General features: G+C 71.6%; 52 protein-coding genes and 1 tRNA gene. 21 read left to right on the plus strand and 32 right to left on the minus strand.

The genetic code is table 11. The annotated features are described in order from the left end of the window. Window positions 1–164: 164 nt before the first annotated feature. The 3 genes from mshC to J2X59_RS07830 all read right to left on the minus strand — a co-directional run bounded on the left by mshC (window position 165) and on the right by J2X59_RS07830 (window position 3,614). Entirely contained in the window at window positions 165–1,409 is a 1,245-nt protein-coding gene (gene mshC / locus J2X59_RS07820; RefSeq protein WP_326496291.1) for a cysteine--1-D-myo-inosityl 2-amino-2-deoxy-alpha-D-glucopyranoside ligase, read from the minus strand. Next, complete coding sequence (locus J2X59_RS07825; protein ID WP_326496292.1) at window positions 1,406–2,236, minus strand: undecaprenyl-diphosphate phosphatase; 831 nt, start codon at window positions 2,234–2,236, stop codon at window positions 1,406–1,408. The genes mshC and J2X59_RS07825 overlap by 4 nt, the downstream gene beginning before the upstream one ends. Window positions 2,237–2,297: 61 nt before the next feature. Next, window positions 2,298–3,614 (minus strand): M20/M25/M40 family metallo-hydrolase, encoded by a 1,317-nt coding sequence (locus tag J2X59_RS07830; RefSeq protein WP_326496293.1) that lies wholly within the window; start codon window positions 3,612–3,614, stop codon window positions 2,298–2,300. A 187-nt stretch (window positions 3,615–3,801) separates the two neighbouring features. Between J2X59_RS07830 and J2X59_RS07835 the strand changes: the two genes are divergently transcribed. Further along, window positions 3,802–3,887 (plus strand) — tRNA-Leu (locus J2X59_RS07835). A 176-nt stretch (window positions 3,888–4,063) separates the two neighbouring features. On the opposite strand, the gene J2X59_RS07840 is transcribed toward J2X59_RS07835, so the two are convergent. From J2X59_RS07840 to J2X59_RS07870, 7 genes are all read right to left on the minus strand, one after another. After that, complete coding sequence (locus J2X59_RS07840) at window positions 4,064–4,645, minus strand: hypothetical protein (protein WP_326496294.1); 582 nt, start codon at window positions 4,643–4,645, stop codon at window positions 4,064–4,066. Window positions 4,646–4,656: 11 nt separating this feature from the next. Continuing rightward, a complete protein-coding gene (locus J2X59_RS07845) occupies window positions 4,657–5,796 on the minus strand; it encodes a zinc-dependent alcohol dehydrogenase (RefSeq protein ID WP_326496295.1) in 1,140 nt (379 codons plus the stop codon). 182 nt (window positions 5,797–5,978) lie between these two features. Continuing rightward, a complete protein-coding gene (locus J2X59_RS07850; protein ID WP_066654372.1) occupies window positions 5,979–7,307 on the minus strand; it encodes an NAD(P)/FAD-dependent oxidoreductase in 1,329 nt (442 codons plus the stop codon). Window positions 7,308–7,394: 87 nt separating this feature from the next. After that, window positions 7,395–7,604, minus strand: coding sequence for a hypothetical protein (locus tag J2X59_RS07855; RefSeq protein ID WP_066654373.1), 210 nt, complete (start codon window positions 7,602–7,604; stop codon window positions 7,395–7,397). Continuing rightward, window positions 7,601–9,400, minus strand: coding sequence for a DEAD/DEAH box helicase (locus tag J2X59_RS07860; RefSeq protein WP_209683346.1), 1,800 nt, complete (start codon window positions 9,398–9,400; stop codon window positions 7,601–7,603). The genes J2X59_RS07855 and J2X59_RS07860 overlap by 4 nt, the downstream gene beginning before the upstream one ends. A gap of 164 nt (window positions 9,401–9,564) precedes the next feature. Next, window positions 9,565–10,815 (minus strand): DNA polymerase IV, encoded by a 1,251-nt coding sequence (gene dinB, locus J2X59_RS07865; protein WP_326496296.1) that lies wholly within the window; start codon window positions 10,813–10,815, stop codon window positions 9,565–9,567. 45 nt (window positions 10,816–10,860) lie between these two features. Then, entirely contained in the window at window positions 10,861–12,018 is a 1,158-nt protein-coding gene (locus J2X59_RS07870) for an acyl-CoA dehydrogenase family protein (RefSeq protein ID WP_326496297.1), read from the minus strand. A 23-nt stretch (window positions 12,019–12,041) separates the two neighbouring features. On the opposite strand from J2X59_RS07870, the gene J2X59_RS07875 reads away from it, so the two are divergent. Continuing rightward, window positions 12,042–12,833, plus strand: a complete 792-nt coding sequence (locus J2X59_RS07875) for an SGNH/GDSL hydrolase family protein (RefSeq protein ID WP_066654378.1) — start codon at window positions 12,042–12,044, stop codon at window positions 12,831–12,833. A 73-nt stretch (window positions 12,834–12,906) separates the two neighbouring features. Here the strand turns inward: J2X59_RS07875 and J2X59_RS07880 are convergent, their stop codons facing one another. Both J2X59_RS07880 and J2X59_RS07885 read right to left on the minus strand, forming a co-directional pair. Continuing rightward, a complete protein-coding gene (locus J2X59_RS07880; RefSeq protein WP_326496298.1) occupies window positions 12,907–14,304 on the minus strand; it encodes a serine hydrolase domain-containing protein in 1,398 nt (465 codons plus the stop codon). A 10-nt stretch (window positions 14,305–14,314) separates the two neighbouring features. Next, window positions 14,315–15,646 (minus strand): D-alanyl-D-alanine carboxypeptidase family protein, encoded by a 1,332-nt coding sequence (locus J2X59_RS07885; protein WP_326496299.1) that lies wholly within the window; start codon window positions 15,644–15,646, stop codon window positions 14,315–14,317. A gap of 140 nt (window positions 15,647–15,786) precedes the next feature. Here J2X59_RS07885 and J2X59_RS07890 point away from each other — a divergent pair, with 140 nt between their 5' ends. Beyond that, entirely contained in the window at window positions 15,787–16,998 is a 1,212-nt protein-coding gene (locus J2X59_RS07890; protein WP_326496300.1) for an acetamidase/formamidase family protein, read from the plus strand. Next, complete coding sequence (locus J2X59_RS07895) at window positions 16,995–18,569, plus strand: AtzH-like domain-containing protein (protein WP_326496301.1); 1,575 nt, start codon at window positions 16,995–16,997, stop codon at window positions 18,567–18,569. The genes J2X59_RS07890 and J2X59_RS07895 overlap by 4 nt, the downstream gene beginning before the upstream one ends. A gap of 36 nt (window positions 18,570–18,605) precedes the next feature. Here the strand turns inward: J2X59_RS07895 and J2X59_RS07900 are convergent, their stop codons facing one another. Continuing rightward, window positions 18,606–19,433, minus strand: coding sequence for a TrmH family RNA methyltransferase (locus tag J2X59_RS07900; protein WP_326496302.1), 828 nt, complete (start codon window positions 19,431–19,433; stop codon window positions 18,606–18,608). 74 nt (window positions 19,434–19,507) lie between these two features. Here J2X59_RS07900 and J2X59_RS07905 point away from each other — a divergent pair, with 74 nt between their 5' ends. The 3 genes from J2X59_RS07905 to J2X59_RS07915 all read left to right on the plus strand — a co-directional run bounded on the left by J2X59_RS07905 (window position 19,508) and on the right by J2X59_RS07915 (window position 21,957). Next, on the plus strand, window positions 19,508–20,431 hold the full coding sequence (locus J2X59_RS07905; protein ID WP_326496415.1) for a Sir2 family NAD-dependent protein deacetylase: 924 nt from the start codon (window positions 19,508–19,510) through the stop codon (window positions 20,429–20,431). After that, a complete protein-coding gene (locus J2X59_RS07910) occupies window positions 20,428–21,063 on the plus strand; it encodes a histidine phosphatase family protein (RefSeq protein ID WP_326496303.1) in 636 nt (211 codons plus the stop codon). The genes J2X59_RS07905 and J2X59_RS07910 overlap by 4 nt, the downstream gene beginning before the upstream one ends. Window positions 21,064–21,231: 168 nt before the next feature. Next, window positions 21,232–21,957 (plus strand): hypothetical protein, encoded by a 726-nt coding sequence (locus J2X59_RS07915; RefSeq protein ID WP_066654388.1) that lies wholly within the window; start codon window positions 21,232–21,234, stop codon window positions 21,955–21,957. Here the strand turns inward: J2X59_RS07915 and J2X59_RS07920 are convergent. Both J2X59_RS07920 and J2X59_RS07925 read right to left on the minus strand, forming a co-directional pair. After that, window positions 21,945–23,033, minus strand: coding sequence for a glycosyltransferase family 4 protein (locus J2X59_RS07920; protein WP_326496416.1), 1,089 nt, complete (start codon window positions 23,031–23,033; stop codon window positions 21,945–21,947). The genes J2X59_RS07915 and J2X59_RS07920 overlap by 13 nt on opposite strands. A gap of 5 nt (window positions 23,034–23,038) precedes the next feature. Next, window positions 23,039–24,052 carry an alpha/beta fold hydrolase gene (locus J2X59_RS07925; RefSeq protein ID WP_326496304.1) on the minus strand — a complete coding sequence of 338 codons (1,014 nt, stop codon included), beginning with the start codon at window positions 24,050–24,052 and terminating at the stop codon, window positions 23,039–23,041. Between the two features lie 215 nt (window positions 24,053–24,267). Here J2X59_RS07925 and treS point away from each other — a divergent pair, with 215 nt between their 5' ends. Continuing rightward, window positions 24,268–25,980, plus strand: a complete 1,713-nt coding sequence (treS, locus tag J2X59_RS07930; protein WP_326496305.1) for a maltose alpha-D-glucosyltransferase — start codon at window positions 24,268–24,270, stop codon at window positions 25,978–25,980. Window positions 25,981–26,362: 382 nt separating this feature from the next. Beyond that, on the plus strand, window positions 26,363–27,061 hold the full coding sequence (locus J2X59_RS07935) for a 3'-5' exonuclease (protein WP_066658248.1): 699 nt from the start codon (window positions 26,363–26,365) through the stop codon (window positions 27,059–27,061). Between the two features lie 773 nt (window positions 27,062–27,834). Here the strand turns inward: J2X59_RS07935 and J2X59_RS07940 are convergent. The 3 genes from J2X59_RS07940 to glgA form a co-directional block, all read right to left on the minus strand. Continuing rightward, window positions 27,835–28,083, minus strand: a complete 249-nt coding sequence (locus tag J2X59_RS07940; RefSeq protein WP_022905175.1) for a type B 50S ribosomal protein L31 — start codon at window positions 28,081–28,083, stop codon at window positions 27,835–27,837. Window positions 28,084–28,219: 136 nt separating this feature from the next. Further along, a complete protein-coding gene (locus J2X59_RS07945; RefSeq protein WP_066654391.1) occupies window positions 28,220–29,002 on the minus strand; it encodes an ABC transporter ATP-binding protein in 783 nt (260 codons plus the stop codon). Window positions 29,003–29,011: 9 nt separating this feature from the next. Beyond that, entirely contained in the window at window positions 29,012–30,211 is a 1,200-nt protein-coding gene (gene glgA / locus J2X59_RS07950) for a glycogen synthase (protein ID WP_066654393.1), read from the minus strand. 47 nt (window positions 30,212–30,258) lie between these two features. Here glgA and J2X59_RS07955 point away from each other — a divergent pair, with 47 nt between their 5' ends. Beyond that, entirely contained in the window at window positions 30,259–31,500 is a 1,242-nt protein-coding gene (locus J2X59_RS07955) for a glucose-1-phosphate adenylyltransferase (protein WP_326496306.1), read from the plus strand. 145 nt (window positions 31,501–31,645) lie between these two features. Next, window positions 31,646–32,284, plus strand: coding sequence for a phosphoserine phosphatase SerB (serB, locus tag J2X59_RS07960; RefSeq protein WP_209682507.1), 639 nt, complete (start codon window positions 31,646–31,648; stop codon window positions 32,282–32,284). 124 nt (window positions 32,285–32,408) lie between these two features. On the opposite strand, the gene fabG is transcribed toward serB, so the two are convergent. Next, entirely contained in the window at window positions 32,409–33,122 is a 714-nt protein-coding gene (fabG, locus tag J2X59_RS07965) for a 3-oxoacyl-ACP reductase FabG (protein ID WP_066654398.1), read from the minus strand. Window positions 33,123–33,286: 164 nt separating this feature from the next. On the opposite strand from fabG, the gene J2X59_RS07970 reads away from it, so the two are divergent. Genes J2X59_RS07970 through J2X59_RS07980 form a run of 3 tightly spaced genes read left to right on the plus strand, consistent with a single transcriptional unit; the run spans window position 33,287 to window position 35,042 of the window. Next, window positions 33,287–33,778: a DUF3099 domain-containing protein gene (locus J2X59_RS07970; protein ID WP_271825684.1), complete on the plus strand. Its 492-nt coding sequence runs from the start codon at window positions 33,287–33,289 to the stop codon at window positions 33,776–33,778. Next, entirely contained in the window at window positions 33,778–34,086 is a 309-nt protein-coding gene (locus J2X59_RS07975) for a hypothetical protein (RefSeq protein WP_081985298.1), read from the plus strand. Before J2X59_RS07970 ends, J2X59_RS07975 begins: the two co-directional genes overlap by 1 nt. After that, window positions 34,083–35,042 carry an SURF1 family cytochrome oxidase biogenesis protein gene (locus tag J2X59_RS07980; RefSeq protein WP_326496307.1) on the plus strand — a complete coding sequence of 320 codons (960 nt, stop codon included), beginning with the start codon at window positions 34,083–34,085 and terminating at the stop codon, window positions 35,040–35,042. The genes J2X59_RS07975 and J2X59_RS07980 overlap by 4 nt, the downstream gene beginning before the upstream one ends. 72 nt (window positions 35,043–35,114) lie before the next feature. Here the strand turns inward: J2X59_RS07980 and J2X59_RS07985 are convergent, their stop codons facing one another. Then, entirely contained in the window at window positions 35,115–36,713 is a 1,599-nt protein-coding gene (locus J2X59_RS07985) for an ABC-F family ATP-binding cassette domain-containing protein (protein ID WP_066654400.1), read from the minus strand. A 116-nt stretch (window positions 36,714–36,829) separates the two neighbouring features. Here J2X59_RS07985 and J2X59_RS07990 point away from each other — a divergent pair, with 116 nt between their 5' ends. After that, window positions 36,830–37,429: a biotin transporter BioY gene (locus J2X59_RS07990; RefSeq protein WP_326496308.1), complete on the plus strand. Its 600-nt coding sequence runs from the start codon at window positions 36,830–36,832 to the stop codon at window positions 37,427–37,429. A 252-nt stretch (window positions 37,430–37,681) separates the two neighbouring features. Here J2X59_RS07990 and J2X59_RS07995 read toward each other — a convergent pair whose 3' ends face one another. The 5 genes from J2X59_RS07995 to sufB all read right to left on the minus strand — a co-directional run bounded on the left by J2X59_RS07995 (window position 37,682) and on the right by sufB (window position 41,917). After that, complete coding sequence (locus tag J2X59_RS07995) at window positions 37,682–38,011, minus strand: metal-sulfur cluster assembly factor (RefSeq protein ID WP_022902786.1); 330 nt, start codon at window positions 38,009–38,011, stop codon at window positions 37,682–37,684. Next, window positions 38,011–38,778, minus strand: coding sequence for a Fe-S cluster assembly ATPase SufC (gene sufC, locus J2X59_RS08000; RefSeq protein ID WP_066654406.1), 768 nt, complete (start codon window positions 38,776–38,778; stop codon window positions 38,011–38,013). The genes J2X59_RS07995 and sufC overlap by 1 nt, the downstream gene beginning before the upstream one ends. A gap of 62 nt (window positions 38,779–38,840) precedes the next feature. Continuing rightward, a complete protein-coding gene (locus J2X59_RS08005) occupies window positions 38,841–39,167 on the minus strand; it encodes a non-heme iron oxygenase ferredoxin subunit (protein ID WP_081984870.1) in 327 nt (108 codons plus the stop codon). Beyond that, window positions 39,167–40,498, minus strand: coding sequence for a Fe-S cluster assembly protein SufD (gene sufD, locus J2X59_RS08010; RefSeq protein ID WP_326496309.1), 1,332 nt, complete (start codon window positions 40,496–40,498; stop codon window positions 39,167–39,169). Before sufD ends, J2X59_RS08005 begins: the two co-directional genes overlap by 1 nt. After that, window positions 40,499–41,917, minus strand: coding sequence for a Fe-S cluster assembly protein SufB (sufB, locus tag J2X59_RS08015; RefSeq protein ID WP_066654410.1), 1,419 nt, complete (start codon window positions 41,915–41,917; stop codon window positions 40,499–40,501). It abuts the gene before it with no gap. Between the two features lie 250 nt (window positions 41,918–42,167). Here sufB and J2X59_RS08020 point away from each other — a divergent pair, with 250 nt between their 5' ends. Further along, window positions 42,168–43,154 carry a COX15/CtaA family protein gene (locus J2X59_RS08020; RefSeq protein ID WP_326496310.1) on the plus strand — a complete coding sequence of 329 codons (987 nt, stop codon included), beginning with the start codon at window positions 42,168–42,170 and terminating at the stop codon, window positions 43,152–43,154. A 653-nt stretch (window positions 43,155–43,807) separates the two neighbouring features. Here the strand turns inward: J2X59_RS08020 and J2X59_RS08025 are convergent. Next, window positions 43,808–44,752, minus strand: a complete 945-nt coding sequence (locus J2X59_RS08025) for a heme o synthase (protein ID WP_066654411.1) — start codon at window positions 44,750–44,752, stop codon at window positions 43,808–43,810. Between the two features lie 373 nt (window positions 44,753–45,125). Between J2X59_RS08025 and tkt the strand changes: the two genes are divergently transcribed. From tkt to pgl, 5 genes are all read left to right on the plus strand, one after another. Then, entirely contained in the window at window positions 45,126–47,219 is a 2,094-nt protein-coding gene (gene tkt, locus J2X59_RS08030; protein ID WP_209682499.1) for a transketolase, read from the plus strand. Window positions 47,220–47,375: 156 nt separating this feature from the next. After that, window positions 47,376–48,488 (plus strand): transaldolase, encoded by a 1,113-nt coding sequence (tal, locus tag J2X59_RS08035; RefSeq protein ID WP_066654417.1) that lies wholly within the window; start codon window positions 47,376–47,378, stop codon window positions 48,486–48,488. 191 nt (window positions 48,489–48,679) lie between these two features. Further along, window positions 48,680–50,218, plus strand: a complete 1,539-nt coding sequence (zwf, locus tag J2X59_RS08040; protein WP_066654419.1) for a glucose-6-phosphate dehydrogenase — start codon at window positions 48,680–48,682, stop codon at window positions 50,216–50,218. Continuing rightward, window positions 50,215–51,159, plus strand: coding sequence for a glucose-6-phosphate dehydrogenase assembly protein OpcA (locus tag J2X59_RS08045; protein ID WP_066654421.1), 945 nt, complete (start codon window positions 50,215–50,217; stop codon window positions 51,157–51,159). Before zwf ends, J2X59_RS08045 begins: the two co-directional genes overlap by 4 nt. A gap of 106 nt (window positions 51,160–51,265) precedes the next feature. Further along, entirely contained in the window at window positions 51,266–52,036 is a 771-nt protein-coding gene (gene pgl / locus J2X59_RS08050; RefSeq protein WP_251159782.1) for a 6-phosphogluconolactonase, read from the plus strand. 294 nt (window positions 52,037–52,330) lie between these two features. Here pgl and J2X59_RS08055 read toward each other — a convergent pair whose 3' ends face one another. The 6 genes from J2X59_RS08055 to whiA form a co-directional block, all read right to left on the minus strand. Beyond that, on the minus strand, window positions 52,331–52,690 hold the full coding sequence (locus tag J2X59_RS08055; protein ID WP_066654425.1) for an RNA polymerase-binding protein RbpA: 360 nt from the start codon (window positions 52,688–52,690) through the stop codon (window positions 52,331–52,333). Between the two features lie 3 nt (window positions 52,691–52,693). Then, the gene (secG, locus tag J2X59_RS08060; protein WP_058727797.1) at window positions 52,694–52,945 is read right to left on the minus strand and encodes a preprotein translocase subunit SecG; all 252 of its coding nucleotides are present in this window, start codon (window positions 52,943–52,945) and stop codon (window positions 52,694–52,696) included. A 120-nt stretch (window positions 52,946–53,065) separates the two neighbouring features. Continuing rightward, a complete protein-coding gene (gene tpiA, locus J2X59_RS08065) occupies window positions 53,066–53,845 on the minus strand; it encodes a triose-phosphate isomerase (RefSeq protein ID WP_251159781.1) in 780 nt (259 codons plus the stop codon). Continuing rightward, a complete protein-coding gene (locus tag J2X59_RS08070; protein WP_251159780.1) occupies window positions 53,842–55,059 on the minus strand; it encodes a phosphoglycerate kinase in 1,218 nt (405 codons plus the stop codon). Before J2X59_RS08070 ends, tpiA begins: the two co-directional genes overlap by 4 nt. Continuing rightward, window positions 55,056–56,066, minus strand: coding sequence for a type I glyceraldehyde-3-phosphate dehydrogenase (gap, locus tag J2X59_RS08075; protein WP_326496311.1), 1,011 nt, complete (start codon window positions 56,064–56,066; stop codon window positions 55,056–55,058). The genes J2X59_RS08070 and gap overlap by 4 nt, the downstream gene beginning before the upstream one ends. 256 nt (window positions 56,067–56,322) lie before the next feature. After that, complete coding sequence (gene whiA / locus J2X59_RS08080) at window positions 56,323–57,303, minus strand: DNA-binding protein WhiA (RefSeq protein ID WP_209682494.1); 981 nt, start codon at window positions 57,301–57,303, stop codon at window positions 56,323–56,325. Between the last annotated feature and the right edge of the window lie 55 nt (window positions 57,304–57,358).

The following is a 57,358-nucleotide window of genomic DNA, read 5'->3' on the forward strand; positions in this document are numbered from 1 at the left end:
GCCCCGCCCCCCCCCCCCCCCCCGCCCCGCGCGGGGGCGCCCCCCCCCGCCCCTCCCCCCCCCCGCGCCCCCCTGCGGGGGGGGCGCCCCCCCCCCCGCCCCCCCGCGACGGCCACCGGCGGCACGTCGCGCGACCGGGAGAGCGCCTGCCCGAGCCTCCGGTCTCAGGCCAGGCGGATGCCGAGCAGGGCGTCGACGAGGTCGACCAGCTCCGGTGTCGCGCGCGTCCCCGCGGCGATCGCGGTGTCGACGGCGGCGACCGCACCGGGCGTGTCGAGGTCGTCGGCGACACGCGCGCGGATGCGGGCGATCGCGTCGGCGGCGTCGTCCTCGTGACCCGGAGCGTCGCCGGACGCCCAGGCGTCCCACGTCGCGAGCCGGGTGGTCGCGCTCGTCAGTTCGCCGTCGAACCACTCCCAGTCGTCCGAGTACCGGTGCGACAGCAGCGCGAGCCGGACGGCCCTCGGGTCGGCGCCGTCGTCGAGCAGGCCGCGCACGGTGACGAGGTTGCCGAGCGACTTCGAGATCTTCGACCCCTGGTAGGCGATCATGCCGGTGTGCACGAAGGCGTTGGCGAGCGGCTGGTGCGCGAGCGCGGCGGCGTGCCCGGCGCTCATCTCGTGGTGCGGGAAGACGAGGTCGCTGCCGCCGCCCTGCACGCTGATCGGCAGGCCGAGCTTGTCGCCCGCGATCACGCTGCACTCGATGTGCCAGCCGGGTCGTCCCGGGCCGAGCTCGGTGTCCCAGCTCGGCTCGCCGGCGCGCTCGGCACGCCAGAGCAGCGGGTCGAGCGGGTCGCGCTTGCCGGCGCGGTCCGGGTCCCCGCCCCGCTCGGCCGACAGCACGAGCATCGTCTCGCGGTCCAGGCGGCTCTCGTCGCCGAGCGCCCACGCCTCGGTGGGGCGGTTCACGTCGAAGTAGACGTCGTCGCCCTCGGAGTCGTCGGTCGGCACGTCGTAGGCGTACCCGGTCTCCTGCAGGTACGCGACGGCCTCGGCGATGCGCTCGACCTCGTCGGTCACCGCGACGAAGTGGTCCGGCGGCAGGACGCGGAGTGCCTCCATGTCGCGGCGGAACAGGTCGATCTGCGACGCGGCGAGCTCGCGCCAGTCGACGCCGTCCCGCGCGGCGCGCTCGAGCAGCGGGTCGTCGACGTCGGTGGTGTTCTGCGCGTACTCGACCTCGAGCCCCGCGTCCCGCCAGGCGCGACCGAGCGTGTCGAACGCCAGGTAGGTCGCCGCGTGGCCGAGGTGGGTGGCGTCGTACGGCGTGATGCCGCACACGTAGAGCGTCGCGCCCTCCGCGCCGTGGGTCGGGTCCACGGGCCGCCCGGCCGCGGTGTCGTGCACCACGGGTCGGGGCGCGTCACCGGGGACGGACGGGACGGACGGGACCTGCCAGGCCCTCACGGCTGGATCACTCCGAGCGACAGCAACACGATGAGCACGATACCGAGTGCGATCCGGTAGACCACGAAGGGCATGAAGCTGCGCTTCGAGATGTAGTTCATGAACGCGGCGATGACGACGAACCCGACGACGAACGCGACGACGGTCGCCACCAGCGTGTCGACGAGACCGAAGGGCGCGCCGTGGTCACCGAGGCTCGTCGCGGCCTCGTAGAAGCCGGACAGGAAGACCGCGGGGACGGCGAGCAGGAACGCGAAGCGCGCCGCGGCCGGTCGGGTGTAGCCGAGGGCGAGTCCCATCGACACCGTGGCGCCGGAGCGCGAGACGCCCGGGACGAGCGCCAGCATCTGGGCGACGCCGATGAGCAGGCCGTTCCGGAACGTCATCTGCTCGATCGGACGGACCTTGCGCCCGACGACGTCGAGCACGCCGAGCACGACGCCGAAGACGATGAGCACGATCGCCACGATCCAGAGCGACCGGAACGTGGTCTCGATGGAGTCCTTGAGCAGGAGTCCGGCGACCCCGATCGGGATCGTGCCGAGGATGACCAGCCAGCCGAGGCGGACGTCCGGGTCGCCCTTCGGCACGTCGCGCCGGAACACCGAGCGGAACCACCGCCCGACGATCCGGGTGATGTCCTTCCAGAAGTAGATCAGCACGGCCGTCTCGGTGCCGAGCTGCGTCACCGCGGTGAACGCGGCACCCGGGTCCTTCGCATCGGGCAGGAAGAGCCCGACGATGCGCAGGTGCGCGCTGGAGGACACGGGCAGGAACTCGGTGAGTCCCTGCACGAAGCCGAGGAAGATCGCCTCGAGGATGTGCATCGAGCGGGGCCTTTCGTGCCGGTCGTCGCGGGTCGCCGCCGAGGGGCGACCCGGCAATGTATCAGTACGTGGCGAGCAGGTCGCCGAGGACGCGCCGCCCGAAGGCGAGGGCGTCGAGGGGCACGCGCTCGTCGACGCCGTGGAACATCGCCGGGAAGTCGACGTCCTCCGGCAGCTGCAGCGGGACGAACCCGTACCCGGCGATCCCGAGCCGCGACATCGCCTTGTTGTCGGTGCCGCCGGACAGCAGGTAGGGCAGCACGGGCGCCCCGGGGTCGTGGCGCTCGAGCGTCCCGCGCACGGCGTCGACGAGGGGTCCGCCGAAGTCCTGCTCGAGGCCGACGTCGCGGTGCGTCATCACGACCTCGACGTCGTCGCCGGCGAGTTCCCGGACCCGCTCGAGCACGGTCTCCTCGTCGCCCGGCAGGCAGCGGAGGTCGACGAGGGCCTCGGCAGCGTCCGGGATCACGTTGTGCTTGTACCCGGCGCGGAGGACCGTCGGGTTGGTCGTCGTGTGCAGCGCCGCGTGGATGAAGCGCGAGGCGGACCCGGTCGCGAGGGCGACCTCGTCCGGCCCGGTCGTCACGGGGTCGACGCCGAGGAGCCGCGCGATCTCGCGGACCATCGCCTCGGTGGTGCCGGAGAGCCGGACCGGCCACTCCTCCGCTCCGATGCGCGCGACCGCGGCGGCCACCTTGGTCACCGCGTTGTCCCGCATCACGTGCGAGCCGTGCGCCGCGGTGCCCCGCGCGACGAGCTTGATCCACATCAGGGCCTTCTCGCCGGTCTGCAGCAGGTAGGCCCGCTGCCCGCCGAGGGTGACCGAGTACCCGCCGACCTCGCTGATCGCCTCGGTCGCGCCCGCGAAGACCTCCGGGTGCGTGTCGACGACGTGGTGGGCGCCGAGCACCCCGCCCGCCTCCTCGTCCGCGAAGAACCCGATGACGAGGTCACGCTCGGGTGCGCCCTGACCCTCGACCACGTCGCGCAACGCCGTCAGCATCATCGCGTCCATGTTCTTCATGTCGACCGCGCCGCGGCCCCAGAGCATGCCGTCGCGCACCTCGCCGCCGAACGGGTCCACCGTCCAGTTCGCGGGGTCGGCCGGCACCACGTCGAGGTGCCCGTGCACGACGAGCCCCGGCTTGTCGGCGTTCCGCCCTGCCACACGGGCGACGACGCTCACCCGGCCCGGCTCCGACTCGAAGAGCTGCGGCGCGAAGCCCAGGTCGCGCAGCTCCGCCTCCACGTACTGCGCCGCCTCGGTCTCGCCGACCGACCTGCCCTCGCCCCAGTTCGTGGTGTCGATGCGGATGAGGTCCCGCGCGATGGCGGCGGTGGCCTCGAGGTCCGGCACGGTCGGCAGGGCGTCGCTCATGCCGCCAACGCTACCGGCAGCCCGCGACGCACCTGCGTGCGCCCCCTGCTCGCCCGTCGTTCCGGGGGACTCGCCCGGGATGCGCGCCCGTGTTCATCGTGCGTTCAGAGCCGTGCTAATGTCTTCTCTCGGCAGGAACGCCGGGAAAACAGCCCGGAACGACAGCCGAACAAGTGAATGACACCCTGTCCGGGTGGCGGAATTGGTAGACGCGCTAGCTTGAGGTGCTAGTGCCCGTATTAGGGCGTGGGGGTTCAAGTCCCCCCTCGGACACAAGAAGAGAAGAGCCCCCTGGCCTGTCGGCCAGGGGGCTCTTCTCGTCCGTGCTCGCCCGGCGAGCATCGCGGGCCCGATGACCCGATGCACGCGCATCGTGCGACATCACCGCTGTCGAACGACGAGCGCGGTGTCGCAGGAGGCGCGCGGCGCGAGGGCCTCCGCCCCGCGTCTCAGTGACGCCGCAGGCGACGCACGACCAGCACCAGGCCGCCGAGGGCGGCGAGCCAGCCCCAGTTCGCCACGACCGGGTCGAGCAGCTGGTGGCGCCCGTCCCGTCGCGAGGAGCCCAGACGCGTCGAGACGGGCCGGTTGCCGAGCTCGGCGCGCCACCCGGTCTCGTGCACGACCCGGTCCGGTCGGCCGCGGAGCGCGTCCGTCACCCGGTGGGTGGCCACGTCGATCCGGTCGCCCAGCACGAGGAGCAGCCAGTGCGCCAGCCGTCCCTCGCTGTACCGGGCGTAGGCGAACCGCTTCACGACCCCGGCGAGCCCGGACAGCGGTTGCGCCGTCCCGAACACGGGCGTGACGTGGGCGTGCTCGATCGACCGCTCGCGGCCCTCGCCGCCGGGCTGTGGCTCGGGGACGTCCCAGTGGGCACCCGAGGCGAGTCCGACCTCGCGGGAGAGCTTCGGCACCGACGGACGGTCGGCCGGGTCGAGGTCGCTCCCCCACCCGGGGATGCGCTCACGGAGCTCCGCCGACGAGGGCACACGTCGGGGCGGGTCGGCGATGTAGGGCGTGTGGTCGGTCACGGGTGTCTCCTTCACGGCACGATCACCGTCTTGATGCAGTCGTCGAGCTTCGACGAGAACAGGTGGTAGGCCTCGTCGATGTGCTCGAGCGGGACCCGGTGCGTGATGATGTCGCTCGGACGGAAGTGTCCGGCCTGGATGTGCTCGAGCAGCCGGGGCCACTGGCGCTTGACCGGCGCCTGGTTCGTGTGGATCGTCAGGCCCTTGTTCATGGCGTCGCCGAACTTCACCGCGCTCGGGATCGGTCCGTACGCGCCGACGGCGGAGATCGTCCCGCCCTTGCGCACACCGTCGATCGCCCAGTTGAGCGCCGTCGGTGACCCGCCCTGCAGCTTGAGCTTCGACGCCGTGACCTGCTGGGTGAAGTTGCCGTCCGCCTCGGCACCGACGGCGTCGATCACGCTGTCCGCGCCGAGGAAGTCGGTCTGCTGCTTCATCTCGAGCACGACGTCGTCGACCTCGGCGAAGTTGATGGTCTCGGCGTGCGCGAAGGTGCGCGCCTTCTCGAGCCGGTACTCCAGCTGGTCGATGACGATCACGCGGCCGGCACCCATGAACCACGCCGACCGAGCAGCGAACAGCCCGACCGGGCCGGCGCCCAGCACCACCACGGTGTCGCCCTCGCGGATCGAGGCGAGCTGTGCGCCGAAGTAGCCCGTGCTCAGGGCATCGGTCATCAGGAGGGCGTCCTCGGCGTCCAGCCCCTCCGGGATGACGGACGGGCCGACGTCGGCGAACGGTACGCGGACGCGCTCCGCCTGCCCGCCGTCGTAGCCGCCTGTGGTGTGCGAGTACCCGTAGATGCCGCCGACGGCCGTCGCGTTCGGGTTCACGTTGTGGCAGTTCGAGAACAGCCCCCTCGCGCAGAACCAGCAGGAGCCGCAGTAGACGTTGAAGGGCACCATCACGCGGTCGCCGACGGCGAGTGACGCCACCGACGAACCGACCTCCTCGACCACGCCGATGAACTCGTGGCCGAAGGTGTGCCCGACGCGGGTGTCGTGCATCATGCCGTGGTACAGGTGCAGGTCGGAACCGCAGATCGCGGCCCGTTCGACCCGGACGACGGCGTCGTTCGGGTGCTCGATCCGCGGATCGGGCTTCTCCTCGACACGGACCCGGTACGGTCCGCGGTAGGTCATGGCACGCATGGGCGCTCCTCTCGTTCGTGGAGCCCACGCTCGCCTCGGTGCCGTGCGAGGCGATCCAGGACCGCGCGATCTGAGCAGAACGACCGGGACCGTCGACGGCGGACCGGCGAACGGACGGGAGGCGCGGTGCCGACCGGCACCGCGCCTCCCGTCCGTCCGTCACGAGGTGACGTCGACCTGTATCAGCTCTTGGAGGCCTCGACGAAGTTGCGTCGCGGGTCGGTCTCCTTGATGAGGCTGGTCGCGTCGCGGCCGGACACCGCACCGGTGATCCAGCCGATGACGATGCGGACCTTCCGGTTCAGCGTCGGCATCGCGTACACGTGGTACGAGCGGTGCGCGAGCCAGGCGAGCAGGTTCGTCATCTTGACGCCCTTGATGTTGCCGGCGCCCTTGCCGACACCGTACGAGGCGACGGTGCCGATCGACGGGTGGCGGTACTCCTCGAGCGGCTTGCCCGTGATCGTGGCGACCACGTTGTCCGCGGCGACGACGGCCTGGCGGACGGCGTTCTGCGCGTTCGGCGGGTAGTACGCCGGCTGCTTCTCGGCGGTCAGGTCGGGGACCTGCGCGACGTCGCCGAGGCCCCAGACACCCGGGACGACCTCGTGCGTGTCCTCGGCCTCGACCTGGAGCTTCGCGTTCGCAGCGAGGTGGCCCTTCGGACCACGCGGCAGGTCCGTGGCGTCGAGGAGCGGGTTCGGCTTGACGCCGGCGGTCCAGACGAGCAGCCCGGTGGCGAACTCGTCGCCGTCGGAGAGCTTGATGACCCCGCCCTCGGCGCTCGGCATGGTGGTCTTCAGCCGGACGTCGATGCCGCGGGCACGGAGCGACTCGAGGGTCCACTTCGAGAGCTCCGGGCCCACCTCGGGCGCGACGCGGTCGAGCGCGTCGATGAGCACCCAGCGCGGCTGCTCACCGGCGAGCGACGGGTAGGTCTTGATGGCGGCCTGCGAGACGTCGAAGAGCTCACCGATCGCCTCGACGCCGGTGTAGCCACCGCCGACGAAGATGCTCGTCAGCAGACGGCGACGCTCGTCCTCGTCACGGGTGGCAGCGGCCTTCGCGATGTTGTCGAGGAGCTTCGCGCGGACGTAGGCGGCCTCCTCCACGGTCTTGAAGCCGACGCCGTACTCCTCGAGCCCGGGGGTCGGGAACGTACGGGTCACCGAGCCGAGCGCGACGACGAGCTGGTCGTAGCCGAGCGTGCGGTCGTCGCCGCCGGCCGTGGCGATGGACACGGTCTTGTCCTTCGACGAGATGCCGGTGACCTTGCCCTGGATGACGCGGGTCTTCTTCAGCGCGCGACGGAGCTCGAAGGTGACGTCCTTCGGGGCGATGTGCCCGCCCGCGACCTCCGGCAGGAACGGCAGGTACGTGTAGTACGTGTTCTGGTCCACCAGCGTGATCCGCATCGGCACGGTCGCGGCGTGCTTCTGGAGCTGCTTGACCGTGGTGTAGCCGGCGGAGCCGCCGCCGAGGACGAGGACGTGAGGGATGGAGTCTGCCATGCACCCGGTCTACCGGAAGAACCCCTGTGACGTCACCAAGCCGCGCCGCCCGGTCCGTGCACCGCAACCGGATCGCTCACCGGGCGATCACCGTCCGGGCGGACGGTCCTGCAGGCGCCACCAGGCGGTCTCGGCCAGCTCGGGGCCGGTGTGGACGCCGTGCTGGGTGCGACGGGACTCGGTGAGCGAGAACCGGCGCAGGCGGTACCCGCCGCCGAAGCGGTCGATGATCGCCTCGGGTGAGGACTCCGGCGTGCGCTTCACCAGCCACGTGCGGTCGTCGACGGGCTCGATCACCGTCGGTTGCCGATCCGCGAGCGCAGCACGTCGATCCGCTTCTGGATCTGTTCGATGCTCGCCTGCGCCACGGCCGGCCCACCGCTGATCCGACGGAGCTCGGCGTGGATGGCCCCGTGCGGTTCGTTCGCGTGCCGGGACCAGATCGAGACGAGCCGTGCGAGCTCGGTCCGCTGCTCCTTGATGGTCTGGTACATCGGGCGCGACTCGTCGGGCTTGCTCTTGGGGAGGCCGTCCTTCGCCGCGCGGCCCTTCGACCGCTTCGCCTGGGATGCCTGCCGGGCCCGCAGGAGATCGCGCACCTGGTCGGGTTCGAGGAGCCCCGGGATGCCGATGAAGTCGAGTTCCTCGAGCGAGCCGACCTCGCCCCCGGTGCCGAACTCGCCGCCGTCGTAGAGCACCCGGTCGAACGACGCCTGCGAGTCGAGCGCCTCGAACGGCTGCACCTCGAGCAGGCTCTCGGACGCCCGGTCCTCCTTGTTGGCCTCGGCGACCATGGCGTCCTCGGGGTTGTACATCCCGTCGTCGCTGTCCTTCGGCCGGTCGAGGGCGTGGTCGCGCTCGAGCTCGAGCGACGCCGCGAGGGCCATCAGCCCGGGCACGCTCGGCAGGAACACGCTCGCGGTCTCGCCGCGGCGGCGGGCCCGGACGAAGCGCCCGATCACCTGCGCGAAGAACAGCGGTGTGCTCGCGCTCGTGGCGTACACGCCGACGCAGAGCCGGGGTACGTCGACGCCCTCGGACACCATGCGGACGGCGACCATCCAGCGCGAGGTGTCCTCGGCGTACGCCTGGATCCGGCTCGATCCGGCGGCCTCGTCGGAGAGCACCACGGTCGGTCGCTCGCCGGTGATCTGCTGCAGGATCCGGGCGTAGGCGCGCGCGGTCGTGGTGTCGGTCGCGATCACCAGGCCGCCGGCGTCCGGCACGCCGCGACGGACCTCGGTCAGCCGCTTGTCGGCGGCCGACAGCACGGCGGGCATCCACTCGCCCTCCGGCGAGAGCGCGGTCCGCCACGCCTGTGCGGTGATGTCCTTCGTGACCTGCTCGCCGAGGGACGCCGACATCTCGTCGCCCATGCGCGTCTTCCACCGCATCTGCCCGGCGTAGGCCATGAACAGCACCGGGCGGACGACGCCGTCCTTGAGCGCGCGGCCGTACCCGTAGTTGTAGTCGGAGATCGAGGTCCGGATGCCCTGCTCGTCGGGGGCGTACTGCACGAACGGGATCGGGGCCGTGTCCGACCGGAACGGGGTGCCGGAGAGGGACAGCCGACGGGTCGCCTTCGTGAAGGCCTCGCGGATGCCGTCGCCCCAGGTGAGTGCGTCGCCGCCGTGGTGGACCTCGTCGAGGATCACCAGCGTGCGACCGCCCTCGGTGATCTTCTGGTGGACCTCGGGGTTCATGCCGACCTGCGCGTAGGTGATCGCCACGCCCTGGTAGTGCCGCCCGAACATCCCGTCGCCGTTCTTGAACATCGGGTCGATCCGGATGCCCACGCGGTCGGCAGAGTCCGCCCACTGCCGCTTGAGGTGCTCCGTCGGGGCCACGACGACGATGCGGTCGACGGTGCCGCGGGCGAGGAGCTCCGTGGCGAGGCGGAGCGCGAACGTGGTCTTGCCGGCGCCGGGGGTCGCGGCGGCGAGGAAGTCGCGCGGCTCGGTCTCGAAGTACTTCGTGAGCGCCTCGACCTGCCACGCACGGAGCTTCGACGCGGTTCCCCACGCAGCCCGCTCCGGGAAGGCCGGTGACAGGTGCTCGGCGGCCGCGTTGCCCGCGTTCTCCGCCTGGACCACGGCCTCGTCGTGGGGTCGGGCAGCGCCCGGCGCGGCCGGTTCACCACCGACCGCGGACTGCTCCCGCGTCGCCCGGTCGTCGCCGTCCGGGGTGTCGCCCCACAGCGTCGCGGGCTGCTGCTGGTCGTCGTACTCCGCTGCGCTCACTTCACGCGATCCTACCGTCAGGCCGGGTCCTGCCGGGCGTGCGGCGGACGCTGCTCGGGCGTGCCGCGCACGAGCGAGGCGGGCCGGAGCACGCCGGCACCGAAGCGTGCGGCGACCGCGTCGACCGTCGTCTCGGTCTCCCGCCACGGCGCGTCGTCGTCCCACAGCGCGTTGCTCGCCGCTGCGGGGACGAGGTTCTCGCCGCGCACGCCGATCAGACGGATCCGGTTGCCGGGCCGGTGCAGGACGTCGTAGAGCTCGATCGCCTCGTGGTGGAGCCGCTTCGCCACGTCGGTCGGTTCGGCGAGCGTCCGGGACCGGGTGAGGGTGCTGAAGTCGGTGTACCGCACCTTGAGCGCGACCGTGCGGGCCTGCACGTCGGCGCGGCGCAGGCGCACGGCGACCTTGTCGGCCAGGCGCAGGAGCTCACGGGCGACGTCGTCACGCTCGGTCAGGTCACGTCCGAAGGTGACCTCGTGCCCGATCGACTTCTCGCTGACGCCGGTGTCGACCACGCGCGGGTCGCGGCCCCAGGACAGGTCGTGCAGACGCTGTCCGCCGGCGGGTCCGAGTGCGGCGACGAGTGATGGCAGCGGCGTGTGGGCGAGGTCCCCGACCGTGCGGATGCCACGGCGCTCGAGCTTCTCCTGCGTCGTGCCGCCGACGCCCCAGAGCGCCGCGACCGGTTGGGGGTGCAGGAAGGCCACGGTGTGCGCGGCCGGCACGACGAGGAGCCCGTCCGGCTTGGACCGGCTCGACGCGAGCTTGGCGACGAACTTGGTGGAGGCCGCGCCCACCGAGCAGTGGAGACCCGTCTCGGCGAGGACCGCGGCGCGGATGGCGGTGCCGATCTGCCACGGGGTGCCGTAGAGCCGGAGCGCACCGGCGACGTCGAGGAACGCCTCGTCGATCCCGAGCTTCTCGACCTTCGGGGTGAACTGCCCGAAGACGCGCATCACCGCGGCCGACTTCGCCGCGTACTTCTCGAAGTGCGGCTCGACGATGACGGCGTTCGGGCACCGGCGCTTCGCCACGGCCATCGGCATCGCCGAGTTCACGCCGTAGCGACGGGCCTCGTACGTGGCGGCGGTGACGACGGAGCGGTCCGAGTCGTGTCCGACGATGACGGGGAGCCCGCGCAGGTCGGGACGGTCCAGCAGTTCGACGGAGGCGAAGAAGGCGTCCATGTCGACGTGCAGGACCGTCGCCGTCACGTCGTCGACCGGACGCTCGGAGACGAGCCGGTTGCGTCCGTCCTGCTTGCTCACCCGGCGATGATGCCACGCACCACCGACACCCGGCCGGGCTCCGGCTCAGGCGAGCGGCCCGAGCTCCGCGGCGGCGATCGTCCGCGCCGCCGCGTCCCGCGTCGACGGGTGGTACTGCCCCGCACGGACGTCCCGCGCGAGCCGGGCGAGTTCCGACGACGCCCGGAACGCCGAGCCGCCGGCGAGCCGCAGCGCCTCGTCCACGACGTGCTGCGCCGCGTCCACCGTCCGCGCCTTGGTGCCGACCAGCAGCGGGAACCAGCGGGGGCCGAGGTCGTCCAGCTCGTCGACCGACCGGGTCAGGGCGGACACCTGCAGGGCGACCGCGTCGACCGCGCCGCGCAGGTCGGCGACCGCACGGCGGACGTCGGGGTCCTGCGACCGCGGGACACCGTCGCGCCCGCGTCGACCGGACACCGCTGCGACGGCCAGTCCGAGCGCCCGCTCGGCGATCCCGACGTACACCGACGCCACGAGCAGCTCGAACGCCGCGAACACCCCGAAGACGAGCGGGTCCTGCGTCGGACCGACGGGGAGCACCCGGACGATCCGCGACGCCGGCACGTGCACGCCGTGCAGCAGCGTCGTCCGGCTCTGGGTCGCGCGCATCCCGAGCGTGTCCCAGTCGTCGAGGTGCTCGACGTCGCCGTCGGACCGCAGCACGAAGCCGTGCACGAGCCGTGGCTCCGGACCGCTGGTGTCCTTGCCGAACACGCTGAGGACGTCCCACGCCGGGGCGAGCGAGGTGGACACCTTCGTGCCGGTGAAGCGGTAGCCGCCGTCGCCGTCCGGCTCCGCCGTCGTCGACGAGTCGAACAGCACGGCGTCGTTGCCCGGTTCGCTCACCCCGAAGGCGAGCAGGTGGTCGACCGCCGCGTGGTCGGTGACGGCCTGGAGGAACGACCCGCCCCGCGCCGTGACGGCGCGCGCCGCCTGCACCCACACCTGGTGCATCCCGAGCCCGAGCGCGGTCGCCGGCGCGGCCTGCGCGAGCCGCCGCTGCAGGGTGCTCGTCGCGGCGAGGCCGAGCCCAGCGCCGCCCTGCCCGACCGGGACGCCGATGCGCAGCCAGCCGGCCGCGCGCAGCTCCTCGAGGTCCTCGGCGCAGAACGCGTTCTCGGCGTCGTACCGCGGCGCGCGGGCGGCGATCCGCTCCAGCAGGTCCTGCGACAGCGTCCACCCGGTTTCGTCGGCCAACGTCATGCCACGAGACTACGGTCGGAGGCGTGTCAGCTCGTCATGCGTGGTCCAGGTACGTCGCGATCGGTGACTCGTTCACCGAGGGGATCGGTGACCCGGACCCCACCGTCCCCGGCGGCAACCGTGGGTGGGCCGACCGCGTGGCCGAGGTCCTCGCCGGCCGGGCGGACGGGTTCGCGTACGCCAACCTGGCGATCCGCGGGCGCCTGCTCGGGCAGATCGTCGACGAGCAGGTCGAGCCGGCCCTCGCGCTCCGCCCCGACCTCGTGACGGTGTCCGCCGGCGGCAACGACATCATCCGCCCCGGCTCGGACCCCGACGAGCTCGCCGAACGGTTCGACGGCATGGTCGGGCGGCTGCGGAGCGACGGCGCCACCGTCGTGCTCTTCACCGGCCCCGACGTCGGCATGACGCCGGTGCTCGGCATGGTCCGCGGCAAGACGGCGATCTACAACGAGAACCTGCACGCGATCGCGCTCAAGCACGGTGCCCTCGTCGCCGACATGTGGGCGCTCCGGGTCCTCCGCGACCCCCGGATGTGGGCGCCGGACCGCCTGCACCACTCCCCGACCGGCCACGCGACCGTCGCCGCGGCCGTGCTGGACGCCCTCGGGGTCGAGCACGGGCTCGACCCGGTGACGCCGGAGCCGCTCGAGGCCAGGCCGTGGCGCGAGGCCCGCGTCGAGGACCTCGGGTGGGCGCGCGAGTACCTCGTCCCCTGGGTCGTGCGGCGCATCCGGCACACGTCGTCCGGCGACGGCATCAGCGCGAAGCGGCCCGACCTGCAGCCCGTTGACGTGACGTCCGACACGCCCTGACCCGGAGTGCACCCTCGGTCGGAGGCCGCACCCCCGTGTGCGCGGCGCGGTGTCCGCCAGGGGGCGCGATCGGTCAGTCGACCGGGCGGCGCAGCGTGAGCGGCCCGTCGTGCAGCGGCTGCGTGGTCCACTCCCCCGTCGCCGTCCCCGCGGTCGGGTCGAGCCGGAGCCGGGCGGCGTGCGGGGTCTCGACGAAGCGGACGACGACCTCGACGGTGCCGTCGGGTCCGGTCGCACCGCTCGTGGCGAGCGGCCCCTCGACCGACCACGCGCCCTGACCGATCGGGACCGACAGCAGCCCGCGGTCGACGTCGACCGTGAGTCGCCAGCCCTCGGCGTCGGACTCCAACCGGAGCCCCTCGAGCACGCCGTCGGACTCGTAGGACCCGGCCACGGCGTCGGCCAGGCGACCGCCCTGCACCGGGGGCAGCCCGAGGGAGGCGAGCCGTGCCTCCAGACCGGGGTCCGCGTCGACACCGGCGGCCGTGCCCGCAGCGCCCCCGTCGCCGTCCTGCGGCGCGATCGCCGGCAGCAGGTGCTGCCAGGCCGCGTCGAGCACCGCCTGCATGTCGAGCGACTGCCCGGTCATGGCGAGCACGACGTCCTGCTCCGGCAGCACGACGCAGAACTGGCCGTACGCGCCGTCGCCGCGGAAGCCGTGGCGGGCCATCCAGAACTGGAAGCCGTAGCCCTGCCGCCAGTCCGCGTTCTCCTCGTGGGGGTTGTCGACCTGCGTGCTCGTGGCGGCGTCGACCCAGTCCTCGTCGAGGATGCGCTGCCCGTCCCACACGCCCCGCTGCAGGTACAGCTGGCCGAGCGCTGCGACGGCGGCCGTCGGCGCGTACGCACCGCTGAACCCGAGCTCGGCGCCCGTGTCGTCGCGCTTCCACGCGAGGTCGTCGATGCCGAGCGGGTCGAGCAGGCGCGGGCGCAGGTAGTCGACGAGGGACTCGCCGCTCGCCCGGCGGACGATCGCGGCGAGCGTGTACGTGCACGGCTGGTTGTACGCGAAGACCGTGCCGGGTTCCTCGTCCGGCGGGGTCAGGAGGAACCCGCGGACCAGGTCCTCCGGGTCGGTGGCCTCGGCCCGCTGCAGGGTCTCCTCGCGGTGCCCGGACGCCATCGCGAGCAGGTGTCGGACCCGGATCCGGCGACTGCGCGCGTCGGTGACGTCCGCGTCGAGCTCCGGGAAGCACGACAGCACCGTGGCGTCGAGGTCGACGAGCCCCTCACGGACGGCGATGCCGACGGCAGCGGCGGTGAAGCTCTTGCTGAGCGAGTAGAGCAGGTGGACGCGGTCCGCGGCGTAGGGGGCCCACCATCCCTCGGCGGCCACCCGGCCGTGTCGCAGCAGCACGATGCTGTGCGGCTCGACGTCCGGTGTCGACTCGAGGGCGTCGAGGAACGCGGTGATCCCGCGTGCGTCGATGCCGAGGGCGGACGGGGTGCTGCGCGGGAACGTCGTCGTCACGCTCGAGAGCCTACGCGGCGAGCCCCCAGCGCTGCGGTGGCGACGCGGGATCGAGCGACGTGGAGGCCGCGCGCGGGGCTGCGCCGGCGACGGCTGCCGTCGGACTCGTCTCGACGCCGCGGAACGGGTTCGTCCAGCGCCACCAGACCCCGGGGTCCTCGATGGAGCGCTCGAGCTCGAGCGGCACGGTCACGGGGTCGTGGTGCTCGATCGAGAACCGTACGGAGCCGACCCGCTCGCCCCGCTCGCCGAGCGTGACGCTGTCGAGCCGGGTGCGTGCGGTGACCGTCGTGTCGCCCCAGACCAGGACCTCGGCGGCATCGGCGGCCACGGCGTCGGCGTCGTCCCGCCAGGGCGTCGAGTAGGTGCCGAAGGTCTGGCCGGCGTGCGTGAGCGTGACCACCTGGAAGTTGTCGGCCACCGAGCGGAGCAGGCGGCGGACGTCGACGTCGAGCGACGGGTGGTCCCTGCCGCCGAGCATGACACCGACGACGGTGACCTGCCGGCCCCCGCGCTGGTACGTGGCGGCGAACAGCAGGCAGGCCCCCGCCTCGTCGAGCGTGCCGGTCTTGATGCCCTCGATGCCGTCCATCCCGAGGAGCTTGTTCGAGTTCTCGATCTCGCCCGCTCCGGGCACGGTCACCTGCTCCGTCCCGACGATCTCCTTCACGACGGGGTCAGCCAGTGCGAGCTGTCCGAGCCGCACCAGGTCGGTCGCCGTCGAGCGGTTCGCGGGGTCGAGGCCGGTCGGCTCGTGGATCGTCGTGTCGTCCAGCCCGTGCTCGTCCAGCCAGGCCGAGGCGGCGCGCTCGTAGCCGTCCATCGACCCGAAGGCCCACAGCGCGAGTGCACCGGCGTAGTTGTTCGCCGACTTCATGAGCATGACCTGCATGGTCTGGTGCTCGGACAGCCGCAGGCCGTCCGGCATCGGCGCCACCTCGCCGTTCTGCGCCAGGTACTCGGCGTAGAGCGCCTGCATCTGCGCGTCGAAGCGGATCGTCGGGCCGGACTCCCCGCGGTCGAGCGGTCGCGCATCGAGCACGACCAGGGCCGTCACGACCTTGGTGATGCTCGCGATCGAGCGGGCCTTCGTGTCCCCGCTGGTGCGGAGGCTCTCCGGGAACCCGGTGGCCTGGACCGCGGTCGCCCCGTAGCCCGGGAACCGCAGGTCCGGCAGGGTCGAGGTCGGGGCGGAGTACTTCGTCGTGGTGGCGCTCGCCGGCGCGAACGGCACGACGGCGACGGCCACCAGGTACCCGACGGCGAGCAGGAGCACCGCGACGACGCCGATCGTCACGGGCCTCCTGACGGCGGAGCGGGGGCTGCGGACGACACGGGGCACGGGAACCGAGGGTACCGGGCAGTCCCGGAGTGCCGGCCGACAGCGAGCCGCCGGTCGTCCCCCGACCGTCGTGTGACGAACACGTAAAACATCGCGCTCCGGGATCCGTGCGTCGCCCGGCAGCCCCTAGCGTGCTGGACATGCACCACGGAACCACCCCGGGCGCCACGCGTGGCGGCCGCACCACCGCCCCGTCCACCGGCCCGGCCACCGACCCGGCCGAGGGCACGACGACCGCACCGGGCCCGGCTCCGGCCCCCGCTCCGGTGCTCCAGCCCGGCACCGGCCCGGTCCGGTCGTCGCGGTACCTGCCGGCCGAGGCCGACCAGGTGCTCTGGGGACGGCTCCCGAACGGCGACGACCGCCCGGTCGTGACGCTCGCTCCCGGTGACGACCTGACGATCGACACCGTGAGCCACGAGGGGCTCCTGCCGGACCAGGGCAGTGACCCCGTCGCCTTCTTCGGCCGCCACGGCGTCGCGCCGGAGCACGTGCTCGCCGACGCGGTCGCGATCGCCCGGACCGGTCGCCGCGACCCGGAGCGGGACGGCCCGCACGTGGTCACCGGGCCGATCGCCGTCGACGGTGCCGAGCCGGGCGACGTCCTGACCATGACCGTGCTCGAGACGCTCCCCCGCGTGCCGTACGGCGTGGTGTCGAACCGGCACGGCCGCGGGGCCCTGCACGGCGAGTACCCGGTCGACGGGCGCACCGTCAGCGTCTTCGCCGACGTGGTGCCCGCCGATGACGGGCCCGGCGACGACCGGCTCCTCGGACGCATCCCGCTCACCGAGCGCGGCGACCGGTACGCCCGGTTCCCGCTCGCGCCCTTCCTCGGCATCATGGGCGTCGCGACCCCCGGGGAGCGGCTGCACTCGGTCCCGCCCGGACGTCACGGCGGCAACATCGACGTCAACCTGCTGCAGGCCGGTGCGCAGCTCCACCTGCCGGTCCTCGTGCCGGGTGCCCTGGCCTACGTCGGCGACCCGCACTTCGCACAGGGGGACGGCGAGGTCGCGCTCACCGCCATGGAGGCCTCCCTCCGTGCGACGGTGCGCTTCGACGTCACGCCGGCCGCCGAGGCAGCGCAGCAGTTCGGGGAGCTCGTCTGGCCGCTCGTCGAGACGCGGGACCACCTGGTGCCGACCGGACTCGACCCTGACCTCGACGAGGCCGTCCGGGCCTGCGTCCGGCACGCGATCGCGATCCTGGGCGCGCGGTACGGCATGGAACCGCACCTGGCGTACGCCTACCTCAGCGCGGCGACGGACTTCGACGTGTCGCAGGTGGTCGACCTGGTGACCGGGGCGCACGCCCGCATCCGCAAGGCCGACTTCGCGGACGTCCGGTGACGGCCGCGGCACGGCCGATCGACGGTCCGTCGGCACCGACCGGACTCCTCGACGCCCTCGACGCCTACGAACGGGCACTCGCCGACGACGACCTCGCGGCGCTCGACGACGCGTTCGTCCGCTCCGCCGACACCCTGCGCGGCGACGACCGCGGCCTGCTCGTCGGGCACGACGCGATCAGCACCTTCCGCGGTGCGCGGGGTGGAGTAGCACCGCGCCACCTGTCCCGCACCGAGGTCCGGGTGCTCGCCGAGGACCTCGCCCTCGTCGTCTCCGTCGCCGCGTTCCGCGACGGCGGCTCGGGTCTGCAGACCCAGCTCTGGCGCCGTCAGGCCGACACGTGGCGCATCGAGGCGGCACACGTCACCGGGCGGACCCGACCCCTCGACACCACCGTGTGGCGCGTCGTCGGCGACCCGCTCCTCCCGCCGACCGGCCGCGGCCGTCTCGACGGCGCCACGGTGGCGGTCAAGGACCTGTACGCCGTCGCCGGCCACCGCGTCGGGGCCGGCAACCCGACGTACCTGCAGGAGTCCGTGCCCGTCCCCGCCTCCGCAGCGGCGGTCGCCGCCCTCCTCGACGCCGGCGCGTCGGTCCGCGGCATCGCGCGGACGGACGAGTTCGCCTACGCGCTGACCGGACGCAACGAGCACCACGGCACCCCGCCGAACGGCGCCGACCCGTCGCGTGTGCCGGGAGGCTCGTCCAGCGGATCAGCGTCGGCCGTCCGTTCCGGGGTGGCGGACGTCGGACTCGGCACGGACACCGCGGGATCGCTGCGGATCCCCGCCTCGTACCAGGGGCTCTGGGGCCTGCGGACGACCCACGGCGTCGTCGACCGCGCCGGACTGCTGCCGCTCGCGCCGTCGTTCGACACCGTCGGGTGGCTGACCAGGGACGCCGACACCATGGTCCGTGCCCTCGACGCCTCGGTGCCGCACGGGTCGCACCCCGTGTCGGAGGCCGGGGCGCCGGTCGTGCTCGCGGAGTTCCTCGCCGCCGCGGACCCGGCGACGCAGGACGCCGTCCACGCCGTCGTCGGTGACCTGCCGGTCGTGACGCTCGACGACCTCGGGCTCCCCGCGCTCGAGGACCTCCGCGAGCTCCTGCGGCTCGTGCAGGGTGCCGAGGCGACGGCGGCGCACGGGAAGTGGATCGCGGCCCACCCCGGCGCCCTCGGGGCCGTCGTCGGGCAGCGGTTCGCCGCGGCCGCCGCGAACCCGCCGGACCTCGTCGCGGAGGCCCTCCGGCGCTTCCCCGGGGTCCGAGAAGCGATCCGAGCGGCCCTGGTCGACCGGGTGCTCGTCACGCCGACCGCTCCGGGCCCGGCCCCGTCGCTCGGCGCCGGCGCGGAGGAGCTCGAGCGCGTCCGCACCGCGACGACCACCATGACGGCGCTCGCGAGCGTGGGCGGGGTGCCCTCCCTGAGCGTGCCGGGGCTCACCGTCGACGGCGCACCCGTCGGCCTGTGCCTGACCGGCGGGACCGGCACCGACCGAGCACTGGTGACCACGGCGGACCGCTGGCTGCGCGACGGGGTCGGCACGAGTCTCCCGGCCGGCGCTGCCTGAAGCGGTACGCCGGGCCGTCGACGAGCGGTCAGCTGGTCAGGTGGTCGGACGTGCAGCGCGCTGCGCGTGCGTGACCGCCCAGAGCCCCACGGCGCTCGCCGCCGCGACGTTGAGCGAGTCGACGCCGTGCGCCATCGGGATGCGGACCGTCGTGTCGGCGGAGGCGATCGCGGCGTCGGTCAGGCCCTGCCCCTCCGTGCCCATCACGAGCGCGACCCGCTCGGGGACGTCGGCGACGAACGCGTCCAGGTCGACCGAGCGGTCGTTGAGCGCCATCGCGGCGAGGTGGAAGCCCTGCGCGCGGAGTTCCTCGCCGGCGGCCGGCCACTCCCCGATGCGGGTCCACGGCACCTGGAGCACCGTGCCCATGCTCACCCGGACACTCCGGCGGTACAGGGGGTCCGCGCAGCGCGGGCTCACCAGGACCGCGTCCGCCCCGAGGCCGGCGACGCTGCGGAACACCGCGCCGACGTTGGTGTGGTCGACGACGTCCTCGAGCACCACGACGACCTTCGCGTCCCGGACCACGTCGGCCACCGACGGCAGCTCCGGTCGGTGCATCGCGGCGAGGGCACCCCGGTGCATCCGGAAGCCGGTGAGGTCCTCGAGCAGCGCATCCGGTCCGACGAAGACCGGGCCGTCGTGGTCCGCCACCAGGGGCAGCACGCTGTCGAGCCACTTCTCCTGCACGATGACGCTCCGCGGGACGTGCCCGGCGCGGACCGCGCGCTCGATGACCGTGTTCGACTCGGCGATGTACAGCCCGCCCTCGGGCTCCGTGACCCGCCGCAGCGCCACGTCGGTGAGCCGGGCGAAGTCGTCGAGTCGGGGGTCGTCGAGGGAGTCGATGCGGACGGGGTGCACGGGGCTCGTTTCGTGGGAAGGCGGCTGGGCGTTCGGCTGTTGAGGGTACCGTGGACGACGTGCTGACCGACCCGATGACGGACGAGCTCGACCGCGTCGTGGAGCTGCTGACGGGCAAGCGCGTCGCCGTGCTCTCCGGCGCCGGGCTGAGCACCGACTCCGGCATCCCCGACTACCGCGGCGCGGGCCGGGTGGTGCGGAAGCCGATGACCTTCCAGGAGTTCCGCTCCGACCCGGCGAAGCGCCAGCGCTACTGGGCCGGTTCGCACCTGGGGTGGCGTACCTTCGCCGCCGCCCGGCCGAACACCGGTCACCGCGCGCTCGCCGCCCTCGAGGACGCCGGCATCGTCACCGGGGTCGTCACGCAGAACGTCGACGGCCTGCACCTCCGTGCCGGGTCCCGGCGGGTCGTGGAGATCCACGGCTCGATGGACCGCGCGGTCTGCCTGACGTGCGGGCAGGTGTTCTCGCGTGCCGACCTCGCCGGTGTGCTCGACCGCGAGAACCCCTGGATCGACGAGCCGGGCACGGTGCAGCTGCAGCCGGACGGCGACGTCGAGATCACCGACGTGGAGCGCTTCCGGGTGCCCGACTGCTCGGTGTGCGGCGGGGTGCTCAAGCCGGACGTCGTGTTCTTCGGCGAGTTCGTGCCCGCCGAGAAGTTCCGCGAGGCCGTCTCGATCGTCGCGGACGCCGACGCGCTGCTCGTCGTGGGCTCGTCGCTCACCGTGAACTCCGGCGTCCGACTGGTCGACCACGCCACCCGGCGGAAGCTCCCGGTCGTCATCGTGAACCGGGGAGCCACCCGCAGCGACCGGCGCGCGGTGGTGAAGCTCGACGCCGGCACGACGGAGACACTCGAGGCCCTGGCCGCGCGGCTCGTCCCGTCCGCCGCGGTGTCGGCTGCACCGGCGCCGTCCGCTGCGGAGTCGTCCGCTCCGGTGTCGGCTGCTCCGGTGTCGGCTGCTCCGGAGCGCTCTGGCAGGATCGACGGGTGACGACGCTCCTCACCCTGGTCCGGCACGGCGAGACCGACTGGAACGCGCAGCGGCGCATCCAGGGATCGACCGACATCCCCCTCAACGACACCGGGCGTTCCCAGGCCGCGGCCACCGCGCTGCTCCTCGGTCGCCGACGGTTCGACGCGGTCGTCGCGTCACCGCTGTCACGCGCGTTCGAGACCGGCGCGATCATCGCCCGCCGCCTCAGGTTGCCGGAGCCGACCACCCACCCGGGTCTCGCGGAGCGCTCGTACGGCGAGGCCGAGGGGCTCACCGACACCGAGGTCGCCCAGCGCTACCCGCACGACGACGTCCCCGGACGGGAGTCCCGCTCCGCGCTGCTCGCACGGGCGACCGAGACGCTGGCCGAGATCGCCGTCCGCTTCGACGCGGGGTCGGTCGTGGTCGCCACGCACGGTGCCGTCATCCGGGCCGTCGTCAACGCCGCGGCTCCCGGCACGGCGGACCGGTACACGACGCCGATCCGCAACGGGTCCGTGCACTCCTTCCGCTGGGACCCCGAGCGGTTCCGTGCCGAGCTCGTCCGCTTCGACGACCCGCTCGACGAGGTCTCGGAGCAGACGGACGATGAGTCCTTCGCCGAGCAGAACCCGCTCGAGCGCCGGTAGCGCGGGCGGCGGCCCGTCGCGCACGGTGGACCGGTACCGGACGGTGGACCGGTACCGGACCGTTACCTGCGGCTCCGCGAGCGCGGGGGCCCGCTCGGACTAGGCTCCGGTCCACGGGCGGCCCGACCACCGTCCGGTGGTGCTCGCACCCGTGCGCGAGGAGGGGCCGTGACGAACCAGGGACCGGTGGACGACCGAGTCGACTCGTCCGACGACCTCGACCGGGCGTTCGGCCCGGACACGGCCTCCGTCACCCGGCCGTCCACCGGCCAACGACTCCGACGCGGCACCGTCATCACGCTGTCCTTCGTCGCGGTCGGCGTCGTCATCGCCGTCGTCCTGTCGACGATCGTCGGCAGCATCCAGACCGGGGTCGGCGGGGTGTTCCCGCGACCCCAGGCAGCGCTCGACCGGTTCCGGACCGCGGCGGCCGACGTACCGGGCGTGCTCGCCGTCCGTGACGAGGAGACCACGCGCGACTCCCTCGCGGCCTACCGGGTGTCCGCCGTCGTCGAGGCGTCACCGGACCTGTCGCCCGGTCAGCAGGTCGACCTCGTCCGCGCCCTGAGCGCCGCGGCGGCCGACGCGGACGGCAGCGGAGTCGTCGTGTCGGCGGAGGCCCGCTTCGACACCCTGGTGGTCGGGGTCACGACGGACGCCGAGGTCACGCGACAGCGGCTCGAGGTCGCTCGCTCGGTCGCGGCGATCGGCGGGGTCGTCGCGGTGCGCAGCGACTGGGGTCCGGGGGCACCGTCGGACGAGCCGGACGCGCAGCGCGTCGAGCTCGCCACGGTCGGCACCGGTGTGGCCCTCGCCGCGATCATGGACGTCGCACAACGTGAGACGCACGGGGTCTTCCCCGGCGCCGAGGTGACCTCGCGTCAGCCGTCCTGACGACACCGCTGCTGTCGGTCCTGCACCGCGCGCTCGACGGCCCGGGTCACCTGTTCTGCCGAGTCCTGCCACCGGAACCGGGCCGCCCGCTCGAGCGAGGCCCGCGATGCCTCGTCCCAGCGGTCCTCGAGTCGCCGCACCGCCGCTGCCACCGCGGACGGCGACGACGGGTCGAAGTACTCGGCGGCGTCCCCGCCGATCTCGCGGAAGATCGGGACGTCGCTGACGACCACCGGGGTCCCCACACCCATCGCCTCGACGAGGGGGATGCCGAAGCCCTCGTCGAACGAGGCCGTCGCCAGCGCCGTCGCCCCGCGCAGGGTCGCCAGGTACTCGTCGTCGGAGGCACCGTCGTGGAAGACGATCGCCCCGGGCGGCGCCAGGGCCTCGAGCCGTCGTCGGTCCGCGTCGGACACCCGCGACATGCAGTGCAGCGTCCAGTCGGCTCCGAGCAGGGGCAGTGCGGCCGCGAGCGTCTCGACGTTCTTGTACGGCATGAACGACCCCATGTAGACGAGCGTCCGCGCGCGGCTCCCGTCGGGCTCGCGGGGCACGGCCGGGTCGGCCGCGTTGTACGCCACCGTGACGGGGCGCTTCGTCAGACGGTGTCGCTCGATGAGCCCCGCGGTGGTCTCGGACACCGTCACGACGCCGTCCGCGCCGTTCAGCAGCAGGCGTTGCGGCGCCCAGCTCAGGTGGAAGAGCCGCCAACCGAGCCGGATCGGCCACGAGAACTCCCGCGGAGGCGTGCGGTTCCGGTAGTAGATGAGGTCGTGCAGCGTGAGCACGAGGGCGTAGCGGCGGCCGCGGGACCCCATGGTCTGCATCGGTGAGAAGACCGCGTCGAGACCGAGCCGGTTCACCGTCCGGGCCACGAGCGGCTCCCCCGCGTCCGTCGGGGCCGGGATGCGTTCCCACGGGATGCCGTCGGGCAGCGACGCGAGCTGCCGTTCGTCGTGCACGAGCAGGACGTGGTCGTGCCGGTCGGGCAGGTGCGCGACGACGCCGGCGGTGAAGCGGCTGATGCCGTCGTGCCGACCGATCCGGACGTACCGGCAGTCGATGCCGATCTGCAGGCGCCTCACGACGCGGACTCCCCCGGGGTGCCGTCGGCCGACGGTGACGCCGCCGACGTGTCGGGAGCCTGCTGCGGTGCGGTGGACCTCGTCCTGCGCGGGTTCCCACGTCCGGCACGACGGCGGGCCGTCGGCTCGGCCATGCGACGGAGCACCGCGTCGGTGGCGGCTCCGGGCGTCTCGTAGTGCACGAGGTGTCCCACGTCGGGCACCACGACGAGCTCGGCGTCGCGGAGTCGGGAAGCGAGTGCACGCTGCTCGGGCAGCGCCGTGATGTCGTCGTGCTCCGCGGCGACCAGCAGCACGGGGACGTCGATGCGGTCGGCGTACTCGGACACGTCGTGCGTGACCGAGGTGCGGAACGCCTCGAGCACGCTCGTGCGGTCCGCGAACGCCGAGAAGTACCGGTCGTGCTGGTCGTGCACCCATCGCCGCAGGTCGCGGTCGCGTGACTTCAGCATGGCGAGGCTCATCGCCCGCACGATCGCGCGGTTCCGGAGCAGCCCGAGTCCGAGCGGCCTGGGGAGCACCGCGCCGGCCCGGTAGTAGCCGATCGCGATGCCGGTGCCGACGGCCCGGGGGCCCTGCAGCGCGGGTGCCGCGATCGGGTTCACCAGCACGAGCAGCCGGGTGTCGAGGCCGGCCGCGACGGTGGCCGCCGTGACGATCGACCCGAAGGAGTGTCCGAGCACCACGGTCTCGGGACCCAGGGCGAGTGCGCGGTGGAACCCGGTGAGCCACCCGACGTAGGCGTCGACGTCGGAGACCGGCAGCGGGTCGGAGATCCCGAAGCCGGGCAGGTCGGGGACGACCACGCGGACGCCCCGGAGGTGGGCGGCGATCGTCTCGAGCCCGTGGTGGTCGCCGCGGAACCCGTGCACGGCGAGGACCGTCTCGGTCGCGTCGGCCGGCCCGTACTCCCAGTAGTGCGTGGTGCGGCCGTCGAGGGTCACGGCCCGGTGCACGACCGGTGTCGCGGCGACGAGCGACTGGTACGGGGAGATCACGGGTGGTTGCATCGCGGCCAGTCTACGAAGCGGCGACCGGGCGGGGTGCGTCCCGCGCCCCGCTGTGGAGGACGACGGACGGGAGGGACGCTGTGGAGGGGTGTCGCGCCTCCCGTCCGGCCACGTGACGCGGTCGTCACGGCGACCCGCGGACAGCAGCAGGAGCACGCGCCTACTGTGGCCGTGGTCGGGCCACGCCGCCGGCCCGCCGACGACGAGGAGCACGCTTGACCTTCACGGCCCCGATCCAGCTGCCCGGCCTGACCCTGGACCCGCAGTGGTACAAGCGCTCGGTCTTCTACGAGTGCATGATCCGCTCGTTCGTCGACTCGAACGGCGACGGTATCGGGGACATCCAGGGCGTCATCGGCAAGCTCGACTACCTGCAGTGGCTCGGCGTCGACGCCATCTGGCTGCCGCCGTTCTTCCAGTCGCCGATGCGCGACGGCGGGTACGACATCTCCGACTACCGGGCGATCCTGCCCGAGTTCGGCACGCTCGACGACTTCCGCGAGCTCGTCACGAAGTCGCACGAGCGGAACATGCGCATCGTCATCGACATGGTGATCAACCACACCTCCGACCAGCACGAGTGGTTCCAGCAGTCCCGCGAGGACCCGGACGGCCCCTACGGCGACTTCTACGTGTGGCGTGACACCGACGAGCACTACGAGAACATCCGCATCATCTTCGTGGACACCGAGGAGTCGAACTGGACCTTCGACCCGGTCCGCCGGCAGTTCTTCTTCCACCGGTTCTTCTCGCACCAGCCCGACCTCAACTTCGAGAACCCGGCCGTGGTCGAGGCCGTCTACGACGTCGTGCGGCACTGGCTCGACCTCGGTGTGGACGGGCTGCGGCTCGACGCCATCCCCTACCTCTTCGAGTCCGAGGAGGGCAACGGCGAGGGCGAGCCGGAGACCCACGAGTTCATCAAGAAGCTCCGGGCCATGGTCGACGACGAGTACCCCGGGCGTGTCCTGCTCGCCGAGGCGAACCAGTGGCCGCGTGAGACCGCCGCGTTCTTCGGCACCGACGAGGAGCCGGAGTGCCACATGGCGTTCGACTTCCCGGTGATGCCGCGCATCTTCTACTCGCTGCGCGCGCAGCACGCCGCCGAGCTCAAGGCGATCCTGTCCGAGACGCTCGACGTCCCCGAGAAGGCCGCGTGGGGGGTGTTCCTCCGCAACCACGACGAGCTCACGCTCGAGATGGTCAGCGAGGAGTACCGCCAGGCGATGTACGGCTGGTACGGCTACGACCCGCGCATGCGGTCGAACATCGGCATCCGTCGTCGTCTCGCTCCCCTGCTCGACAACTCACGGGCCGAGCTCGAGCTCATCCACGCCCTGCTGTTCTCGCTGCCCGGGTCGCCGTTCCTGTACTACGGGGACGAGATCGGCATGGGCGACAACATCTGGCTGCCGGACCGCGACTCCTCGCGCACGCCGATGCAGTGGACCCCGGACCGCAACGCGGGCTTCTCGACCGCCGACCCGGGCAAGCTGTACCTGCCGGTCGTGCAGTCGCTCGTCTACAACTACGCGCAGGTCAACGTCGAGGCGCAGCTCGCCCAGTCCCGCTCCCTGCTGCACTGGGTCCGCAACGTCATCCACGTCCGCAAGGCGCACCCGGTCTTCGGCCTGGGCTCGCTGCACGTGCAGGACACCACCAACGACTCGGTGCTCGCGTTCGTCCGGTCGTGGGAGGGGGCCGGGCAGCAGTTCGGCCCGTCCGCCGAGGACGTGCTCTGCGTGTTCTCCTTCGCCACCAACCCGACGTCGGTGACGATCTCGGCGCCGGAGTTCGCCGGACGGCCGCTGTACGACCTGTTCGGCGGCGGGTCGTTCCCCGCGTTCGACGAGGACGGCAACGTCACCCTCACCATGGGGACGCAGTCGTTCTACTGGCTGCACGTGGGCGCGCCGGTCGGCGTGTAGCGAGCGTCGGCGGGCGGCCGCCGGTCGGGGGCGACCGTCCGTCGGAGGGCGGCCGTCCGTCAGAGGGCCACCGTCCGTCGGAAGGCGGCCGTCCGTCGGAGGGCGACCGTCCGTCAGAGGGCGACCGTCCGTCGGGGAGGCGCTGCCGGCCTGGAGGCTCGACTCGCCCCCGCCGGGTGGCTCACCACCGGCTCGTCGCCGCGTCCGGCGCATCGACCGGGGTGCACCGGCCGCGCTCGTCGATCAGGACGCGGGCGGGTCGCGGCGTGCCCGCCAGGCGGGTCGCGTGGAGCGTGTCGGACCGTCCCGTTAGCCTCGTGCCGTGACGTACTCCCCAGCAGCGCTCGACACGCCCGCACCCGCCGCCCCGGCCGTGCAGGACCTGAGCGGTCGTCCCTGGTGGCACGCGCTCGGCGTGTTCGACCTCGAGACCACCGGCGTCGACGTCGAGACCGCCCGCATCGTCACGGCGCACGTCGGCCTGATCGACATGACCGGACGCTCCATCGCGGAGGGTGCCTGGATCGCCGATCCCGGGATCGCGATCCCCGAGGGCGCTGCCGCCGTGCACGGCTACACGACCGAGCGCGCCCAGGCCGAGGGGCGCCCGGCCGGCGAGGTCGTCGCCGAGATCGTGGCAGCGGTCGAGGCCGTGTTCGCGCGCGGCATCCCGCTCGTGATCTACAACGCTCCGTACGACCTGACGGTGCTCGACCGCGAGGCCCGACGGCACGGCATCGCCTCCCCCGTCATCGGCAACGTCGTCGACCCGCTCGTGATGGACAAGGCGCTCGACACCTACCGCAAGGGCAAGCGCACGCTCGAGGCAGCGTCCGAGCTCTACGGCGTGACGTTGTCCGACGCCCACGACGCCGCCGCGGACGCGATCGCTGCCGGGCGTGTCGCGCAGGCCATCGCGGCGAAGTACCCGGAGGAGCTCGGCGTCTCCGCCGAGGAGCTGCACCGCAAGCAGGTCGGCTGGTGTGCCGAGCAGGCCACCTCGTTCCAGGACTACATGCGGAAGAAGCGCGACCCTTCGTTCACCGCCGACGGTCGCTGGCCGCACCGCAACGGCTCGTAGCGCCGCGGTCGCCGCGGCGCCGTCGCCGCGCCGCCACTGAGCCGGTGTTGCCGCGCCGGCGCTGGGCCGCTGGGCCGCTGTCGCTACGCTGGCGCTCAGCCGCCGCTGAGCCGCCCTGCGAGCGGTGCCGCGCATCGGCGCTCCCGGCCAGCGTCGGGCGCCGGCGCCCGGCACCCGCTGCGGTCCCGCAGAACCGGAAGCACGTCGCGCCGTGGAACCACGTGGTGCGACGTGCTCTTCGTGGTGCGCGGGCATCGCGCACCACGGCCCGTGCACCGCGGCCTGTGCACCGCGGCGGCGTCGCACGGTGCGCTGCCGGCCGTCGGGCGGCGCGACGCTGCCACCTCGACCGGCGAGCGTTCCCGGCGGTCCCACACCGAGCCTCCCGGCCGTGACCGCGGCTCGCGCCCGCAGTACGCGCACAGCCGGACGCACCTCGAACCACGTGAACGCCTGGCGCGACGTGCTTCGTGTTGCGCGCGAGCACCACGCGCCACGGCGCGACAGCACGACGACGCCGTGCGCGCATGCTGGACGCCGCGCCCGCGCCCGCGCCCGCGCCCGCGCCGCCCGTGCGCCGTCGTGCCCCGTCCCGGATGCTGCGCCCCGGTGTGCCGGGGTGCCGCATCCGCAGCAGGGCGCGTCTCGCGTTCTCACCGACCACAACGCGCCGTACCCGGACCCGGCGCCCCACCCCGACCCCGACCATCCGCGCAACGCAGAACGGGCGGCCCTCCCGAAGGAGGACCGCCCGTCCGAGCGCGAACGCAGACTTACTTGCTGAAGCCCTTGAAGCGCTGGTTGAACTTCTCGACGCGACCGGCCGAGTCGAGGATGCGCTGCTTGCCCGTGTAGAACGGGTGCGACGCCGACGAGATCTCGACGTCGATGACCGGGTAGGTCGCACCGTCGAGCTCGATGGTCTTGTCGCTGGTCGCGGTCGAACGCGTCAGGAACGTCTCACCGGAGGCCAGGTCGCGGAAGACGATGGCGTTGTACTCGGGGTGGGTGTCGGTCTTCATGGAGATTCCTCGGTTGGAGATGGTGGGAGATGCGCGGACGGCCGGTTCGAGCGGACTCGATCGGGACCCCCGCGCGGGAAGTCTGCGGCGTGCGCCAGCCGTCCACGTTACCAGACGACGGGCAGGATCGGGAGCGTCAGGCCGCGCGCGCCGTGTACCGACCGGCGTCCTTCGACACGGTCAGCTCCACGCCGAAGGCCTGGGACAGCGTGGGAGCCGTCAGGACCTCGTCGATGGGACCGGCGGCCTGGATCCCACCGTCGGCGAGCACGAGGGCGTGCGTGAAGCCCTCGGGGATCTCCTCCACGTGGTGGGTGACGATGACGATCGCCGGCGAGTCGCTGCTCTGCGCGTAGCCGCCGAGCGTGCGCACCAGGCTCTCGCGCGCACCGAGGTCGAGCGAGGCAGCCGGCTCGTCGAGGAACAGCACCTCGGGATCGGTCATCACGGCGCGCGCGATCTGCACGCGCTTCTGCTCGCCGTCGCTCAGCTCACCGAACGTGCGGTCGGTGAAGTCACCGAGGCCCCACTCGTCGAGCACACGCTGGGCGCGGCGGACGTCGAGCTCCTCGTACTCCTCGTTCCAGCGACCGGTGACCGAGTACGCGGCGGTGAGCACGACGTCGACGACCTTCTCGGTCACCGGGATCCGGCGGGCGAGGGCGGTCGACGCGAAGCCGATGCGCGGGCGCAGCTCGAACAGGTCCGCGCCGCCGAGCTCGGTGCCGAGCACCTCGACACTGCCCGACGTCGGGAACGTCTGGGCACCGGCCACCTGCAGCAGCGTGGTCTTGCCGGCGCCGTTGGCACCGAGCACCACCCAGCGTTCGTCGTCCTGCACCTCCCACGAGATCCCGTCGAGGATGGTGGCCCCGTTGCGGACCACGGAGACGTCTGACAAGCGCACGACCGAGGGCATGGCTCCAGCCTACGGCTTCCGGGCGAGCACCTCGTCGTAGACCTGCCGCGTGCGGTGCGCGATCGCGTCCCACGTGAACTCGCTCTCGACGCGGAGGCGTCCTGCGCGTCCCATGAGCTTGGCGAGCCCCTCGTCGGCCAGGACCTCGTCCAGCGTCCGGGCGAGGTCGGCCACGAAGCGGTCCGGGTCGTTCGGCGTGCCGGTGCCGTCCTGTGCCTGGTCGATCGGGACGATGCGCCCGGTCAGCCCGTCGGCGACGACCTCGGGGATGCCGCCCGTGCGCGTGCCGACCACGGGGATGCCACAGGCCATGGCCTCGAGGTTGACGATGCCGAGCGGCTCGTAGATCGACGGGCAGACGAACACGGTCCCCGACGACAGGACGTTCACGACCTCCTGGTGGGAGAGCATCCGGTCGATCCAGACCACACCGTCGCGCTCCGCGCGCAGGGACTCGACGAGTCCGGTCACCTCGGCCATGATCTCCGGCGTGTCCGGAGCGCCCGCGCACAGCACGATCTGCACGTCCGACGGCAGCGACGCCACCGCGCGGAGCAGGTACGGCAGGCCCTTCTGCCGGGTGATCCGGCCGACGAACACGACCGAGCGGCGCGAAGGGTCGATGCCGAGCGCGCGCACGGCGTCCTCGTCGACGGTCGGCTTCCACTCGTCGATGTCGATGCCGTTGTAGACGACGTGGACCTTCGCCGGGTCGATGGACGGGTAGGAGCGCAGGATGTCCGCCCGCATGGCCTTCGACACCGCGATCACGCCGTCGGCCTGCTCGAACGCCTCACGTTCCATCCAGCTCGACAGGCGGTAGCCGCCCCCGAGCTGCTCGGCCTTCCACGGGCGTAGTGGCTCGAGGCTGTGGGCCGTGACCACGTGCGGGATGCCGTGGGTGAGCTGCGCGATGCGCCCCGCGGCGTTGGCGTACCAGGTGTGGGAGTGCACCAGGTCGGCGCCCGCGACGTCGGCGGCGATGCGGACGTCGGTACCGAGCGCCTGGAGCGCGCCGTTCGCGTCCTCGAGGCCCTCGGGCGTGCGGTACGCCCACACGCCCTCCTCGTCACGGAACGCCCCGAAGGCGCGCACCCGGACGTCCGTGTCCGTCCCCGACCGCAGCGCAGCCGTGAGCTCGGCCACGTGGACACCCGCTCCGCCGTAGACCTCCGGCGGATACTCCCTGGTCAGTAGATCGACTCGCACGGACTCAACGTAACGGGTTCGCCGTCCGGACGCCTACTGTGAACCACATGGCACCAAAGAAGGTATTCGGCATCGTCCTCGCCGGCGGCGAGGGCAAGCGGCTCATGCCGCTCACGGCCGATCGCGCGAAGCCCGCCGTCCCGTTCGGCGGCAACTTCCGTCTCATCGACTTCGCGCTCTCCAACCTCGTGAACTCCGGGTTGCAGAAGATCGTCGTCCTGACCCAGTACAAGTCGCACAGCCTCGACCGTCACGTGGCCGAGACCTGGCGCATGGAGGGGCTCCTCGGGTCCTACGTCGCGTCGGTGCCGGCGCAGCAGCGACTCGGCAAGCGGTGGTTCGCCGGTTCGGCGGACGCGATCCTGCAGTCCCTCAACCTGCTCCGCGACGAGCGCCCGGACATCGTGGTCGTGGTCGGTGCGGACCACGTCTACCGGATGGACTTCCACCAGATGATCGAGGCGCACATCGCCTCCGGCCGCAGTGCCACGGTCGCGGCGATCCGGCAGCCGATCGGCCTCGCGGACCAGTTCGGCGTCATCCAGGTGGACCAGGACGACCCGACCAAGATCGACGCGTTCCTCGAGAAGCCGAAGGACGCCGTCGGCCTGGCCGACTCGCCCGACGAGATCCTCGCGTCGATGGGCAACTACGTGTTCAACGCCGACGCCCTCGTCGACGCGGTGCTCCGCGACGGCCAGATCGACTCGAGCAAGCACGACATGGGCGGCGACATCGTCCCCGACTTCGTGGCCCGCGGCGACGCCGGCGTCTACGACCTGCAGCGCAACGACGTGCCCGGCTCGAACGACCGCGACCGGTACTACTGGCGCGACGTGGGGACGATCGACTCGTTCTTCGACGCCCACATGGACCTCATCGCGCCGGTCCCGGTCTTCAACCTGTACAACCAGGACTGGCCGATCTTCAACCAGCAGACGAACCTGCCGCCGGCGAAGTTCGTCCGCGACGCGAACGGCAACACCGGCTCGACGGTCGACTCGATCGTGGCGCTCGGGTGCCTGCTCTCCGGCGCCCAGGTGGAGCGCAGCGTCATCGGCCCGTGGTGCGGGATCGACTCGGGCGCGAAGGTCCTCGACTCCATCGTGTTCGAACGGGCGTCCATCGGCGCCGGTTCGGTCGTGAACCGCGCGATCCTCGACAAGGACGTGGTCATCGCGCCCGGTGCGCAGGTCGGCGTCGACCGTGAGACCGACGAGGCCCGCGGCTTCACCGTCACGGAGTCCGGCATCACGGTCGTCGGCAAGGGCGTCCGCGTCGAGGCCTAGTCCGGGACGGTCGCCGAGTCCGGGCTGCACCTACCGACGTCGGCAAGGGCGTCCGCGTCGAGGCCTGACCCCACCGCACCGGCCTGGAGGCGCGGCTGACGTCACAGACGTCGGCCGCGCCTCCTGCTGTCGGTACCGTTGGTCCGTGCCACGCTTCCTCGTCGTCCTCGATGCCGACTCCACGCTGCTCGAGGACGAGGTCATCGAACTGCTCGCCGACCACGCCGGGACCCGGCCACAGGTGCAGGCGGTGACGGAGCGCGCCATGCGCGGCGAGATCGACTTCGCCGAGAGCCTCCGGGAGCGGGTCGCCACCCTGGCGGGCCTCCAGGCCGACGTCTGCACCCGCGCGCAGCAGGCGGTCCGCGTCACGCGCGGAGCCGAGGAGCTCGTCCGGGGCGTCCACGCCGCAGGCGGCACGGTCGGCGTCGTGTCCGGCGGCTTCCACGAGGTGCTCGACCCCTTCGCCGCGCGGCTCGGCCTCGACCACTGCCGGGCGAACCGTCTCGAGGTGGTCGACGGCGTGCTCTCCGGTCGGGTCCTCGGTGACGTCGTCGACGCCGAGGCGAAGGCCGAGACCCTGCGTGCGTGGGCCGGGGCGGACGACGTCCCGCTGTCGCGCACGGTCGCGGTCGGCGACGGCGCCAACGACCTGGTCATGATGGGTGTCGCCGCCCTGGGCGTGGCCTTCGACGCGAAGCCGCTGGTGCGCGAGCGGGCGGACGTGGCGGTCGTCGACCGCGACCTGTCCGCGGTGCTCGCGACGCTGGGCCTGCGGGGCTGAGCCACACGCGCCGCGGAGCCGGGTCTCGCCTCCGCGGACACGTTCGCGGACTCCACGTCGCGAACGTGTCCGCCCAGCCGAGCCTCGAGGACGGTCCGAGCGGGCCGCCGGTCGGTGTCCGGGGCTAGTGACCCATCCCGAGACCGCCGTCGACCGGGATCACCGCACCCGAGACGTACCCGGCACCGTCGCTCGCCAGGAAGAGCGTGGCGTCGGCGACGTCGTCGACCGTGCCGTAGCGCGCCGCCGGGATCTGCTTCTTGAACTCGGCCTGCAGCTCCTCGGGCAGGGCCGCGGTCATGTCGGTCTGGATGAACCCCGGCGCGACGACGTTCGCCGTGATGCCGCGCGACCCGAGCTCGCGCGTGATCGAGCGGGCCATGCCGACCAGGGCAGCCTTGGACGAGGCGTAGTTGACCTGACCGACCTGGCCGTAGGCGCCCACGACGCTCGACATGAGCACGATGCGGCCGAACTTCGCCTTCATCATCCCCTTGGTCGCGCGCTTGACGACCCGGAACGTGCCGGTCAGGTTCGTGTCGACGACGCTCGTGAAGTCCTCCTCGGACATGCGGAGCAGGAGCTGGTCGTTCGTGATGCCCGCGTTGGCGACGAGGACCTCGATCGGCCCGAGCTCGGCCTCGACCTGCGTGAAGGCCGCGTCGACCGAGGCGGAGTCGGTGATGTCCGCGGCGACGGTGAGCGCCCCCTCGGGTCCGCCCTGGCCGCTGCGGGAGGTCACGGCGACCCGGTGCCCGGCGGCGACGAAACGCGCTGCGAGGGCGTGCCCGATGCCGCGGTTGCCGCCGGTGATGAGGACGGTACGGGGGGTGGTCATGATCGCTCCGTTCGAGTGGTGGTGACGCGGTGTCCGCCGACCTGACGGCCGAGCCGTGGGCCGCTGGACACGCCCGGACGAGCGTACCGGAGCCGTTCCCCGCAGCTGTCCCCCGCGCGGCGGGGCAACTGTCGGTGGTCCGGGCTTAGGCTTGACCCTGGCGAATGGAAGAACACCGTATGAAGTCGACGCAGCGCCGGTTCCACGCGACGCACACCCACTCCGGGTCCACGCAGAGCATCACGTCCCTGCCGGACTCCCCCGAGCTGGACCGGGCGCACCGCCTGTCCAAGTACGTCTGGCAGATGGCCGTGCGCGTGGTGTGCTTCATCGGCGCCGTCCTCGTGTGGACGACCTGGCACACCTGGCTCGCGGTCATCCCGATCGTCCTCGCCGCGGTCATCCCGTGGGTCGCGGTCATCCTCGCCAACGCCGGCAACCACGCCGAGAGCGACATCGTCGCCCCGGCCGGAGCCATCGAGCTCTACGACGCCGTCGACCCCCGCCTCCGCGAGCAGCAGGAGGACGCTCGGGCCGAGGCCTACCGTGCCGAGCAGGAACGCCTCCGCGAGCAGGCCCAGCACGCGCAGGAGGAGTGGCAGCGGAACGGCGACCGCTCCCGTGTGTGGTCCGCGAAGTCCCGGACGCGCCGCTGATGGGGGCGACGTTCGACCTCTTCACGGAGCCCGGCGCGACACCGGTCTGCTCCCGGGCCGGCTGCACGAACACCGCCGAGTGGCGGATCAACTGGCGGAACCCGCGCATCCACGCCGTCGACCGCGTGAAGATCTGGGCGGCCTGCGAGGAGCACTGCGACTTCCTCGCCGACTACCTGCGCTCCCGCTCGTTCCCGGTCCGGGTGACCGGGATGCACGAGGACGTCGACAGCCTCGACGACGTCCGTGCGCGGGAGGACGCCCCGAAGAACGACGTCGGGGTGCGCTCCAGCGGCACCGGACGATGACGGACGAGTTCGACCCCAGCGCCCGCTACGGCCGGAAGCACGCCGCGAAGCTCCAGCGCGACGCCGCTCCCGGGTCCGTCCACGCGGACACCACCGACGGCCCGACGGTCGGCTGGCGGTTCGTCCGGAGCCGCCGCTGGCTCGGGTACTTCGCGATCGCCGTGGCCTTCGCGATCATCTGCACGCTCTTCGGGATGTGGCAGTGGGACCGGCGCAACGAGGCCGTCCGGCAGAACGAGCAGATCGCGCAGAACTACGACCACACGCCCGTGCCGCTCGACCAGGCACTCCCCCGGGCCTCGTCGTGGACCGACGACCAGCAGTGGCTCCGGATCGAGGTCACCGGTCGGTACGACGTCGACGACCAGCTCCTCGTCCGCAACCGCGTGCACAACGGCCAGCCGGGGTTCGAGGTCCTCACGCCGCTCGTCACCGCCGACGGTCGCGCGTTCGTCGTCGACCGGGGGTGGGTCCCGACCGGCAACCGGCAGGACGCGCCGGACAGCGTCCCCGCTCCGCCGAACGGACAGGTGACGGTGATCGCACGCCTGCAGCAGAGCGAGCCGCGCATCCCCGGCCGCACCGACCCCTCGCACACCGACCAGGTGCAGTCGGTGACGCTCGCCGACGTCGCGGGCAAGGTCGACGCCCCGATCTGGACGGGCGCGTACGGCCAGCTCGCCTCCGAGTCCCCCGCTCCTGCGGAAGCCCGGCCCCTGGGGTGGGACCGTCCGTCCGCGGACACCGGTCTGCACCTCAGCTACTTCATCCAGTGGTTCCTCTTCGCCGCCGGAGGATTCGGCTTCCTGGCCTACGTGATGGTGCAGGAGTACCGGAACCTCAACCAGGACGACCCCGAGGAGCGCGAGCGTGCCCTCGAACGGCAGCGGCGGAAGGACGCCAAGCCGAGGTCCGACGACGAGGTCGAGGACGAGCTGCTCGGCGCGCACCGCTGACGGGTCGCGACCCGGGACGGACGGGAGGCGCGGTGCCGGCCGGCACCGCGCCTCCCGTCCGTCAGCGGGTCGCTACGCCAGCTCGATGAGCTCCGCGTAGTCCTTGTTCCAGTGGTCCTCGGTGCCGTCCGGCAGCAGCAGCACCCGCTCGGGGTTGAGCGCGTCGACCGCACCGGCGTCGTGCGACACGAGCACCACGGCGCCCTCGAAGCCGGCCAGCGCGTTGAGGATCTCCTCGCGCGACGCCGGGTCGAGGTTGTTCGTGGGTTCGTCGAGCAGCAGCACGTTCGCGCCCGACACGACGATCATCGCGAGCGACAGCCGGGTCTTCTCGCCACCGGACAGGACGCCGGCCTTCTTGTAGCCGTCGTCACCGGTGAACAGGAACGAACCGAGCACACGACGGGCCTCGGTCTCGTTGAGGTCCGTCGACGCCGACACCATGTTCTCGATCACCGTGCGGTTCACGTCGATGTTCTCGTGCTCCTGCGCGTAGTACCCGATCCGCAGGCCGTGCCCGGGCAGGATCTCGCCCGTGTCCGGTCGGTCCGCACCCGCCAGGATCCGGAGCAGCGTCGTCTTGCCCGCACCGTTGAACCCGAGGATGACCACGCGCGACCCACGGTCGATCGCCAGGTCCACCCCGGCGAAGATCTCGAGCGAGCCGTACGACTTCGACAGCCCCTCGGCCATCAGCGGAGTGCGACCGCACGGTGCCGGCGTGGGGAAACGGATCTTCGCGACGCGGTCGGCGACGCGCTCGTCCTCCAGTCCGGCGAGCAGCTTGTCCGCGCGCGCGACCATCTGGTGCGCAGCGGCAGCCTTCGACGCCTTCGCGCCGAAGCGGGCGGCCTGGTCCTTCAGGGTCGCAGCCTTCTTCTCGGCGCCGGCGCGCTCCTTGCGGCGGCGCTCCTCGTCGGCCACGCGCTGCCGCTGGTAGAGCTTCCACCCCATGTTGTAGACGTCGATGGTCTGACGGTTCGCGTCGAGGTAGAAGACGCGGTTGACGACCTCGTCCACCAGCTCCACGTCGTGGGAGATGATGATGACGCCGCCGGGGTAGGTCTTCAGGTGCTCGCGGAGCCACACCACGGAGTCGGCGTCGAGGTGGTTCGTCGGCTCGTCGAGGATCATCGTCTCGGCGTCCGAGAACAGGATGCGGGCGAGTTCGATGCGCCGGCGCTGACCACCCGACAGGGTCTTCAGCTGCTGGTCGAGGATGCGGTCCGGCAGCTTGAGGTTCGATGCGATCGACGCCGCTTCGGCCTCGGCAGCGTACCCGCCGAGGGCGTTGAACTGGTCGTCGAGCCGGCTGTACCGGCGCATGGCCTTCTCGGCCACGTCGGCGTCGTCGCTCGCCATGTCGAGCGTCGCCTGACGGATGCCCTCGACGAGTTCGCCGAGACCACGGGCGTCGAGGATGCGCTTGCGCGCGGTGTCCTCGGGGTTGCCCGAGCGCGGGTCCTGCGGCAGGTAGCCGATCTCCCCCGAGCGCTCGATCTTGCCGTCGGTCGGCTGCGACTCGCCGGCGAGGGCCTTCGTCATCGTGGTCTTGCCGGCGCCGTTGCGCCCGACGAGCCCGATCTTGTCACCCTTCTCGACGCGGAAGGACACGTGCTCCATGAGGAGGCGAGCGCCTACGCGGATCTCGAGGTCGTGCACGGCAAGCACAGGAGGACGTCCAATCAGTTGGTGATGTGCACAACGACGTGTGCGGGAGGTGCACCGCTACGCTGACGGGACCGATGGTCCTCGAACGGGACCAGCAGTCCATTCTAGGAGAATCCATGACGAACGCCACCGGGTTCGCTCGCCGCGCAGTCCTCGCCGACCGTCTTCGCACCTCGGGGCTCGCCACCGACGCCGCCCTCGTCGCCGGCGGCGCGCTGTTCACCGCCGCGATGGCACAGCTCCAGGTGCCGATGTGGCCGGTCCCGATCACCGGGCAGACCCTGGCCGTCGTGCTCGTCGGCGCCACGCTCGGCGCCCGACGCAGCATGCTGTCGCTGCTCGTCTACGCCGTCGCGGGCCTCGCGGGCGCACCGTTCTTCGCCGAGTTCTCCGGTGGCCTCGCGGCCCTGGCATCGCCGAGCTTCGGCTACGTCATCGGCTTCGTGCCGGCCGCCGGCCTGGTCGGCTGGCTCGCCCGCCGGAACTGGGACCGGAAGGTCGGGCGTGCCACGGTCGCGATGCTCCTGGCGACCGCCGTCCCCTTCGTCACGGGCCTGCCCTGGCTCGCGGTGGTGCTCGGTCAGCTCGGCGCGCCGAACGACCTGCAGTCGGTGCTCGCCGCTGGCCTCTACCCGTTCATCGTCGGTGGCGTCGCCAAGGCCCTCATCGCCGCCGGCGTCCTGCCCCTGGCGTGGAAGCTGGTCGGCCGCCGCTGACGCACCCGCACGACGACGGGCCCCGCACCTGCTGGTGCGGGGCCCGTCGCTGTTCCGACCCGGGCTGCTGTCTCCCTCCGCGAGCGAGCACGACACGCCGCGCGACGAACGCCGGGCGGGCGTTGGGCGTCGCGGAGACCGGTCGAGCGTGACAGATCGTGCGCACTCGGCGTGGCGGGCGCACCGCACCGACGACGGACGGGAGGCGCGGTGCCGGCTGGCACCGCGCCTCCCGTCCGTGTGTCGTGGCGGCTAGATCGAGAAGCCGAGCGCGCGCATCATCTCGCGTCCGTCGTCGGTGATCCGCTCCGGACCCCACGGCGGCATCCACACCCAGTTGATGCGGAACGCGTCGACGATGCCGTCGAGCGCGTTGGCGGTGTCGCCCTCGATGACGTCGGTCAGCGGGCAGCCCGCGCTCGTCAGCGTCATGCTGATCACGAGGGCGTTCGCCTCGTCGTCCATCGCGAGGTCGTAGATGAGGCCGAGGTCGACGATGTTGACGCCGAGCTCCGGGTCCTGGACCTCCTTGAGGCCCTCGACGACCTCGTCGAACTTCTCCGGGGAGAGTGCGGTGATCATCAGTTGCCCGCCGCTGCAGCCTGCACGTAGCGGTCGTAGCCCTCGTTCTCGAGGCGCTCGGCCAGCTCCGGACCACCCTGCTCGGCGACCTTGCCCGCGACGAACACGTGGACGAAGTCCGGCTTGATGTAGCGGAGGATGCGCGTGTAGTGCGTGATCAGCAGGACACCGAGGCCGGTCGCTGCCTTCGCGCGGTTGACGCCCTCGGACACGATCTTCAGCGCGTCGACGTCGAGGCCGGAGTCGGTCTCGTCGAGCACGGCGAACTTCGGCTTGAGGAGCTCGAGCTGCATGATCTCGTGGCGCTTCTTCTCGCCGCCGGAGAAGCCCTCGTTGACGTTGCGCTCGGCGAACGACGAGTCCATCTTGAGGTCGGCCATCGACTGGCGCAGGTCCTTGACCCACCCGCGGAGTGCGGGGGCCTCGCCGTCGATCGCGGTCTTCGCGGTACGGAGGAAGTTCGACACCGTGACGCCGGGGATCTCGACCGGGTACTGCATCGCGAGGAACATGCCGGCGCGGGCGCGCTCGTCGACGCTCATCGCGAGGACGTCCTCGCCGTCGAGCGTGATCGAGCCGCCGGTGACGTTGTAGCGCGGGTGACCGGCGATCGTGTAGGCCAGGGTGGACTTGCCGGAGCCGTTCGGCCCCATGATCGCGTGGATCTCGCCCTCGTTGATGGTGAGGTCGACGCCCTTCAGGATCTCCTTGGTGCCCTGGTCGGTGTCGATCGAGACCTGCAGGTCACGGATTTCGAGAGTGGACATTGCGTTCCTTCGGTTACAGCTGCTGTGCGGCGTCAGCCGCGCGGGAAGAGTGGTGGTGTCGCTCAGTCGACGGGGACCGGGTCGTGCACGTCGACGTAGACGTCGCCGTCACGGACCTCGACCCGGAAGACCGGCACCGGCTCGTACGCCGGGAAGTTCTGCGGCTTGCCGGTGGCCAGCGAGAAGCGCGACCCGTGGGCCCAGCACTCGAGTGTGTCGCCCTCGACGAAGCCCTCGGCCAGGGAGATGTCCCCGTGCGTGCAGGTGTCGCCGATCGCGTGCACGGCCCCGGCCGAGTCCTTCACGATCGCCACGGCGGTGCCGTCCACGACGACGCGCATCGGGCTGTCGACGGCGATCTCCGACTCGGCGCAGACCTTCTCGGCCATCAGGCGTCCGCCTGCTCGGCCTCGGGCTCCGCAGCGACGACCACGGTCCGGCCGTCGGCGAGCTCCTGCTCGACCGCCGCGATCAGGCGCTCCTCGAGCTCGGGCGCGCCGATCTTCTGGATGACCTCGACCAGGAAGCCGAGCACGACGAGGCGCCGGGCTTCCTCCTCGGGGATGCCACGGGCCTGCAGGTAGAAGAGCTGCTCGTCGTCGAAGCGACCGGTCGCGCTTGCGTGCCCGGCCCCCTCGATGTTGCCCGTCTCGATCTCGAGGTTCGGGATGCTGTCCGCGCGCGTGCCGTCGGTGAGCACCAGGTTGCGGTTCTGCTCGTACGAGTCGGTGCCGTCGCCGGCGCGCCCGATCAGCACGTCGCCGATCCAGACCGTGTGCGCACCCTCGCCCTGCAGCGCGCCCTTGTAGTTGACGCGGCCGCGGGTGTTCGGGGCGTCGTGGTTCACGTACACCTGCTGCTCGATGTACTGGCCGGCGTCGGCGAAGTACACGCCGTACATCTCGGTGTCCGCCCCCTGCGCCCCGAGGTGCGTCGAGGGGTTCACGCGGACGACGTCGCCGCCGAGCGAGACCACGACGTGCTTGAGGAAGGCGTCGCGACCGACCTCGGCGAACTGCGTCGACACGTGCACCGCGTCGTCGTCCCAGTCCTGCAGGCTGACCACCGTGAGCCGTGCACCGTCACGGACGACGATCTCGACGTTCTCGCTGAGGAGCGCCGACCCGCGGTTGTCGATGACGACGATGCCCTGCGCGTGCTGCTCGGCCGTGATGACCGTGTGCGCCGCGCGGGCCTGCGTGCCGAAGTCCGAGCGGGTGATCGAGATCGACTCGTGCGCCTCGGTCGCCCTGACGGTGACCTTCAGCACCGCGTCGCGGGCGGTCCAGGCCGCCGCGGCCGCGCGGTCCTCGGGCAGGCCGGCGGTGCCGACGACCGGGTCGTCGCTGCGACCCCACTCGACGTCGGCCCCCTCGGTCTGGCGGGCCAGGAACGGGTAGGCGGAACCGTCGAGGCCACCCTCGAGCAACGGCTGGAGCTTCGAGAGCGGCGCGAACTTCCAGTTGACCTCGCGGCCGGTCACCGGGGGGAACGCGTCGAGGTCACCGGACTGCGGCCGCTCGGACCGGGTCTGGACCGGGACCTTCGCGTCCCAGCCGCCGTCGGAGTGCGCGCGGGCGCCGTGCTGGTCGGTGCCCTGGCCCTGCGCCGACGGCGCCTGCTGGCCCTGCGCCACGGCGGACGGCTCGACCGGCTGGTCGATGCGCGGTGCGGGGGTGGCCCCGTCGGTGGGTGTCGGGTTGGTGCTGGTGTTCGACATCTAGCCGACGGATCCTTCCATGCTCATCTCGATGAGCTTGTTGAGTTCGAGCGCGTACTCCATCGGGAGCTCGCGGGCGATGGGCTCGATGAACCCGCGGACGATCATGGCCATGGCCTCGTCCTCCGGCATGCCGCGCGACATGAGGTAGAACAGCTGCTCCTCGCTCACGCGGGAGACCGTGGCCTCGTGGCCGAGCTGGACGTCGTCGACGCGGATGTCGATCGCCGGGTACGTGTCGCTGCGGCTCACCGTGTCGACGAGCAGCGCGTCACAGCGGACCGTGTTCGCGGCGTGGTGCGCGGCCGGGTCGACGCGGACCTCACCGCGGTAGCCGGCGCGGCCACCGCCACGGGCGATCGACTTCGAGACGATCGACGACGTCGTGTACGGCGCCATGTGGATCATCTTCGCGCCGGCGTCCTGGTGCTGGCCCGGACCGGCGAAGGCGACGGACAGGGTCTCGCCCTTGGCGTGCTCACCGGCGAGGTAGATCGACGGGTACTTCATCGTGACCTTCGACCCGATGTTGCCGTCGATCCACTCCATCGTCGCGCCCTCGTGCGCGATCGCGCGCTTCGTGACGAGGTTGTAGACGTTGCTCGACCAGTTCTGGATCGTCGTGTAGCGCACGCGGGCGTTCTTCTTCACGATGATCTCGACCACGGCGGAGTGCAGCGAGTCCGACTTGTAGATCGGCGCCGTGCAGCCCTCGATGTAGTGGACGTAGGAGTCCTCGTCCGCGATGATCAGCGTCCGCTCGAACTGGCCCATGTTCTCGGTGTTGATCCGGAAGTAGGCCTGCAGCGGGATCTCGACGTGCACGCCCTTCGGGACGTAGACGAACGAGCCACCGGACCACACGGCGGTGTTCAGCGCGGCGAACTTGTTGTCGCCGGCCGGGATCACCGAGCCGAAGTACTCCTCGAAGAACTCCGGGTGCTCGCGGAGCGCCGTGTCGGTGTCCATGAAGATGACGCCCTGCTGCTCCAGGTCCTCGCGGATCTGGTGGTAGACGACCTCGGACTCGTACTGGGCGGCGACACCGGCGACGAGGCGCTGGCGCTCCGCCTCGGGGATGCCGAGGCGCTCGTAGGTGTTGCGGATGTCCTCGGGCAGCTCTTCCCAGGTCTGGGCCTGCTTCTCGGTGGACTTCACGAAGTACTTGATGTTGTCGAAGTCGATGTCCGACAGGTCGGCACCCCACGACGGCATGGGCTTGCGGTCGAACAGCGTCAGCGCCTTGAGGCGGAGCTTGTGCATCCACTCGGGCTCGTTCTTCCGGGCGGAGATGTCGCTGACCACCTCGTCCGACAGACCACGGCGCGCGGACGCGCCGGCCGTGTCGGAGTCGGACCAGCCGAACTCGTACTGGCCGAGCCCTTCGAGTTCTGGACGGTCGATGAGCACGTCGGACATGGTCTCCTCGTTTCCTTCTCGCGGCAGCGTCTGTCGGGACAACCCGTGACGTCCGGACGCCATTCCACCGCGGACCTCCGACAGGAGTCCCACGGCGTTGCTGCCTCGCAACGTCGATGGTCCCACGCAGTCGTCCGACCGATCGGCGATCACGGCCCATTCGGAGCCGGCGCCTGCCTAGACTTGACTGCTGCTGAACCCTCGAATCCTACAGGTTCACCGCACGGAACAACAGGAAGGCACCACCCTCGTGACTCGCGTCGGACCCACCGTCGAGCAGGGCGTCCGCCCCGGCACCCGCACGCCGCGGTGGTGGTCCCTCCCCCGCGCCGTCGACCCCCGCGTGATCTGGCTCGCCTGGGCGTCCTTCGTCGTCGAGGTGGTGCTGATCGGCACCGGCGGCCTCGTCCGCCTGACAGCGTCCGGCCTCGGCTGCCCGACGTGGCCGAAGTGCACCGCCGAGTCGCTCGTGTCGACCCCGGAGATGGGGATCCACGGCGTGATCGAGTTCGGGAACCGTCTGCTCACCTTCGTGCTGGTGGTGGTCGCGGTCGCGATGTTCCTCGCCGTCGTCCGCATGCGCCGCACGCGCCCCGAGCTCTTCTGGCTCGCCTTCGCCCAGGGCATCGCGATCCCGGTGCAGGCGGTGATCGGCGGCCTCAGCGTCCTCACGAACCTCAACCCGTTCGTCGTCGGACTGCACTTCGTGGTGTCGACGACGCTCGTCGCGGTGACGGCGACGCTCGTGTACCGCTCGATGAACGGTCCGCGCACCGCGGTGCGGCTCGTCCCGGGCTGGTACACCGGCCTGGTCCGCGGCACCGTCGTCGCGGTGGTCGTCACCGTCCTGGTCGGCATCCTGACCACGGGCTCCGGGCCGCACGCGGGTGCGAGTGAGGCGGTCGACGGTGGCCGTCTGCACCGCACCGGGTTCGACCCGCAGCTGATGGAGCACCTGCACGCGATCCCGGCCTACGCGCTGTTCGCACTGACACTGGCGCTCGTCGTCGGCGCAGTCGTCCTCCGGCTGTCGAGCCGCTGGGCCCTCGTCCTGCTCGTCGTCGAGTTCGTGCAGATCGCCGTCGGCCTGACCCAGGCGCGCACGGGGCTGCCGGTCGGCCTGGTGGGAACGCACATGGTGCTCGCCGGTCTCCTCGTCGGTGCCGTCACCGTCGTCGTGCTCAGCACGCGCGGCAGCGCCGGTCGCCCGGCCGCGCGGGAGCGCATCGCCGCCTGACGCGGTCGTCCGCCGTCCTCCGCCGTCCCACGCGTCGCCTCCGTCCCGAGCGCCGACGGGTGGGACGTCGTCGTCCGCACGGCTCCGGCCCCGTGACCACGCACAGGACGCCGGCGTCGGCGCAGGACGCCTCCGACCACGCGGGACGCCTCCGGATCCGGCACCGTCTCGCGCAGGTGCGACCGTCTCGTGCGGACGCCGCCGTCCCGCACCTCGGCACCGGACCGGCCACGGTGCGGACGGGAGGCGCAGCACCGCCCGTCCCGCACCTCGGCACCGGACCGGCCACGGTGCGGACGGGAGGCGCAGCACCGCCCGCCCCGCGCCTCCCGTCCGACGCCCGGTCGCGGCCGCGCGTCTGCTGCGACATCCCCGTCGTCGTACGACAGCGGCATCGTCGCTGGGCGCACGCGCACCGTGCAGCCCACGTCGTCCGCAGGCTCCCGCGAGGTCCCCGCCGTCGTACGACAGCGGATCTGTCGCGTCGGCCCGCGCCACCCGGGTCGACCCGGGCACGCACCCCGCGCGCCCGTGTCCGAGCCGCGCCCACCCGACCCGCGAACGCCCGACCCGGGACCGCCCGCGCTGCGCCCCGACGCACGGAGCGCCGCCGGCAGACCGGCGGCGCTCCGTGCGCGGGCGACGAACCCTGGCTAGATCGTGAAGGTGAAGACCTGCGGCAGCAGCGGGTCGATGCCCACCGCGATGAACAGCAGCGTCAGGTACGTGATCGAACTGTGGAACACCCGCATCGGCTGGACCTGCTCCACGTGCTGGATCGCCCGCGAGTACAGCCGGTGCGACTCGACGACGAACCAGATGCCCCCGGCCAGGGCGACGACGGTGTACAGCGGCCCCATGTGCGCGACCGGGATGAGCAGCAGCGAGCAGACGAGCGTCGCCCAGGCGTAGAGCACGACCTGCAGCCCGACGACGGTGCGCCCGCGCACGACCGCGAGCATCGGCACGTCGGCGGCGTCGTAGTCGTCGCGGTACTTCATCGACAGCGGCCAGTAGTGCGGCGGCGTCCAGAGGAAGATCACCATGAAGAGGATGATCGGCGCCCAGGTCAGCGACCCGGTGACACCGGCCCAGCCGATGAGCACCGGCATGCACCCGGCGGATCCGCCCCAGACGATGTTCTGCGGGGTGCGGCGCTTGAGCCAGAGCGTGTAGACGCAGACGTAGATCAGGATCGCGACGACGCTGAGCGCGGCGGCCAGCCAGTTCACCAGGAAGCCGAGGACGGCGGTCGACAGGACGGCGAGCGTCCACGAGAACACCAGTGCCTCCTTGTCGGAGAGCTCACCGGTGACCAGGGGGCGCTGGCTGGTGCGCTTCATCAGCCGGTCGATGTCGCGGTCGATGTAGCAGTTGAACGCCGAGGCCGACCCTGCCGACATCGCGCCGCCGAGCATCGTCCAGAACACGAGCCAGAGGTCCGGGACCCCGCGCTCCGCCAGGAACATCGTCGGAGCGGTCGTGACGAGGAGCAGCTCCATGACCCGGGGCTTCGTCAGCGAGACGTACGCGCGGACCTTGCGGGACAGCGTCGAGCGGGGTCGATCGGTGTCGGGCCGGGTCGCGGTGGCAGTCAACAGGGGAACCTCAGTCCGTTCGCGTCAGCTCGCACGCTCGGTGGGCGGCTCCGTCACCGTCGGGGCGTGCGTCGACCCGGAATGCACACGGGTCGACACCAGTTTAGGCCATCGAGGCGCCGCGAGGATGCCCCGCCTCGCCGACCGGGCCGGCTGCCCGACACGGCACCGTCGTCACCTGGACACCTTCTGAGTGCGTGGTCACTATGCTGGACACGCCCTCCCGCATCGTGTGCCCCGAAGACGTCGGCCGCGAAGAGCCGGTCGGCCGCCGCTCAACGGCGACACGACACACGGCCCCGGGACGGCGATCATGTCCGTGCGATGGCACGAGCCCTCGCACATGTCGCAACAACGAAGGGTCAACATCCAAGTGGCTGAATTCACCTGGGACGCCATCGACCGGAAGGCCGTCGACACGGCACGCGTCCTCGCCGCCGACGCGGTCGAGGCCGCCGGCAACGGTCACCCCGGCACCGCGATGAGCCTCGCGCCGGTCGCCCACCTGCTCTTCCAGAAGGTGATGCGTCGCGACCCCAGCGACTCCACCTGGATCGGCCGCGACCGCTTCATCCTCTCCGCCGGTCACGCCTCGATCCTGCAGTACGTGCAGTTCTACCTGCACGGCTACGGCCTCGAGCTCGAGGACCTGCAGCACCTGCGCAAGTGGGGCTCGAAGACCCCGGGTCACCCGGAGTACGGCCACACCGACGGTGTCGAGATCACCACCGGCCCGCTCGGCCAGGGCCTCGCCTCGGCGGTCGGCTTCGGCTACGCGCAGCGCTTCGAGCGCGGCCTGTTCGACCCGGAGACCGCCGACGGCGAGTCGCCCTTCGACCACTTCACCTACGTGATCGCCGGTGACGGTGACATGCAGGAGGGCGTCACCAACGAGGCCGCGAGCCTCGCGGGCCGTCAGCAGCTCGGTCGCCTGGTCGTCTTCTACGACTCGAACCAGATCTCGATCGAGGACGACACCGACATCGCGTTCTCCGAGGACGTCGCGGCCCGCTACGAGGCCCTCGGCTGGCACGTCCAGCACGTCGACTGGAAGAAGACCGGCGAGTACTCCGAGGACGTCGAGGAGCTCCACCGCGCCGTCGAGGCCGCCAAGGCCGAGACGACCAAGCCGTCGCTCATCGTCCTCAAGACGATCATCGGTTGGCCGTCGCCGACCAAGCAGAACTCCGGCAAGATCCACGGTTCGGCGCTCGGTGCCGACGAGCTCAAGGGCCTCAAGGAGGTCCTCGGCTTCGACGCGGACAAGACCTTCCACGTCGACCCGGAGGTGCTCGAGTACACCCGCGGTGCGATCACCAAGGGCCAGGCCGAGCACGCCGAGTGGACGAAGACCTTCGACGCGTGGGCTGCGGCCAACCCGGAGAAGAAGGCCATGCTCGACCGCATCAACGCGGGCGAGCTCCCCGAGGGCCTCGAGGAGGCGCTGCCGGTCTTCTCCACCGAGAAGGCCGTCTCGACCCGCGCCGCCTCCGGCAAGGTCATCAACGCCATCGCGCCGCTCATGCCCGAGTTCTGGGGCGGTTCGGCGGACCTCGCCGAGTCGAACCTGACCACGATCGAGGGCGCGAAGTCCTTCGGTCCGGCCGAGGCGTCGACGAAGACCTGGAGCACCGACCCGTACGGCCGCGTGCTGCACTTCGGCATCCGCGAGCACGCGATGGGCTCGATCCTGTCCGGCATCGTCCTGCACGGGAACACCCGCCCCTTCGGCGGCACGTTCCTCATCTTCAGCGACTACATGCGTCCGGCGGTCCGTCTCGCCGCGCTCATGAAGGCGCCGGCGATCTACGTCTGGACCCACGACTCCATCGCCCTGGGCGAGGACGGCCCGACGCACCAGCCGATCGAGCAGATCACCGCGCTCCGTGCGATCCCGGGTCTCGACGTCGTCCGTCCGGCCGACGCCAACGAGGTGTCGTACGCGTGGCTCGAGATGCTCAAGCACAAGGACCGTCCGGCCGGCATCGCGCTGAGCCGTCAGAACCTCCCCGTCTTCGAGCGTGGCGAGGGCGACGCCTCCGGCGAGACGCTCGCCTCGGCGAAGAACGTCGCCAAGGGCGCGTACGTCCTGGCCGAGGCGCCGAACGGCACCCCGGACGTGATCCTCATCGCGACCGGTTCCGAGGTCCAGATCGCGGTCGACGCCCGTGAGCAGCTCAAGGGCGAGGGCATCAACGCCCGCGTCGTGAGCGCCCCCTCGCTCGAGTGGTTCTTCGAGCAGTCGGAGTCCTACCGCGAGCAGGTCCTGCCGAAGGCCGTCACGGCGCGCGTCTCGGTCGAGGCCGGCATCGCGATGAGCTGGCGCGACATCGTCGGCGACAAGGGCCGCAGCGTGTCGATCGAGCACTTCGGTGCATCGGCCGACTACCAGCGCCTGTTCGCCGAGTTCGGTTTCACCACCGAGCACGTCGTCGCCGCCGCCAAGGAATCGATCGCAGCGTCCTGACCCACGAGGGGCCGGATCCGGTACGCCGGGTCCGGCCCCTCTGCCGGGAGGCACACGGCGGCCCCGCCACCGCGCCTCCCGGCCCACAGACCACGACACACACGGCCCTGGTCGCCTCCGCGCACCGGGCCGGTCGACGAAAGAAGAAGAGAAACCATGGCTGAGAACACCCCCACCGCCGCCCTCTCCGAGGTCGGCGTCAGCATCTGGCTCGACGACCTGTCGCGCGAGCTGCTCGAGACCGGCAAGCTGACCGAGCTCATCGAGCAGAAGAACGTCGTCGGCGTCACCACGAACCCGACGATCTTCGCGTCGGCCCTCGCCAAGGGCGAGCGCTACGACTCGCAGGTCAAGGAGCTCGCGGCGAAGGGCACCGACGTCACCGAGGCGATCTTCGAGATCACCACGCAGGACGTCGCGAACGCGTCCGACGTCTTCAAGCCGATCTACGACGAGACCAAGGGCTTCGACGGCCGTGTCTCGATCGAGGTCGAGCCGGGCCTCGCCCACGACACCCAGAAGACCATCGAGCAGGCCAAGTTCCTGTTCGAGAAGGTCGGTCGCGAGAACGTCCTCATCAAGATCCCCGCGACGCTCGAGGGCCTCGAGGCCATCACCGAGGTCATCGGTGCCGGCATCTCGGTCAACGTCACCCTGATCTTCTCGCTCGAGCGCTACCGCGCCGTCATCGACGCCTACCTCGGTGGCCTCGAGAAGGCCAAGGCCGCGGGCCACGACCTCTCGAAGATCCACTCGGTCGCCTCGTTCTTCGTGTCGCGTGTCGACTCCGAGATCGACAAGCGCCTCGACGCCGCGGGCACCGACGAGGCGAAGGCCCTCAAGTCGAAGGCCGGCATCGCCAACGCTCAGCTCGCGTACCAGGTCTGGACCGAGCAGTTCGCCACCGAGCGTGCCCTCGGCCTGCTCGAGTCCGGTGCCAACACGCAGCGCCCGCTGTGGGCCTCGACCGGTGTCAAGGACCCGTCGCTGCCCGACACGCTCTACGTGACCGAGCTCGCCGCGCCGAACACGGTCAACACCATGCCGGGCAAGACGCTCGACGCGACGTTCGACCACGGCGAGATCCACGGTGACGCCATCGCCGGCTCGTTCGACGACGCGCAGCAGGTCATGGACCAGATCGCTGCCGCCGGTGTCGACTACGACGACGTCGTCGCGCTGCTCGAGAAGGAGGGCGTCGACAAGTTCAACGTCTCCTGGGGCGAGCTCGTCGACACGGTGAAGACCGCGCTCGAGAACAGCAAGTAAGCACGACCGGAGCCTGCGTCTGGAGGACGGGACCGCCGTCCCCCGGACGCAGGCACCCCCGGTCAGGACCCGACCGCCGGAGCCGCGACGCGCCTCCCGGCCGGACCTGACCACCACGACGGCGGAGTCGCCGCTGCCCCCGCAGCGCAGCGCTCCGCCGTCTCCGTTCGACCCACAAGGAGTCCACACTCATGTCACCGGTGGCGATCACCCCGGAGCACAACCCGCTCCGGTTGCCGACCGACCGACGTCTGAACCGGATCGCGGGGCCCAGCACCCTCATCATCTTCGGCGTGACGGGCGACCTGTCCCGCAAGAAGCTGATGCCCGCGGTCTACGACCTGGCGAACCGAGGGCTCCTGCCCCCGGGATTCGCACTCGTCGGGTTCGCCCGGCGCGACTGGGAGGACCAGGACTTCTCCCAGCTCGTGCACGACGCGGTCCGGGACCACTCCCGCACCCCCTTCGACGAGGCCGTCTGGAAGCAGCTCGAGCAGGGCATCCGCTTCGTGCAGGGCTCGTTCGACGACCCCGAGGCCTTCCTCGAGCTGAAGCGCACCGTCGACGAGCTCGACGCGGAGCGCGGCACGCTCGGCAACCACGCCTTCTACCTCTCCATCCCGCCGAAGATGTTCCCGGTGGTGACCGAGCAGCTCAAGGTCTCCGGACTGACCGAGAAGCGCGAGGGCTCCTGGAGCCGCGTGGTCGTCGAGAAGCCGTTCGGCTCCGACCTCCGCACCGCGCGCGAGCTGAACGCGATCGTCGAGAGCGTCTTCGCGCCCGACGACGTGTTCCGCATCGACCACTACCTCGGCAAGGAGACCGTCCAGAACCTGCTGACGCTCCGGTTCGCGAACCAGATGTACGAACCCATCTGGAACTCGAACTACGTCGACCACGTGCAGATCACGATGGCCGAGGACATCGGCGTCGCCGGTCGGGCCGCGTACTACGACGGCATCGGCGCAGCGCGCGACGTCATCCAGAACCACCTGCTGCAGCTCCTCGCGCTCACCGCGATGGAGGAACCCGTCTCGTTCAAGGCCGCTGACCTGCGCGCCGAGAAGGAGAAGGTGCTCTCCGCCGTGCGCCTGCCCGAGGACCTCGCCACGGCGACGGCCCGCGGGCAGTACGACGGTGGCTGGCAGGGCGGCGAGAAGGTCCTGGGCTTCCTCGAGGAAGCGGGGATGGACCCCGAGTCCACGACCGAGACCTACGCGGCGATCAAGCTCGACATCGCGACCCGCCGCTGGCAGGGCGTCCCGTTCTACCTGCGGGCGGGCAAGCGCCTCGGCCGTCGCGTGACCGAGATCGCGATCGTCTTCAAGCGCGTCCCCGAGGACGTCTACGGCAACACGCAGGCACCCCTCGGGCAGAACGCGCTCGTCATCCGTGTCCAGCCGGACGAGGGCGTCACGCTCCGCTTCGGCTCGAAGGTCCCGGGCGTCGGCACGCAGGTGCGCGACGTGACGATGGACTTCGGCTACGGACACGCGTTCACCGAGGCCTCGCCGGAGGCGTACGAGCGACTCATCCTCGACGTGCTCCTCGGCGACCCGCCCCTGTTCCCCCGTCACCAAGAGGTGGAACTGTCGTGGAAGATCCTCGACCCGATCGAGGAGTTCTGGGCCACGCAGGGCCAGCCCGAGCAGTACCGTCCCGGCACGTGGGGTCCGGCGTCCGCCGATGCCCTGCTCGCCCGCGACGGCCGGACCTGGAGGCGTCCATGAAGATCGACCTGCCGAACACCACGGTCTCGAAGATCCAGAAGAAGCTCGTCCACATCCGCGAGGAGGGTGGCGCCGTCGCCCTCGGCCGCGTGCTGACGCTCATCATCTCGACCGCCCTCGGGCACGAGGAAGAGGCGATCTCGGCCGCGAACCAGGCGTCGCGCGAGCACCCGATGCGGGTGATCATCGTGTCGAAGAACGACGGCGACACGAAGTCCCCCGGTCGACTCGACGCCCAGATCCGCGTCGGCAGCGATGCGGGCGCGAGCGAGGTCATCGTCCTCCGTGCGTACGGCGAGACCGCGACGGACGAGGAGAGCCTGGTCACCGGCCTCCTCCTGTCCGACGCCCCCGTCGTCGCATGGTGGCCGCAGGCCGCTCCGGAGCAGCCGGCAGCGTCCGCGCTGGGCCGGATCGCGCAGCGTCGCATCACGGATGCCGCCGCGCAGAAGGACCCGAACAGCGCGATCGAGGCGCTCGGGAAGTCCTACGTGCCGGGTGACACCGACTTCGCGTGGACCCGCCTGACGCTCTGGCGCAACCAGCTCGCCGCGGCGCTCGACCAGCCGCCGTACGAGCCCGTCACCGGCGTCGAGGTGTCCGGTGCGAGCGACAGTCCGTCCACGATCCTGCTCGCCGCGTGGCTCCAGCTGCAGCTGCAGGTGCCGGTGTCCGTCGTCACCTCGCCGCGGGCCACCGGGTCGAGCGGCATCCACGGGGTCAAGCTCGAGCGTGCCTCGGGCACGATCGACCTCGAACGCTCGCTCGTCGACGTCGCGACCCTGTCGATGCCCGGGCAGCCGACGCACGACCTGTCGCTGCCCCGACGGAACCTGCGCGACTGCCTCGCAGAGGAACTCCGTAGACTCGACGCGGACGTCCTCTTCGGAGACGTCGTCAAGCACGGGGTGCCCCAGCTGCGCGAGTCCATCGCCGGCTGAGCACCGCACACGGCCGGGGTCCGGGCGGCGGTCGACACGACCGCCGCCCGCCCCGGTCGGACCGAAGGCGGTCGCACCGGTCGGCCGCCACGAACACGGGAGACACGTGACCAACGAACGACGGGTGCTGGTGCACCCGGACAAGCAGTCCCTCGGCGCGTCGGTCGCCGCTCGCTTCATCACGAAGATCATCGACGTGCTGGACGAGCAGGAGCGCGCGGACATCGCGATCAGCGGCGGCTCGGTGTCGACCCTGGTCCTCGCGGCGATCGGGCAGTCGCCCGCGCGTGAGAGCGTGGACTGGTCGAAGGTGCACGTGTGGTGGGTCGACGAGCGCTGGGTCGCCGAGGGCGATGCGGACCGCAACGTCACCGGCACGCAGACGGACTTCTTCGAGCACGTGGACATCCCGCAGGCGAACATCCACCCCATGGCACCGTCCGACGCCGGGCTGTCCATCGACGAGGCCGCCGCACAGTACGAGCGCGAGCTCCAGGACGCAGCACCCGAGGGCGCGGTCGCGCCCCGCTTCGACATCACGCTGCTCGGGGTCGGCCCCGACGGCCACACGGCGTCGCTCTTCCCCGAGTTCCCGCAGCTCGCGGTGACCGACCGTGCCGTGCTGACGGTCGACGATTCCCCCAAGCCGCCGGCGCAGCGCCTGACGCTGTCCTTCCCGGTGATCAACGCCTCGCAGCGTGTGTGGGTCATCCTGTCCGGCGCCGAGAAGGCGTCGGTGCTCGGCCTCGCACTGGCCGGTGCCGCGGTGGACGAGGTCCCCGTCGGTGGCGTGCAGGGCCGCAAGCGCACCGTGTTCTTCGTGGACCAGGACGCCGCGCGCGAGGTCCCCGAGAACCTCATCGCGTCGACCTACTAGACGCGACCCCCTGACGGGCGGGAGGCGCGGTGCCGGCTGGCACCGCGCCTCCCGTCCGTCGTCGGTGCCGGCCCGCGCAACTGCCGTGCGGACGTCGCCGGCCCGCTTCCGGTCGCACGACTTGCCGCTCACCTCCGACCCCGACGGCATGTCGTGCGACCCGAACGACCGCGCGCGGCACGTCCTGCGACCGGAACAGCCAGGACCGGAGGACCGAGGGGCACCGACGACAGGTCCCGCGAACGACGAAGGCCCCCGCACCGGATCGGTGCGGGGGCCTTCGGACGTCGGGTGCTACTTCGCGGTACCGCGGCGCTGCCGGAGCTGCTGCAGCGCGTCCTCGAGGAGCTGCGCTGCCTCTTCCTCGGTGCGGCGCTCCTTCACGTACGCGAGGTGCGTCTTGTAGGGCTCGGTCTTCGCGACGACGGGAGGGTTCTCCTTGTCACGGCCGGCCGGCAGACCCGTCGACGGCGAGTCCACCGTCTCCGGGATCTCGTCGTCCGGCAGGGTCGCCGAGAAGTACCGCACGACCTCGTTGCCGAGGGCGTCCCAGTACGAGACGGCAACGCGCTCTGCCTGGACGCCGCGGTCCTGCTCCCCCATCGGACCCGCGCCGACGCGGGACCCTCGGATTGCACTGCCTCCGGTTGCCATGGCTCAGCTCCCTGCCGTGAACTTGTTGATGAGACCGAGCACGATGATCGAGACGATCCAGACCAGACCGAGGATCACCGTGATGCGGTTGAGGTTGCGCTCGGCGACGCCGGACGCCCCGAGGTTGCTCGTCACGCCGCCGCCGAACATGTCGGAGAGACCGCCACCGCGGCCCTTGTGCAGGAGGATGAGGAGCGTGAGCAGGAGGCTCGTGATCGCGAGCAGGACCTGCAGCACGACGGAGAGTATCGCCACGACGTACCTTTCGTGTGAAGTCAGCCCTGCAAGTGTAGCGGGCCGAGTGAGCAGCCCCGACACCGGCACGGGCGTGGCTCAGGCCGGCCACGCGGACGTGGCCGGCCTGAGCGGGATGGATCAGAGTCCGACGTGCTGCCGGAAGCGCGCGATCGCCGCGAACTCCTGCACGTCGAGCGAGGCCCCACCGACGAGCGCACCGTCGATGTCGGGCTCGCGCAGGAAGCCGGCGATGTTGCCCGACTTCACCGAACCGCCGTAGAGCACGCGCGTACTGGCGGCGAGGTCGTCGCCCCAGGCCTCGGCGATCCCGCGACGCAGCGCGGCGCAGTCCTCCTGGGCCTGTTCCGCAGTCGCGGCCTGACCGGAACCGATCGCCCAGACCGGCTCGTACGCGACGACGATCTCGGACGGCTTCACGGCCTCGAGGACGACCTTGAGCTGTTCGACCGGGACGACACCGGCGCCGCGCTGCTCGCGCTCCTCGCCGGTCTCACCGACACAGACCACCGGCACGAGGCCGTGCTTGACTGCAGCGGCGGTCTTCGCGGCGACGACCTCGTCGGTCTCCCCGTGCAGCGTGCGCCGCTCGGAGTGTCCGACGATGACGTACTGCGCGTCGAGCGCTGCGAGGAACGCCCCGGACACGTCACCGGTGTGGGCACCGGAGTCGTACTGGGACAGGTCCTGGGCGCCGAACCGGATCTCGAGCTTGTCGGCCGAGATGAGCGTCTGGACGCTGCGGAGGTCCGTGAAGGGCGGGAACACCGCGACCTCGACGTCGTCGTGGTCGTGGCGGGCATCCTTCAGGGTCCACGCGAGCTTCTGCACGGTGGCGATGGCCTGGAGGTGGTCCAGGTTCATCTTCCAGTTGCCGGCGATGAACGGCGTGCGGGTCATCGGGACCACCCCAGTGCTTCGAGACCGGGCAGTGACTTGCCCTCGAGGAACTCGAGGCTCGCACCACCACCGGTCGAGATGTGCCCGAACCGGTCGTCCGAGAACCCGAGCGACCGGACGGCCGCCGCGGAGTCGCCACCGCCGACGACACCGAGGCCGTCGACCTCGGTCAACGCCTGCGCGACGGTCTTCGTGCCTGCTGCGAACGCCGGGAACTCGAACACGCCCATCGGACCGTTCCAGAACACGGTCCTCGAGCCGGACACCGCCGACGCGAAGCGCGCCGCGGTCTCCGGGCCGATGTCGAGGCCGATGCCGTCCGTGCCGAACGACGAGGACTCGATCGCGTCGGCGGCGACGGTCTCGTGGTCGGCGTCCGCGGCGAACCCGGAGGCCACCACGACGTCGGTCGGCAGGTCGATCGTCACGCCGAGCTCGTCCGCCTTGGCGAGGTACGCCCGGACGGTGTCGAGCTGGTCCTGCTCGAGGAGCGACTTCGCGACCCCGTGGCCCTGGGCCGCGAGGAACGTGAAGAGCATGCCGCCACCGATGCACAGCGTGTCGACCTGCGGGAGCAGGTGCTCGATGACACCGAGCTTGTCGCTGACCTTCGATCCGCCGAGCACGACCGTGTACGGCCGCTGCGGGTCCTTGGTCAACCGCTCGAGCACCGTCAGCTCGGACTCGATGAGCGAGCCGGCCGCGCTGGGCAGCGCTGCCGCGAGCTCGTACACGGAGGCCTGCTTGCGGTGCACGACGCCGAAGCCGTCCGACACGAACGCGTCACCGAGGGCGGCGATCCGCTCGGCGAACGCCGTGCGCGCCGACGCGTCCTTCGAGGTCTCCTCCGGGTTGAAGCGGAGGTTCTCGAGCAGCAGGACGTCGCCGTCCCCGAGGGCCTCGGCGGCCGCGGTCGCCTCGTCGCCGACGGTCTCGCCGACGAAGGTGACCTCCTTGCCGAGCAGTTCCGAGAGCCGCTGCGCCACGGGGGCGAGCGAGTACTCCTGCGCGGGCGTGCCGTCGGGACGACCGAGGTGCGAGATCACGATGACCCGCGCACCGGCGTTGACGAGCGTGTTGAGCGTGCCCAGCGACGCGCGCACGCGGCCGTCGTCGGTGATCGTGCCGTCCTTGAGCGGGACGTTCAGGTCACACCGGACGACGACGCGCTTGCCGGCGAGGTCGCCGAGGTCCTCGAGGGTGCGGAGGCTCATGCCGAGAGTCGCTCGCCCACGTACTCGGTCAGGTCGACGAGGCGGTTCGAGTAGCCCCACTCGTTGTCGTACCACGAGGTGATCTTGACGAGCTTGCCGAGGACCTTGGTCAGACCGGAGTCGTAGATCGACGAGTGCGGGTCCGTCGTGATGTCGGTCGACACCAGCGGGTCCTCGCTGTAGAGCAGGATGCCCTTGAGCGGACCCTCGGCGGCCTCCTTGTAGGCGGCGTTGATCTCGTCGACGGTGACCTCGGACGACGTCTCGAGGGTGAGGTCGGTGATCGAACCGGTCGGCACCGGCACGCGGAGGGCGTAGCCGTCGAGCTTGCCGGCGAGCTCGGGCATGACGAGGCCGATGGCCTTCGCCGCACCGGTCGAGGTCGGGACGATGTTGAGCGCGGCGGCGCGGGCACGACGCGGGTCCTTGTGCGGGCCGTCCTGCAGGTTCTGGTCGGCGGTGTACGCGTGCACCGTCGTCATGAGGCCACGCTCGATGCCGAACTTGTCGTGGAAGACCTTGGCGAGCGGCGCGAGGCTGTTCGTGGTGCACGACGCGTTCGAGATGATGTTGTGGTTCTCGGGGTCGTACTGGTCCTCGTTCACGCCGAGGACGATGGTGACGTCGTCGCCGGTCGCCGGGGCCGAGATGATGACCTTCTTGGCGCCCGCATCGATGTGCTTCTGCGCGTCGGCTGCCTTGGTGAAGAAGCCGGTCGACTCGATGACGATGTCGACGCCCAGCTCGCCCCACGGGAGGTTCGCGGGGTCGCGCTCCGCGAGGACCTTGATCGGCTTGCCGTCGACGACGATGCTGTCGCCGTCGAGCTCGACGGAGACGCCGAGACGACCCGTGATGGAGTCGAACTTCAGCAGGTTCGCGAGGGCCGCGTTGTCGGTGAGGTCGTTCACCGCCACGATCTCGAGGTCGGAGCCCTTGGCGAGGGCGGCCCGGAAGAAGTTACGGCCGATGCGGCCGAAGCCGTTGATGCCGATCTTGACGGTCAATGGATCTCCTGGTGGGTGTGGAGCGCCCCGGGGGCGCTGCTTTTCGGAGTCGTGCGGCCCTGCGGACCCACGTGTGGTGGACGATACGCCCCGTAACGTCGCCGTAACGACCCTAGCAGTCGGACACTGCGCGCCCGCGCCGGATGACGGTCCGTCCGGACGGTCCCGCCGACGGTGGTGGACGCTCCCCCGGACGGACGGGAGGCGCGGTGCCAGCCGACACCGCGCCTCCCGTCCGTCGTGGGGCCGGTCGGGGCTACGCCCCCTCGAGCTCCTCCGGCACGCTGGCCTCGGTCCCCGGCACGCCGGTGTCGACGGCCTTCTTGTCGGCCATCGCGAGCAGGCGGCGGATGCGGCCGGCGATCGCGTCCTTGGTCATCGGCGGCTCGGCGTGCTGACCGAGCTCGTCGAGCGAGGCGTCACGGTGCTGCAGCCGGAGCGATCCCGCGTACTTGAGGTGGTCCGGGACGTCGTCACCGAGGATCTCGAGCGCGCGCTCGACGCGGGCGCACGCGGCGACGGCGGCCTGCGCCGAGCGGCGGAGGTTGGCGTCGTCGAAGTTCACCAGACGGTTGGCGGTGGCGCGGACCTCGCGGCGCTGGCGCATCTCCTCCCACTCGGCGGTGGTGCGGGCGGCGCCCATGACGGTGAGCATCTGGCCGATCGCCTCGCCGTCGCGGATGACGACGCGGTGGACGCCGCGGACCTCGCGGCCCTTCGCGGCGATCCCGAGGCGCGAGGCGGCACCGACCAGTGCCATCGCCGCCTCGTTGCCCGGGCAGGTGACCTCGAGCGCGGCGGCACGACCGGGGTCGGTCAGCGTGCCGGAGGCGAGGAACGCACCGCGCCAGATGGCGGCGAGGTCCTCGCGGTTGCCGGTCGTCAGACGGTTCGGCAGGCCACGCACCGGGCGACGGCGCGCGTCCATGAGCCCGGTCTGGCGGGCGAGCGTCTCCCCCGCCTCGAGCACGCGGACCAGGTAGCGGGTGCCGCGGCGGGAGGACGCGGACGACCCCACCGACGCCTCGCTCCGCACGCCGTACAGCTCCGCCAGGTCCTTGCGCACGCGGTGGACGATGATCCGGGTGTCGAGCTCGACCTCGACCGCGATCCTGCCCGAGATGACGTGCAGGCCGCCCGCGAACCGCAGGATGGTCGCGAGTTCGGCGGCGCGGACCGTGTTGCGGTTCACGACGACCCTGGCCAGTTCGTCCTTGACCTCGGCAGTCAACGGCACAGCATCATTCCTAACGTTTTCTCTGGTGGGGTCCGCGGGTCCGGCGCACGTGGGT

It is taken from the genome of Curtobacterium sp. 260 (assembly GCF_030803485.1).
Taxonomy (GTDB): Bacteria; Actinomycetota; Actinomycetes; order Actinomycetales; family Microbacteriaceae; genus Curtobacterium.

Coding starts and splice junctions, on each gene's coding strand:
- J2X59_RS07990 (WP_326496308.1), top strand. CDS start 36,830: ATGACGAACGCCACCGGGTTCGCTCGCCGCGCAGTCCTCGCCGACCGT.
- J2X59_RS07970 (WP_271825684.1), top strand. CDS start 33,287: ATGGAAGAACACCGTATGAAGTCGACGCAGCGCCGGTTCCACGCGACG.
- J2X59_RS07825 (WP_326496292.1), bottom strand. CDS start 2,236: ATGCACATCCTCGAGGCGATCTTCCTCGGCTTCGTGCAGGGACTCACC.
- J2X59_RS07905 (WP_326496415.1), top strand. CDS start 19,508: ATGACGGACGAGCTCGACCGCGTCGTGGAGCTGCTGACGGGCAAGCGC.
- J2X59_RS07890 (WP_326496300.1), top strand. CDS start 15,787: ATGCACCACGGAACCACCCCGGGCGCCACGCGTGGCGGCCGCACCACC.
- fabG (WP_066654398.1), bottom strand. CDS start 33,122: ATGACCACCCCCCGTACCGTCCTCATCACCGGCGGCAACCGCGGCATC.
- J2X59_RS08055 (WP_066654425.1), bottom strand. CDS start 52,690: ATGGCAACCGGAGGCAGTGCAATCCGAGGGTCCCGCGTCGGCGCGGGT.
- J2X59_RS07975 (WP_081985298.1), top strand. CDS start 33,778: ATGGGGGCGACGTTCGACCTCTTCACGGAGCCCGGCGCGACACCGGTC.
- tal (WP_066654417.1), top strand. CDS start 47,376: ATGGCTGAGAACACCCCCACCGCCGCCCTCTCCGAGGTCGGCGTCAGC.
- J2X59_RS08070 (WP_251159780.1), bottom strand. CDS start 55,059: ATGAGCCTCCGCACCCTCGAGGACCTCGGCGACCTCGCCGGCAAGCGC.
- J2X59_RS07995 (WP_022902786.1), bottom strand. CDS start 38,011: ATGATCACCGCACTCTCCCCGGAGAAGTTCGACGAGGTCGTCGAGGGC.
- J2X59_RS07955 (WP_326496306.1), top strand. CDS start 30,259: ATGGCACCAAAGAAGGTATTCGGCATCGTCCTCGCCGGCGGCGAGGGC.
- sufB (WP_066654410.1), bottom strand. CDS start 41,917: ATGTCCGACGTGCTCATCGACCGTCCAGAACTCGAAGGGCTCGGCCAG.
- tpiA (WP_251159781.1), bottom strand. CDS start 53,845: ATGACCCGCACGCCGTTCATCGCCGGCAACTGGAAGATGAACCTGGAC.
- J2X59_RS07980 (WP_326496307.1), top strand. CDS start 34,083: ATGACGGACGAGTTCGACCCCAGCGCCCGCTACGGCCGGAAGCACGCC.
- J2X59_RS07945 (WP_066654391.1), bottom strand. CDS start 29,002: ATGCCCTCGGTCGTGCGCTTGTCAGACGTCTCCGTGGTCCGCAACGGG.
- J2X59_RS07830 (WP_326496293.1), bottom strand. CDS start 3,614: ATGAGCGACGCCCTGCCGACCGTGCCGGACCTCGAGGCCACCGCCGCC.
- J2X59_RS08005 (WP_081984870.1), bottom strand. CDS start 39,167: ATGGCCGAGAAGGTCTGCGCCGAGTCGGAGATCGCCGTCGACAGCCCG.
- sufC (WP_066654406.1), bottom strand. CDS start 38,778: ATGTCCACTCTCGAAATCCGTGACCTGCAGGTCTCGATCGACACCGAC.
- J2X59_RS07870 (WP_326496297.1), bottom strand. CDS start 12,018: ATGACGTTGGCCGACGAAACCGGGTGGACGCTGTCGCAGGACCTGCTG.
- zwf (WP_066654419.1), top strand. CDS start 48,680: ATGTCACCGGTGGCGATCACCCCGGAGCACAACCCGCTCCGGTTGCCG.
- J2X59_RS07850 (WP_066654372.1), bottom strand. CDS start 7,307: ATGGCAGACTCCATCCCTCACGTCCTCGTCCTCGGCGGCGGCTCCGCC.
- J2X59_RS07925 (WP_326496304.1), bottom strand. CDS start 24,052: ATGCAACCACCCGTGATCTCCCCGTACCAGTCGCTCGTCGCCGCGACA.
- J2X59_RS07940 (WP_022905175.1), bottom strand. CDS start 28,083: ATGAAGACCGACACCCACCCCGAGTACAACGCCATCGTCTTCCGCGAC.
- J2X59_RS07845 (WP_326496295.1), bottom strand. CDS start 5,796: ATGCGTGCCATGACCTACCGCGGACCGTACCGGGTCCGTGTCGAGGAG.
- sufD (WP_326496309.1), bottom strand. CDS start 40,498: ATGTCGAACACCAGCACCAACCCGACACCCACCGACGGGGCCACCCCC.
- J2X59_RS08045 (WP_066654421.1), top strand. CDS start 50,215: ATGAAGATCGACCTGCCGAACACCACGGTCTCGAAGATCCAGAAGAAG.